We start from the raw sequence: 56,187 nt of genomic DNA, 5'->3' as shown, positions 1-56,187 counted from the left end.
TGATGCGTAGTCAGCGCCTTTGCCGTACGGATGGTGCCGTCGTCGGCCGTGGCAAGACAGTCGGTGAAGGTCCCGCCAATATCGACATTGATCTCCATCAGCCTGCCTGCCCTTCGCGGATTTCCGACGCCCTTGCCAGCAGTGCGTCCACGTCAACCTGGATGTCATGGGTCAACGGGTGGCCGGGTGGCAGGTACTCGGTCTCAACCTGGGTCGCGCAACCGGGGCAGTAGTACTCCACGATGCGACACCAGGCCGGATCTGGCGCGAAGTCGTGCGAGCCCTCGAATTGCGGTGGGTGGACCTCCCTGGGGTCCCGGTCGTAGAGCAGGAGCCCACGTTTGTAGTTCTCCCGAGCGGGCCCGATAGCGTGGCCGCAGCGCTCGCAGTGCCAGGTTTCGGTCTCGGGGTCGATCTGCAGGTTCTCGGTAACCCGGAGTCGTTGGCTGCTCATCAGTTACTCCTTGCCAGAGACGTCAGGCGCAGGGCGCCGTTCTCGTCGCGCGCCACTGTCCAGCCGGGCGGCACCGCACAGGTGGTCGCCGACGAGTCGACGAGTGCGGGTCCGGCAAGCGAGTCGCCGCCCCGTAGTGCCGCGCCGTCCAGCACGGTGGTCGCCAGCTCGCCGTGCCCGGCCCAGCGAACCGGCTGTTGCGCGCTGCCCGCGGATGCGGCGGCGGAGTCAGTTCCAGGCTGGGCCAGACCAACGTGCGGGAGCTGGTAGCTGGCCTCGACCCGCTCCCAGGCCACGCCGTCGCGCTCGAACTGGGACACCGCCACTTCGACGTCCTGCTCAGGTATTCCTTCACTGCGCATGTCCCGTAGCACCCGAGTGGTCAGGGTCTGCGTGCTCAACTCGCCGGCCACGGACTCGTGCCGATGCCGAATATCCACAGTGGAGGCGCCGTAGGCGGAGAACACCGGCGCGAACGGGAGCACAACCAGTTCCTGGATTCCTGCTGCCGCAGCAATCGCGACGCCGTGCGTGGCGCCGTTTCCGCCGAACCCCAGCGCGGCAACCGAAGCCGGGTCAATGCCCCGCTGTCGCAGTTCCTCGGCCAGCCTGGAGCCGGCTTCCTTGTGCACGACCGCCAGCACCCGCTCGGCCGCGTCCGGCACGCTCAGGCCAAGTTCCTTCGCCAGTGGTTCAAAGGCTCGTTCCGCGGCCTTGCGGTCGATCCGCATGCTGCCGTCCAGGAAGGACTCCGGACGGAGCACGCCGGCGATCACATCCGCGTCGGTGATCGTCGGCTCGGTACCACCGAACCCGAAACAGGCTGGACCGGGCAGCGCCCCGGCGCTACGCGGGCCGACCCGAAGCTCGGAACCGTCCAGCCACGCGATCGAGCCACCACCCACACCAAGTGGAACCAGATCCGGGAGAGGGAAGGATATCTCCACATCCTCCACCCTGCCGCGCTCGCGCATCGGAACCTCGCCCGCGCGCAGGATCCCGACATCGAGGCTGGTTCCACCCATGTCCAGGGTGACCAGGTCCCCGAAACCGTAGTGCCGGGCGACTGTTTGCGCACCGAGCAGACCGGCCATCGGACCCGAGTTGTAGGTCTTCCCCGCGATGGTCCTGGCCACCCGCGCGGCACCGCCGTCGTTGTGCACGATCCGGAGTGGACGCTGGTAGCCCTGCGCACGCAGGTAGTCCTCCGCGCGGTAGAGGAAGTCGGCCACGTCCGGATGCAGGTAAGCGTTGAACAACGCCGTCGACCGGCGGCGCGCCGCATCCGGATCGGCGGCGACCTCGCCCGCGCGCAGCAGTGGCACGGAATCAAGGCAATGCTTCGGATAGTGCTCGGCGAAGGTATCCGCGACGGCGGATTCGTCCTCGGCGGCGTCGTCCGAGCAGGCGACGACCAGTCCGCGAGCGCCGTCCTGCAACAGGCCCCGCAACGCGGGTAGCGCGGGCGCTCCGGCCGCGCCGTTGCTCGCCGGCAGCTCCGCTACCATGGCGGGCTCGACGAACATGCGAACGCCGGGGTCCTTGTCCGCGGCAGGCAACTCAGCATCGGTGAGCAACCCGATCCGTGGCCCACGCCGCTGCACCACGGTGTTCGTGCCCACCGTGGTGGCGTAGCGCACCGAGACCGTCTCGCGCAGCATGTCCGGTACGGTCATACCTAAGGCCTGCGCGGCGTTCGCCATGGTTTCGCGGAAGCACACCGCGAGATCGTGTGGGGTCGTCAGCGTCTTGATGGTGTGTGCGATCCCGTCCCGCACGACAAACCCATCGGTGAACGTACCCCCCGTGTCGATATCGATCGTGATGCCCGCCATGTCACTCCTCTCCAGACACTCCACGAGAGAGCGGCCCGCGTCGTGTGCGGCACCGCATAACCTTCGTCACCAGTACGGAGCCGCTCAATAGCGTGTGCGGACACCATTCGGTGGCGCCGCCGGACAACGCCGGCAATCCTGCGCCAGAGGAGAAGTTGCCTGCGCGGGACGGAATGTCGTGCAAGGTCGCGCTGGCTAGCCTGCCGAGATGGTCAGGTCAATGACGATCGAGCGCCAGCAGGCACCGCCCTTGCAGTGGGTGGCGCGCTGGCTCGATACGGAACTCGACGCCCTGCTCGATTCCCTTGTAGACGGCGAGCTGGCTGAGCTCCCTGAGCTCGCGGTCGCGCGGGATGATCCGCGTGCCGAGATCAGACACTCGGTGCGGGTGCACCTGATCGCGCTCGCCGACGGCCTTAACCGTTCACCGCTGGAAGGCGAGCTGACCCTGCCCGCGTTTATCAGCAGGCACACCCGCGCACTTGCCAGGCAGGACGTCCCGTCCCTGCCCGCGTTGTTGCGCGCCTTCGAGAAGATTCACGCCGGCGTGTGGCAGCGGCTCACCGCCGCGTTACGCGAGGGACCGTTCCATGTTGCGAAGGAGCGGCGGGCGGAGGTACTTGAACAGGCCTCGGCCCAGCTGTTCGCCTACTTCCAGCTCGCCAGCAACGAAACCGCGTCCGCGTACGCCACGGAGCGAGCGCTGCTCGAGCGGCGAGCGATGTCCCAACGCTCGACGGTGGTCAACGGGCTACTGAACGGGTCGGTCACCACCACTGCCGCCGAACAGGCTCTCGGGTACGACCTGAATGCGGTCCATGTCGGCTATGTTGCCTGGGTTGACGAATTGTCCGACCTGGACAGATTGGACACGGCACTGGCGACGCTGAGCGAGCACCTGCGACCACGTCAGCATCTCAGCGTGCCCGCCGGGGAGCGCACCCAGTTCGGCTGGATCACTTGCCATAACGGCAGTTGGCTCGAGATCCTGCGCGGTTATCGCCTGCCGGAAGGCATCCACTGCGCCTGGGGCTCGCCGCAGCAGGGCGCCGACGGGTTCCGGGCAAGTCACCGCGACGCGCTCGAGGCCCGCAGGGTGGGCGAGACCACCGGCCTGGCGCGCGGCAACCGGGCCGTGCTGTTCGACGATGTGGCCATCGCTTCGCTGGCCTCAAGGGACCTGTGCTCGGCGAGCGCGTTTGTCCACCGCCAGCTGGACAAACTGGCTGGCACGGACGAGCTCGCCGGCCGGCTGCTCGAGACGCTGCGGGTGTACCTCAACGAGCTGGCCAGCCCGACGCGGGCCGCGCGGCGTTTGCATGTCCATCCCAACACGGTGGTGAAGCGGGTGGAGCGAATCGAGGCAATGCTCGGCAGGCGGGTCGATCCGGCCAGTCTCGCCCTGCGGGTAGCGGTGGAGCTGGCGCCCATGGTGCGGCTGCAACCACGGTCGAGTACTCCCCTGTCCAGCGACCCGACCGTGCCGGTCGATGCCGCACCCGCTCCTCGGGCAAGTTCGGGCTAGTAGGGATCTTGCGGTCACTTGGTGGGACCGTACTGATCGCGCACCGACCGGCGGAGCACCTTGCCGACGCCGCTTTTCGGGAGTTCCGTGCCGAACTGGACACTGGTGACCCGCTTGACCGGCCCGAGCCGCGCTCGCGTCCAGGCGATCAGGTCTTCCTCGCTCACGTTGGCCCCCTCGGCCAGCACGACCAGCGCCATCGGCGTTTCGCCCCATTTGTCGTGCGGCACCCCGACCACCGCGGCCTCCTGTACCGCTGGGTGAGCAACGAGGGCGTTCTCCACCTCCGCTGGCCAGACGTTGAAACCGCCGGAGATGATCATGTCTTCCTTGCGGTCAGTGATGAACAGATAGCCGTCCGCATCCACGTAGCCCATATCGCGGGTCAGCACCGAACCGTCGGCAAGCTTGCGTGCGCGGGTCGCATCCGGATCGCCCCAGATCTCGGTGAACGCGCTCGGGTTGTCGAAGGCGATCTCGCCGACCTCGCCCTGAGGTAGCGGCGTACCGTCCGCGCCGACGATCGTGAGGCGTGTGTTGGCGGTCGGCCGGCCAGCGGACCGCAGGTACTTGCCGTCCTGTTCGACGTGGTCCGCCGGGCTCAGGAACGTCACCGGGGCCCCTTCGCTCTGCCCGTACAGCTGCCGCAGGATGTCGCCGAAAACAGAGCGTGCTTCGCGTAGCGCGGTCTCGGTCATCGGCGAACCGCCGTAGACGATGGCCCGCAGGCTGCTGAGGTCGGTGGTGCCCGCGGCGGGATGCTGCGCGACGAGCTGCACCATGGTCGGCACACCGAAGGTCAGCGTGCAGCGGTATTGCTCGATCGCTTCGAGAAACGCCGCCGGCTCGAACGCGCGCAGCACGACGACGGCGCCACCGGCGGCGAGCACCGGGAGCACCGCCATGATCGTAGCGTGGGACAGCGGACCGCCGGCGAGGTAGCGGTCCTCGGAGGTCAGCTCGGGCAGGATCGTCGCCATCTCGGTGCCAACCCCGGTCCATGCCCGCACCGAGTGCATGATTCCCTTCGGCTTTCCGGTGGTTCCCGCGGAGAACCGGATGGTCTGCGGCTCGTCCGGCGACATCTCGATGCCGCGGTCCGTGGCTGGAGCATCGGCCAGCAGCGCTTCGTAGTCACGGGCACCGCTGGGTGCGGTGCCGTCCAGCACCAGGACGTGCCGCAGCGTGTGGGCGCCGGCCAGATGCGGGGCAATGGCGTCATAGTGCTGCCGCTGCACGATCAGCACGCTTGCCCCGACCAGGTCCAGCAGGTACAGGTTCGTGTCTGCGCTGTTGTGCGTGTACAGCGAGGCGCGCACGTAACCACCGAGCGCGATACCCAGGATCAACTCGAGCGACTCGGGGCTGTTGTCGGTCAGCGTGGCGACGCGTTCGCCCTCCGCGACGCCCAACCCGGCCAGCGCGTTGCCCAGCTGGCACGAGCGCCGGTAGACCTGCGCGTAGCTCTGGCTCGCACCGGAGCAGATGATCGCGGGACGGTCCGCATGGTGTTTGGCCGCGGAACGGATGAGGCTCGCAAGGTCCATTGGTTGACGCTATGAGCCGCGCTGGGCCGCAACAATGGACCGGCCCGACACCAGGTGGTGGCGCCTAGGCACAGTCGACACGCCGACGGAATTTGTGCGAGGGGCTACGCTATGGATGCCCAGGCGAAGTGACCGGAAGGATCGGTGACAGCCGTGCCAGAGACCGCACTGTGCACCGACGCGTCGTCAACCCAAGGGTTGACGCCCGGTGACTCGCGGGAACGCTGGCGGCAGATCGTCACGACCTACCAGTGCACGATGACCTGCGATTTCCCCGATGGGGCCGGGACAAGCGACCTGCAACGGCTGCGTACCGACCGCAACCAGGTACTCGCTTGGCAGTCACCGAGGGTGCGCTACCGCAGGGATGCCCGGCATATGCGGCAAGACGGTATCGACGCGTACATCTTTTTCGTCCCTACCTCGGGCACGGCCGAGATCGATATCGAGGCGTCCAGGACCAGCCTGCGGCCTGGCCACGGCGCCCTTGTCGCCACCAACCAGCCGTTCGACGTCACCCACACGCCGTACGCGAGCCTGCGGGCGATCACCATCGAGCGCCGCACCTTCCAGCAAGGGCTACCCCAGGTTTGCGGCCCAGTGGCACCGATCAACCTGCAGACCGGGCTGGGCGGCATCGTGCACGACCTGCTGAACAGCGCGGTGCGCACGGGCAGCCAGCTGTCCGCGCACGAGTTTGACGCGGTGCTCGACCGGCTGGTCCAGCTGGTGTGCGTACTGGTCGGCACGGAAATGCTCGACGCGGGCGATCACTTCAGCGAGATCGAAGGGGCCATCCGCAGGTACGTGCGGGACAACGCGCACGAACCGGACCTGAACAGCGAGCTGATCGCCACCGCGCTCGGCTGGTCGGTGCGCCAGATCCAGCTCGCCCTGCAGCGCTCCGGAACGACCTGCCGAGACCTGATCAAGAACGAGCGGCTGAGCCTGGCCCACGACCGGCTCTCCAGCCCCGGATATCACCGGATGCCCATCACCGAGCTCGCCTACCACTGCGGCTTCTCCTCGCCGGCGAGGTTCAGCACCGCGTTCAAGGAACGCTTCGGGCTCACACCCCGCGAACTTCGCGACGCTTAACCCGCCGCACCGGCCGGTCTCCGAAACAGCGCGGGAACGCTCAGCGGATGTTGGAGCGGTGAAAGTTCCGGCGAGTCCGCGAGTCTTCCACGTGGTACCCGGCTTCACGAGTGCACGTCACTTTGGTCAACCGGCCGAAGGATGCTTCGACGAACCGATCCGCCGCCCATTCCGGGAGCGTGGCGGCGTACTGGTCGTCGGGGCACCGGGGCGCATCGCTGTATTTCACCCGCTGTCTCCGCTCCTCGGCTGGACTTCGAGCGCCCGATCTTCCCATGGGCGGCCGCACCGGAGTCGGTGGGATGCACGGCCGCGCGAACCACTGTCGATCGCCACCGCGCGCGGATACGCTCGACGGATGGCGAGCAACCCACTCGAAGAACTCTCTCTTGACCAGCTGCGCAAGCGCACCAGCAAGAAATGGCGCACGCACCCCGCCGACGTGCTTCCGCTGTGGGTCGCCGAGATGGATGTACCACTCGCCGAACCGATCGTTGACGCGCTCAAGAACGCCATCGACCAGGGCGACACCGGCTACCCTGCCGGCGACGGCTACGCCAACGCCCTAGCGCGGTTCGCGCGAAACCGGTGGGGCTGGCACGGGTTCCAGCCAGACCGGGCGATCATCGTGCCCGACGTCATGCTTGGCATCGTCGAAGTACTCCGGGTGATCACCGAGCCCGGCGACCCGGTCGTAGTCAATGCACCGGTATACCCACCGTTCTTCGCCTTCACCAGCCACGCCGACCGGCGCGTGGTCGAATCCCCACTCACCGCCACCGGCCGGATCGATCTGGATCGGCTGGCGGATACCTTCCAGAACCTGGCCAGCAAGCACGCGCGCGTGACCTACCTGCTGAGCAACCCGCACAACCCCACCGGAGCCGTACACACCCGAGCAGAACTGTCGACCGTCGCCGAACTGGCCAGCCGGTACGGCGTGCGGGTCATCGCCGACGAGATCCACGCCCCGCTCGTACTACCCGGCAGCACCTTCGTCCCCTACCTGTCCGTCGCCGGCGCGGACGACGCCTTCAGTTTGATGTCCGCCTCCAAGGCATGGAACCTCGCTGGCCTGAAGGCGGCGCTCGCCATTGCCGGCCCCGCCGCGACCGACGACCTCGCCCGCATTCCGGAAGAGGTCAGCCATGGCCCCAGCCATCTGGGGATCATCGCGCATACCGCGGCGTTCGCCGCCGCCGGCGACTGGCTCGACGCCCTGCTCGCCGGCCTCGACGTCAACCGGAGCACGCTTGGCAACTTCCTCACCGAGCGGATACCCGAGTTCGACCACACCCGCCCCGAGGGCACCTATCTGGCCTGGATCGACTGCCGGCGGCTCGGCCTGCCCGAAGAACACGGCCGGCAAACCGGCAACGGGGCGGTCACCGACCTCGAAGGTCCGGCCAAACTTCTCCTGGAGCGGGCCAGGGTAGCGGTGAACGCCGGGCACGTTTTCGGCTCCGGTGGCAGCGGACACATCCGGCTCAACTTCGCCACCTCGCCCACGATCCTGACCGAAGCACTGACTCGGATCGAGCAGGCCGTGCGCCAGCCCGCCGCACCCTGAGGCGATTCCATCGTCCACAATGCACGAAGCGCGTCGGACCCTGCACGGACCGCTCAATAGTCCACTTAGCACGAAGATCGGCTAACGACATCATTCGAGGTCAGCGCCCGACGCGGACGAACTCCTTGCCGGAAAACGGACATACTGGTACATTCATTTGCGATGTACACTAAGGACGTTGACTGCAAAGCTGCGTTCGTGCCGATTTTCTGGGTCCTCATGCACCCCGGCACGAACGGGCAGATTACGTCGTGGGGCGAGAACCAGGCCGGTTCGGCTCCGAACATCGCCGATGCCTGACTGAGCATCGGCCGAATCACATCTGACGCTTCGCGAAGATCGCTGCGCATATTCGGTTCGATGGGTGACGTGTACCTCCGAACCGGGGTAGATCCTTGCTTCTTGCGTGTGTTGCAACCACTTTTCTTGCTTGCGGCGCCGCTCCGCTACTGACACGCGTCAGTGGCCGGGCGGCCGGCTGGCTACTCGCCGTGCCATTGCTGCTTGCCGCGGTGCTCCTTGGCGTTGCCGTCGGCTTCGCGCCGGGCACGACGGCAGAGCAGTACCTGCCGTGGATGCCGACGTTGGACGTCGGCTTCGCGCTGCGGCTGGACGGCCTTTCCCTGCTGTTCTCGCTACTCGTGCTGGTCATCGGTGCTGGTGTGCTCGCGTACTCCGCCCGCTATCTCGGCACATCCGGTAACCACGGGTCGTTCTACCTCCTGATGACCGCCTTCGCCGCGGCCATGCTGCTGCTGGTTCTTGCGGACAACCTGGTGGTGCTGTTCGTCGCGTGGGAAGCGACAACGCTGTGCTCGTTCTTCCTGATCGCCAGGTCCGGGCCGAAGGCAAGGGAACCAGCTATCCGGACCTTGCTGGTAACGGCCGCCGGTGGGCTGAGCCTGCTTGCCGCGCTGGCGGTGATCGTCGTCGGCACCGGCACGACCGGGTTGAGCGAGGCACTGGCCAGCCCGATCTGGCAGGAGAGCGCCGGATTCTCGATCGCGGTGGCCGCACTGCTCGCCGGCGCCGCCTTCACGAAGTCGGCCCAGTTCCCTTTCCAGTCGTGGCTACCGGACTCGATGGTCGCGATCACCCCGGTCTCGGCGTACCTGCACGCCGCGGCAATGGTCAAGGCAGGTATCTACCTGCTGCTGCGCTTCTCTCCGGTACTCGCCGGCGAAACCGTGTGGATGGTGCTACTGATCTCCGCGGGGTTGACGACCGCCCTTTTTGGAGCCATTGCCGCGCTACGGCGAACCGACCTGAAAGAACTGCTGGCCTACTCCACGATGAGCCAGCTAGGTCTGCTTGTCGCCATGATCGGTATCGGTACCCCGGCGGCGCTCACCACGGCAGTCGTACACACCGTGGCGCACGCGCTGTTCAAGTCGGCACTGTTCATGCTCATCGGTGTCATCGACAAACGGGCGGGTACGCGCGATATCCGCGAGCTTGCCGGCCTGCGGCTGCGGATGCCGGTTACCGCGACCGTGCTCGGGCTCGCGGCCGCCTCAATGGCCGGGATTCCGCTGCTGCTCGGGTTCGTGAGCAAGGAACTCATGTTCGCCGCCTTCCTGGAAACACCAGGCCCTGGCTGGGTTCCGGTGCTGGTTACCGCGCTCGGGGCGGCTACCGCGGTGCTGACCTTCGCCTACTCCGGGCGGATCGTGCTGGGCGCGTTCTCCGGCAGGAACGGCAACACCGTCCGCGAGGCATCCGCGCCCTTCTACTCGGTGCCGGCACTGGGAGCCATCGCCGGTCTGGCACCGGGAATCGCACCGTTCGTTCTGGACGGTCTAGTCTCGGACGCGGCATCGGCGACCGCGGGCGAAGCCGTACAGGCCGAGCTGGTGCTGTGGCATGGTCTCAATCCCGCGCTCGCGATCTCGGCGGTCGTGCTCAGTGTGGGCACGATGCTGGTACTCGCACGGCGCCGGGTCGATACGGTTCTCGCCCCAGTGCGGTTCCCGTTCTCCGGCCTGGCCATCGTCGACGCCCTGCGTTCGGTGGTGGTCCGCTTCGGCGCGACCGTCGGCGAGCTGGCCGGCAGTCGCGCACCGCGCTACCACCTGGCTGTCCCGATGATCTGCGTATCCGCGATCGCGCTCATCGCGGTGTTTACTGTGGACAGTCTGCCGCCAATCGTGGGAAGCCCAGCCGAACCGCTGGACTGGACACTGGTCGCGCTCGTCCTGGTCGGCGTGGTAGCCGCGGTGCGCGCACAAACGCGGATCGCGGCGATCGTGGTGATCGGCGTGGTCGGCTTCGCGATGACACTGTGGTACTTCGTGCTTGGCGCCGCGGATGTCGCCCTGACCCAGTTACTCGTGGAGATCCTGACCGTATGCGTCATGGTGCTACTGCTGCGCAGGCTACCCGCCCGATTCGGCAAACAGCCGCTGCGTAACCGCATCCCCGCCGGGATCATCGCCATCGGCGCCGGCCTCGCGACGGCAGCTGGGGTGTGGGCACTGACCGGCCGGAGGGAGATGTCCGAGGCGGCGTCCTTCTTCGTCCGCGAAGGCGAAACAGCCACCGGCGGATCGAATATCGTCAATACGATCCTGGTCGACTTCCGGGCCATGGACACCCTCGGCGAGCTGACCGTGCTCGGCGTCGCCGGTATCGCGGTTGCCGCGCTGCTGCACTCCAGGCACCCGACCGCGGTGCGGTCCGCGCACCTCGATCGCGGGACACCACTGGCCGATGCGCGGGCGAACTCGGTCTTCGTCCGCACGACCACCCGGCTGCTCGGACCGGTGATCGTCGCGCTCTCGCTGCTGCTGTTGCTGCGCGGGCACTACGAACCCGGTGGCGGGTTCATCGCGGCGCTCATCGGCGGGGCCGGGTTCACCTTGCTGTATCTCGCCGCCCCCACCGATTCCGCGGCCCGGGTGCGCTGGCCATACCTGACGTTGATCGGCGCGGGCATCGTGATCAGCGCCGGCACCGGGTACCTCGGCTATCTCGAAGGATCGTTCCTCACCCCGCTACACGTCGAGATCCTGGGGATCAAGCTGACCAGCGCGCTGCTGTTCGACATCGGCGTCTACTCCAGCGTGATCGGCATCGTGCTGGCCGCATTCAACCTGCTTGGCCGGCGGCACCGAATCCTGCACGACGACGACCAACCACCCGCGAGCAAGGAGGTGAGCTACCGATGACCGTCGCCATCACCGCCGGCGTACTTGTGGCCGGCGCCGTGTACCTGTTCCTGAAACGCGAGATGCTGCGGGTGATCCTCGGCTTCGTACTGCTCGGGCACGCGGGCAACATGATCCTGATGGCCGCTGGCGGCACCTCCCGGCGTGCCGAGCCGTTCGGTACGCCCGAGGAGCCCGCGACCGTGGCCGATCCGCTACCGCAGGCATTCGTGCTGACCGCGATCGTGATCGCCTTCTCGATCACCATCTTCATGCTGGTGCTCTCCGCAACGGGCACCGAGAACGACGACACCACGGACGGCGCCAACGATCCGGCGAACGGGCCAACCGACTCCGCTGACGGCACCAGCCAACCGCGCCCTGCGCGGCACGGCGCCCGGACGGAGGAACACCCATGATCGGATCATTGCTAGCGCTACTGGTGGCCGTGCCACTGGTGGCGGCCGGCGTGCTCATGATGACCGGGCACCGTCCCCGCTTGCACGCCACCGTACTGCTCACCATCCTTATTGGATCAACAGGCAGTAGCGCGCTGCTCGTGTATGCCTTCGCCGATGGCGGAGCCGTCGCGCACGGCGTGGGTTCCTGGCCGTTCGGAATCGCGATCCCGTTCGCGGCCGATATGTTCGCCGCGCTCATGCTCACCGTGACCGGGCTGCTGGCGGTCACCTGCGTGGTGTTCGCCATCGCGTCCCGCAAGGCTTCCGCGCGGTTCTTCGCCCCGCTGATGCTGGTGCTCCTCGCCGGAGTGAACGGGGTACTGCTGACCGCGGACCTGTTCAACCTGTTCGTCTTCATCGAGGTCATGCTGCTGCCCTCGTACGGGCTGTTTGTCCTCGCCGCACAAGGAAAGGCAGCGCTGCGGCAGATCGCCGGGGCCCGGCTGTACGTAACACTGAACCTGTTGACCTCGACGATCTTCCTCGCCGGAGTCGGGTTCATCTACGGCACCGCGGGTACGGTGAACCTCGCCGAACTCGCCGCCGCGGCGAAAGCCGACGACACCGTGGCCATCGCCGTACTGGTCTGCTTGTTCGCGCTCGGGATCAAAGCCTCGATCGTGCCGGTACACGGCTGGCTGGCCCGGACCTACCCGGCCACCTCACCGGCGATCACCGCGCTGTTCTCCGGTCTGCACACCAAGGTCGCGATCTACGCGATCTACCGCATCTACGCGGTCGTCTTCGACGGCGATACCCGCTGGCTGTGGATCGGTGTGCTGATTTTCAGCGCCACCATGATCATCGGGGTGTTCGGTGCAGTTGGCGCCGGCACGACGCGGTCCATCCTGGCCTTCCACATGGTCAGCCAGATCGGCTACATCCTGCTCGGTGTCGCACTGTTCACCGAGGCCGGGTTGACAGCTGGCATCTTCTATCTGCTGCACCACATGATCGTCAAAGCTTCGCTCTTCCTTTCCACAGGGGCGATCGAGGTGCGCTACGGAACCGGCACCATCGGACAACTGTCCGGTATCGCCAAACGCGAGCCGGTCATCGCCGTCGCGTTCTTCATCGCCGCGCTCTCGCTTGCCGGGCTTCCCCCGTTCTCCGGGTTTGTCGCCAAGCTCTCGTTGATCATCGCTTCCGTTGATGCCGGGCAGATCGCGGCGGCCGTGGTGATGTTGCTGGTCAGTCTCATCACGCTGCTTTCCATGCTGAAGATCTGGTCCGGCGTCTTCTGGGGCAAGGACGAGGTCGCTGACGGCGGGCAACTGGGCACCGCGCCCGTGCTCACCGCGACCAGGGAGAAGACACAGCGCGTCGGCGCGCTACTGGCCGCACCCGCGGTGCTGCTTGCCGCCATCACCGTCGGTTTTGGACTCGGCGCCGAACTGCTCCTTTCGTTGTCCCAGACGGCCGCGGCCGGCCTCGCCGACCCGACCGCGTACATCGAGGCGGTGATCAACTCATGACCTGGCTCAGCTGGCCCATCAGGCTGCTCGTCTTCACCGGTTGGTTCGCCAAGGAGATCGTGGTCGCCAGCGCGGTTGTGCTCCGCGACAACCTCACTCCTGGCCAGGCGTCCACACCGGGTATCGCCCACTACGCCACGCGCTGCCGGACCGATGCCGAGCTCACCCTGCTCGCCGCGCTCATCACGCTCACGCCGGGAACACTGGCGCTGGGTACCGAGACCACCCCGGCCGGCGCGCGGGTGCTGTTCGTGCACGGCATGTACAACGTGGACGCGGACGCGTTGCGGACAGAGCTCCGGGATATGGAAGGGCGAATGCTGCATGCCGTCCGTCGCAGAGGAGGCCGCTCGTGATCGGTATCGACATCGGCATCCTGCTCATCACCGTTGCCTGCCTTGCCTCGACCTACCGGATGCTCCGCGGACCAACCGAGGCTGACCGGGCGATCGCGGGCGATCTCCTGCTGTTCGGGGTCGTCGGACTCGTCGCGCTGTTCGGTGTTCGTGCCGCAAGCACCTACACCTTCGACATAGTCCTGATCACCGCGCTCGTCGGCTTCCTCGGCGCACTGTCCCTAGCTCGCGCGCTCACCAGGGGGAAACGATGAATGCTCTGGTTACCGTCACTGGCGACGTCCTCATTGTCGTCGGCGCCCTCGTGTTCACGACGGCAGCACTCGGCGTGCTGCGCTTTCCGGACGCCTACACCCGGCTGTCCGCGGTGGGTACCGCCGGCGGTATCGGCATCATCTTCGTGGTCAGTGGCGCGCTACTGCACCTACCGAGCGTGCCGAACCTGGTCAAGGTCATCGTCATCATCGCGCTGCAACTGATCACCTCGGCCATCGGCAGTATCGCCCTTGCGCGCTCTACCTATCTGACCCGTACGCCACTGCATCGGCCGGCCTACGACGAACTGACTTCTTCGGCCACGCACGGAAAGTGATCATCGAGCACCCTCCGGATGGCCCGCAGCCGACGAACAGGAAGGACCCAGCCATGAACACCAATGCCAGGTACTGGCAGAAGCTGCTCGATGGTCGCTACCGCTGGGGAATCGCGTCGCGCCAGACAAGCCGCTACGGTGCGCGGTCCATCCGGCTACTCATCCATCCGCCGGACAGCTCGCGCACCGAACGTCGCTATGCCCGCCTGGCCAGGTTCTGGCCGGTCATTGGTGTGGCCATCGTCGCGCTCAAGGGCCCGACCATCACCTTCCTGACCAACGTGTCGGCGTACCTGGTGTTCGCCGCCATCGTTGCGCTGGTCGTCTGGGCGGGGCTGACGCTTGCCCACCGCACGGCGGATACGCGCGCACGCAGCGTCGAACTGTTTGCCTCATCCTCCTTCCTTACCCCGCGCACTGCTGATCAACTGCGCTACGGGCAGGTGGCCAGGATCGCCGAGGATCTCGACGAGGCCCAGCGCCAGCTCGACAACCAGTACATTTCCTGGAGCTGGTACCAGTTTCTCTGGGATGGCGCCTACCAGGAGGCCCGCGCGACGCCGCACCGGTAGGCGCCTGCACGCTCAGGTTCCGATAATCCCGCCGTCATCCTTGCGAATCGCCAAGGTGGCCGACCGTGGCCGCCCCTGCGGATCGAATTCCGGCCAGTTACTCACCGCCCTCGGGTTCTCGGGTGTCGGCTCGCCAATCGTGTCAGTCTCCTCGCCGGGGTGCTGCACATTCACGAAAAGCGTGCGCTGATCCGGTGTAGTTACCGCACCGGTCAGCTCGCAACCCCGAGGTCCGACCAGAAAACGCCGAATATCACCGGATTCTGGATCGGCGGCAAGGAGTGCGTTGTTACCGATGTTGTCGTATCCCTGTTCCGGGTCCAGCTGCGCGGAATTGGAGATGTCCGTCTGAATCCACAGTCGACCGTCCGGATCGAACCACAAGCCGTCCGGTGAGCCGAACATGCTGTCCTCGGACAGCTCCACCGAGTCGTCGTAGGCCGGATCACCGGCCAGCACGAAGATATCCCACTCGAAGGTCGTGCCCGTGTTGTTCTTGTTCGGTTCCCACCAGCGGATGATGTGGCCGTAGGGATTGGGCTTTCGGGGATTCGCCGCACCCCACCCGCTGCCGTTGGTCAGTGCGGCGTAGGTATCCTTGGTCTTCGGATGCTGGGATATCCACTCTGGACGGTCCATCGGGGTAGCACCAACCGCGTCCGCTGCTTCCCTGGTGCGTAGCAGCACGTCCGCCTGGTCCTGCCACCCATTGGAAGCGGTCAGCGGCCCGGTCCCGAACACAAGTGGCAACCAGGATCCGGTGTTGTCGTCGTCGAACCGTGCCACGTACAGCGTGCCTTCATCCAGCGGGCTGACCCCGCGCGCCCGCTGCGACTGCCACGGCGCATCCGAAACGTACTTGTAGATGTACTCGCCGTCCTGATCATCTCCGGTGTAGACGACCAGCCGCGCGCGAGATTCGGTTACCAGCGCGCCTTCGTGTTTGATCCGGCCGAGCGCCGTGCGCTTCACCGGTACCGCAGCCGGATCGAACGGGTCGATCTCCACGACCCAGCCGAAGCGGTGCGGTTCGTTCGAGTTGACCGCGATATCCCATCGCGGGTCCACTTCGTACCAGCGGTAGCCGAAGCCCTCGTTGTCGATGCCGTACCGCGCTTCCTGCGGGCTCGGCTGCCAGGATTCGTCCTCGGTGCCGAAGTAGCTGTTCCAGTTCTCCTCGCAGGCGAGATAGGTGTCCCAGGGGGTGAACCCGTGCGAGCAGTTGTTCATCGTGCCAAGCGGCGGATTGTTCGAGTCAAGCGCGGGATGTTCCAGCGTCACCGGGCCGGTGTAGGTCACCGGGGTAGCCCCGGTTACTCGCCTGGCCAGCGGGGAATCCACCTGCTGCCACTGCCCGTCCACGAGCGCCACCGCTACGACGCTGACGCCATGCGCGGCCACCCCTTTGTCCACTTTCTCCTGTGTCATCTCCGCGTCGCCATCGGTGTGCAGCAGGGCCTGGTCGATGTACTCGTGATTGAGCACGAGCAGACCGGTGTCCTCACCCCGCGCATTGCGACCGGTGGGGAAGAAATGCATCCCGTCGTGGTGCGAGCCAAGCTGCTCAGCCTGCTCGGCCGCCGAGTTGCTGGCGTCCTTGCGCCACGCCGGCCCATCCGGGCGTACCGGGTCGCCCCAGGGGATGAGTACCCGCGCGGAGTACCCCTCGGCGACACTGACCGCGTCCGCCTCGCTGGTCGGGATCGGGCTGAACCCGAGCAACGAACGGCCGGGGCGTGCGGCGGTGCTGGTCGCGGGGCCGGTCGCGGCGCCGGCGGTTCCGGTGGCGAGTCCGAGGAATCCTGCGGCGGCGGCCGCGGTGCCACCGCGCAGGACGGATCGGCGGGAGAGCACGGCCGCGGCGATGTCGTTGAACGGTCGATTCGCTGACGGGTTGGAGCTGATGTCGTCGGGGTCGGAGGTCACCTGGTCACCTCATTCGTCAGTTCGGGGCAGCCCGAATTCGCAGGGAAATGCGGATGCTACTCAGCTTCGTCGGGGTACCAACAGAGCCAAACGAATACGACATACAGATGATTACCGACATTTCACCTGAAGGTCAGCCTCGCCGCGCGCGCTTTGGCCGATCGGCCATCTGACCCTGGCCGCACGGCCGATCCGCTGACCAGCGAATTCGCCGATGCTTGGGTTAGCCGGTCGAACCGGGCCGGCACACCAAGAGAATCGGGGATCAATCATGTTGACGGTGATCGTTTGCGCTGGCGTTGTCGTTGGTCTCGGCCTGCTCACCCTGATGGCCGCCGCGCCCGCGCTGCTCGAGTGGAACGAGCGCAACCCGGTGGCCGAGAAGCAGCCGGCACGCCAGCGGAAAGCCGCGGCGCAGCAGGAGTCGGCTGGCCGCGCCGAGCCAACCCGGCTACGCGCCAGCACCCAGTCGTGCTGAATACAGCGGCTTCGGTGACAGTTCGTAATCGCGTTCTTTAAGGTTAGCGAGGTCAGGGAGCGCAGCGGGGTTACTGGCCGAGATGCAGACGGGTGAACAGCAGCGCCTCGGCCAGGTCGCGAGCTCGGGCGGCTGGCCCGCTGGCCCGCTGGGTGTTCAGCTCGAGCACGATCTGCCCGCTGAACTCGCGGTCGGCCAACTGTTCACACAACTGGCCACATGGCTGATTGCCTCTACCCGGCACCAGATGCTCATCTTTGGGCAAGCCGGAACCATCCGCCAGGTGCACATGGCGTAGCCCGGCACCCATCCGGTCCGCAAGGGCGAGCGCGTCCATTCCCGCCGCGGACGTATGCGACAGGTCGAGCGTGTAGTTCGCATAGCCGACGTCGGTCGGATCCACCGAAGGCGCGAAGGCCGACACGGCCCGCCGGCGGCCGATCGGGCGCACCGGGAACATGTTCTCCACCGCCACCGCGATACCGGTGCTCTCCTCCAACTCGCCAACCAGCTCCGCGAAAGCCGCACTGTAGCGACGCTGCCAACGAAACGGCGGATGCACCACGACGGTGCTCGCTTCCAGTTCGCCAGCAAGATCCACCGCGCGGCGCAACCGAACCACCGGATCCGGTGACCACACCCGCTGGGTGATCAGCAGGCAGGGCGCGTGCACCGCGAGCACCGGCACCCCGGTTCGCCGCACGCACCGCCGCAGCGACTGCAGGCTCTGGCTGATCGGGTCCGCCCAGACCATCACTTCCATGCCGTCATAGCCGAGCTCCGCGGCGAGCTCGAACGCCGAGGCGGCATTCTGCGGCCACACCGAACCCGTGGACAGTGCCACGGGGATACGCGACGGCACGCTAATGGCTCAACAACAGCAAAGCGGCGGGCGATACCGTGACGACCAGCCCAACCAGTACGGCAAGCACCGTGGTTTGCAGATCCTCCGCCTTGCGGATCTTCCGCACGATCCACACCAGCGCGACGATCACCAACAGCGCGGCGATCAACGCGGCCGCTGGGATCTCGCCCCACAGCCAGTTGAACCCGAGCCAGACCGCGGCACCGCCGATCACCCCAACGGCCAGCTGACCGGCCATGCCCAGCCATTCCTTGACCGGGGAACGAGCCGGCTCCTCCGCTACGTCAGCCTCGGCCTCAGCGTCGCCCGACTCGGCGTGCTCGGCTTCCGGGTAGTCCGTTTCGGAGTACTCGTCCTCGGCGTACTGAACTTCGGTGTACTGGGTAGCCGGATACTGGTCCGCTGGGTAATCGGACTCAGGGTACTCGCCTTCCGCGTACTCGTCCTCTGTGAACGGGGCCTCGGTGTACTGCGTCCCCGGATACTGACCTTCGGGGTCTGGGTACTGGTCGGCTGGGTAACCGCCTTCCGGATAGTCACCCTCGACGTAATCCTGGTCGGGATACTGGCCAGCCGCGCCTTCCGGGTAGTCCTGGTCGGCGTAGTCGTCGTACTCGTAGTCCGCGTAGCCGTACTCGTCCTCGGCGTAGTAACCCTGCTCGTCGGCCTGCTGATAGTCGGCTGGCGCGGGGACCGGCTGCTGGACCGCGGTGTCCTCGGCGGACGGTGGCTGCACCGGCGGCTCTGCCCCCGGTGGCGGGCCAGGACGCTGGAACGCGCCCGAGTTGTGACTCGGTGCGCCGGCGAGTCCGGCTGGCGGTTCACCAATCGCGGGGATACCCGTTTGCGTCGGGCTCCCACCGTCGGCGTCCAGTCGCGCGGCCAACCCGCTCATCGTCGGCGGGTCAGCTGGCTGCTCGGCCTCCGGCTGCGGCAACGGCCCGGACGGCTGCGCCCCTGGCCGTGGCGGCGGCTTCGGCAACGGTCCAGACGGTTGCGCGCCCGGCCGTGGCGGCTGCGGCAACGGCCCGGATGGCTGCTGCGGCCGCTTGGGCAATGGTCCGGATGGCTGGGCACCAGGCGGCGGGCCAGCTGGCGCCGCGCCAGGCTGCTGCTGTCCGGGCGGTGGCGCTGCTGGACCTGGTGCCGCGGGCGGAAAATGTCCCGTGCCGGGCTGCGGGGGTGCCGCCGGTGGCGGCGGTCCCTGTTGCGGAGGCGGGCCTTGCGGACCGGGCTGGACCGGCCGGGCAGGGGCTGGTCGGCCGGCGAACGGTGGCCGGTTCGGCATACCCGGCGGCGGCTGGTCCACCCCGGGATGCGGTGCCGGCCCTGGCTGCTCGGGCTGCGGCGCGCGGGAAGCGGAACGGCTACGCGGCGGCTCGTCGTCCTCGTGGACCGGCTGCATGCGCCCGCTGTCCGACATGACGCGATCGATAATCGCCTGCGGAGCGGTCTCGGAAATCGGCGCGCCATTGGATGAGTCGTCCTCATCGGCACGACGCCGGCGCCGTCGACGCGGTGCGTCGCCGCCACTTCCGCCGTGTTGAGCAAGTAGCTCAGCGACCGTGCGCTGGCCCTGCTCCCCTTCGCTTTCTCGACTCATCCCTTCCACCGTGCCCCGTAGTGGCCAGTCCGTCCAGTGTTGCACCGGTCGGAATCGCCGAGGCGTGCTTCTACCGCGTTGAGCGGGGTTCTACTTTGGCTGGCATTCATCTTCCGGAGCGTCCACCGATCGAACCCAATCGGCCCGAAGCTGCCTGCTCCGAACCGTTCGTGTGGTCCAAGCGTCGCAGAATCACACCTTCGCGCAACGCCCAGGGGCAAATCTCCAGTTCCGTCCGTGACAACGCTCGCATTGTCGCCTGCGCCACCAGTGCCCCCGCAACAAGCTGGTGCGCCCTACTCGCGCTCACCCCTTCCAGCTCCGCGAGATCGGCCGCGGTCATCCGGGAAATGAACGCGATCAACTGACGCAGTGCTACATCGGTGAGCACACGCCGCACCCGCGGTCCCGCGGAAGACGGCGCGGCGCCGGTAAGCCTCGCCAGCGAGCGAAACGTCTTCGAGGTGGCGACCACCCGATCCGGTTCGCCCAGTTTGGCGATCTTGCGTGCCACCGGTGCCAATTGCTCATCTAACCACGCCGACGTTGCGACCAGCTCCGCCCTGGTCGGCGGATCGTGCTCGAACCGGGTGCGGGTCACTCGGCCGGCACCGAGCGGCACGGATTCGGCCAGGTCCGGCTCCTCATCGATACCGGCGGCGAGTTCCAGCGAGCCGCCACCGATATCGGCAACCAGCAGCCGCCCTGCCGACCAACCGAACCAGCGTCGTACCGCGAGAAACGTGAGTCGCGCTTCGTCCGCGCCGGAAAGCACCTGGAGATCAACACCGGTCTCGGCGCGCACCCTGCCGAGCACGTCGGTCACATTGCTGGCTTCCCGGACGGCGGAGGTAGCGAAGGCCATCGTCTCCTCGCAGCCCTGCCGCGCGGCGGCTGCCTTGGCCTCGGATACCGCTTGGACGAGCCGGTCCGCGCCGCGTCCGCGCAGTTTGCCTTCGGCGTTGATGTCCTCGGTCAGCCGCAACACACTCTTCTCCGAGTGCATCGGGGTGGGATGTGCGCCGCGATGCGCGTCCACCACGAGCAGGTGCACGGTGTTGGATCCGACGTCGAGCACGCCAAGGCGCATGAGGCCCCACGGTACCGGTCCGCGCGGCACGACCCCGCCCGATGTGGCGCTGTTCATCCCCCGTTCGAGAGACCGGCGACGAACCGTATCCGCCTGGCTACGCCTCGAACTTGTAGCCGAGACCGCGAACGGTCACCAGATGCTGCGGCGATCCGGGGTCCGGTTCGATCTTCGCGCGGAGCCGTTTGACGTGCACATCGAGCGTTTTGGTGTCCCCAACGTAGTCGGCGCCCCACACCCGGTCGATCAGCTGCGCCCTGGTCAGTACCCGGCCGATATTGCGCAGCAGGTACTCCAGCAGCTCGAACTCCTTGAGCGGCAGAGAGACGTCGGTGGTGTCCACAGTGACCACATGCCGCTCGACGTCCATCCGCACCGGCCCGCCGGCCAGCACCCTCGGCCCTGCCTCGGCCTCGGCGGCCTGTTCCCCGCCCCTGCGTAACACCGCGCGCACCCTGGCGATCAGCTCGCGCGCGGAGTACGGCTTGGTGACGTAGTCATCGGCGCCGAGCTCGAGGCCAACGACCTTGTCGATCTCACTGTCCCGCGCGGTCACCATGATCACCGGCACCGCCGAACGAGTACGCAGTTGCTTGCACACGTCCGTGCCGCTCATTCCCGGCAACATCAGATCGAGCAGCACGATATCCGCGCCATTGCGATCGAACTCCTCCAACGCCTGCTGCCCGTTCACCGCGACGGCCGCGGTAAAACCCTCCTTGCGCAGCATGAATGCCAGTGGATCCGCGAACGACTCCTCGTCCTCGACGATCAGCACCCTGGTCACGTAGCTCCTCCATGGTCGGCTCGGAGCTGACCGACGTTGCGGTCGGCCAGTTCCGTGGTTTCGCCGGCCGGCATGGCTTGCCGCACCGGTAGTTGCTGCCCGTTCACTCGATGGCCGGGAATACGCAGCGTGAAGGTGGACCCGACGCCCGGCTCACTCCACAGCCGCACTTCGCCGCCGTGGTTGGCCGCGACATGCTTGACGATCGCCAGGCCGAGCCCGGTCCCGCCGGTAGCCCGGGACCGGGCTTTGTCCACCCGATAGAAGCGTTCGAACACGCGTTTCTGGACGTCTTCGGCGATGCCGATCCCCCGATCGGTAACCGCGATCTCGGCATAGCCGCCGACCAGTCGCCTGCTGATGGATACCGGGCTACCGGCCGGCGAGTAGGCGACCGCGTTCTCCAGCAGGTTGGAAAGCGCGGTGACCAGCAGCGTGCGGTCGCCGTCCACCAGCAGGCCGCTTGGTTCGTCGGCGGTCACGTTGATATCCGCGGATTCCGCGGTGAGTTCGACCCTGCCGAGCGCCTCGGTGACCACCGCGTCCACCTCGACGCTGTGCATCTCCGGCAGCCGTTCGGCGCCCTGCAACCTGGACAGCGCGATCAGCTCGGTGACGAGCGTGCCGAGCCTGGTCGACTCGCGCAGGATCTTCCCGCTGAATCTGCGCACCTCGTCCGGATCGTCCGCGCCGTCCTGTACCGCCTCGGCGAGCAGTGCGAGCGCGCCGACCGGGGTCTTCAGTTCATGGCTCACGTTCGCGACGAAATCCCGCCTGGTGGCCTCGAGCCGGACGGCTTCGGAGGTGTCCGCGGCGTCCACCACGGTGAACTTGTCGCCGAGCATGCGGACCTCGGCGAGTACGGCGGCCGGCTGCCGCCCCTTGGACTCGAGCGGCGCGAGGTCGATCTCCACCGGCTCCCCGGTCGCGGCGACCACCTCGGCGGCTTTCCTTGCCCGCTCGTCGGCCTGGTTGTTCCGCACCAGCCCGAGCTCTTCGGCCCGAGGGTTGTGCATAACGACATCGCCGAACTGGTTCAGCACCGCGATGCCGTTATGCGCCGACTGCACGATCCGGTGCAGCAGCTCGGCCACCGTCGGGCCGACCGGGCGACGGCGGGCGCGCGTGCGGCGCGATCGGGCGATGAGGAAGCCGAGCACCACGCCGGCAAGCAACGTGCCGACCGCGAGGGCGAGGCCACCGAACAAGCTCACACCCGAATCGTAAGCAGCAACCCACCCCACTGGCCTAGCCTGAAATGCCATTACGTGACCGCTGCGACATCAGTAAATGGGCTTGTTCCCCGCAGCGCCACCCACGCGCCAGCTTGAGTTCACCCGATCGTGTCCAACTGAGCAGAAGCAGTCAGCTCGTACCGCCGATCGAGGCCAGCTCGGTCATGTCCTGTTCGGACAACCGCAGGTTGCGGGCGGCCAGGTTCTGCTCGAGGTGCGCGGGATTCGCGGTCCCCGGGATGAGCAGGATCGAGGGCGAGCGGGCAAGCAACCAGGCGAGGGCGACCTGCGCCGGGCCGCAGCCGTGCCGGGCGGCCACCGTGCCGAGTACCTCATGGGAGAGCAGGCTCGGGTCGAACAGCCCACCGAGCGGGCAGAACGGCACGTATCCGATGCCCTGCTCGGCGCAACTGTCCACAAGTGGATCATCGGACCTGCTGGCGATGTTGTAGAGGTTCTGCACGCTCGCCACCGGGGCCACCCGCTGGGCCTCGGCAAGCACCGAGGCGGTGACATTGGACAACCCGAGGTGCCCGATCAGACCCTCCGCGCGCAGTTCGGCGAGCGCGGCGAAACTCTCCGCGACGGGGCCGTCCCACAGGCCATCCACCCCGCCCAAGCGCAGGTTCACCAGGCCGATGTGGTCGGTGCCAAGCTCGGTGAGGTTGCGCTGGACCTCCGCCCGAAGCTCGGTGGGCCCGGCGGGAGCGAGCGGTGTCACGCCATCGGTGTCGAACCGGGGGCCTACCTTGGTCGCCAACAGCAAATCGTCCGGATATGGGTGCAGCGCGGCACGGATGAGCTCGTTGGCGCGCACGCCCGCGCGAGCGTAGAACGCCGCGGTGTCGATGTGGTTCACGCCGAGATCGACTGTCTTGCGCAGCACCGCGATCGCGGTGTCCCTGTCCGGCTGCCGCCCAGCCGGCCAGGCGGGCAGGGACATCGAGCCGAACCCGATTCGCGCGATCGGACGGTCGGCACCAAGCTTGAAAAACGCATCACTCATCGTCATGACCTCCAGCCTGGCTGGCCGCCCGGCACGGCGCAGCGGTTGGCAGCATGTTGCCACCAGTTGCCGTGGTGACCAGCCCAGCCGCACACTCGAACGATGCGGACAACCGGAGATGTCTGGGTGGTGCACGGCGCGGAAGAACTCTTCGCCCGTGCCGGTCACCTGTTCGTCGGCACTACCGAGCTCGCTTGTGCGGCGAACGACCTCTACACCTGGGTAGCGACCCAGCCGCGGCACGTCCCGCCGGAGTTGCACCCACGGTCGATGCGCAAGCTGTACCGGCCGGGCGTACTACTCCAACCGTCCAGCACGCAACATCTGCGCACGGTCGCGGCGCGGGGCACCGCCGTACGGATCAGCCAGGACGACATCAACGAAACGATCATCCTGGACGACCGCGCGGTGATCCTCGCCGGAGCGGGGCACGGCGCAGACCGCAACTACAGCGTGATCACCCAACCCGACACCATTGCCGGGGTGCGCTCGCTGTTCGAGGCCGCCTGGCGAGCAAGCACCGAGCTGGCCGTCTGCGATGCGCAGCTGGCCGAGCTGCGCACGCTTGCCCCGCGCATCCTGGAACTGCTTGGCGCGGGGCACAAGGACGAGACCGCGGCGCGCAACCTTGGACTGAGCTTGCGCACCTACCGTCGACGCGTGGCCGATGTCATGCGCGCGCTCGGCGCTACCTCGCGGTTTCAGGCTGGCGTGCGCGCCCGCGAACTCGGCGTCCTCTGACCCCACCTGCCCGCAATCTTTAGGAATCTTGCGGTGACTGCGTGTGACCGCGTTCTTTAGGGTTAGCGGCCCTGGTTGGCTACGGCCTTGATGGCGTCCTCGGCCGCGGCCGGGTCGAGGTAGGTGCCGCCGACGTTGACCGGGCGCAACTGCTCGTCCAGGTCGTAGCGCAGCGGGATACCGGTCGGGATGTTCAGCCCGGCGATATCCGTATCGGACACCCCGTCCAGGTGTTTGACCAGCGCGCGCAGCGAATTGCCATGCGCGGCTACCAACACGTTCCGCCCAGCCCGCAGATCAGGCACGATCCGCGCTTCCCAGTACGGCAGCATGCGCTTGACCACGTCGGCGAGGCATTCGGTCAGCGGCGCGTCGTCACCAAGGTCGGCGTAGCGCGGATCGGCGTCCTGGCTGTACTCGCTGCCGCGCTCGATCGGTGGCGGCGGCGTGTCGAACGACCGACGCCAGGTCATGAACTGCTCTTCGCCGTACTCCGCGCGGATCTGCGCCTTGTTCTTGCCCTGCAGCGCGCCATAGTGCCGCTCGTTCAGCCGCCAGTCCCTGCGCACCTCGATCCAATGCCGATCGGCCTCGTCGAGCGCGAGATTGGCCGTGGCGATTGCCCTGCGCAGCAGGGACGTGTGCACGACATCGGGGAGCAGCCCCGCTTCCCGAAGGAGTACCCCGCCGCGGGTAGCCTCCGCTACGCCCTTGTCCGAAAGCGGGACATCGACCCAGCCAGTGAACAGGTTTTCCGCGTTCCAGACGCTCTCGCCATGCCGGAGCAGGATCAGCGCCCCCGGCGCGTTCGACTCAGCCATGGCAACAAGCCTGCCAGAGCGATGGACTAACGCTTGCAGGGGCGCCGCGCGTATTGAGATAGCCAACAACCGGACTAACCAGAAATCGAGTCACGTTTCACCGTATCACCTGGTCAGCCATCACCTGATCGCGCAGATGGCCCACTCTGCACTACCGAAATCGGATTTGCTGTGATTGATCTGTTACTTAACGGAGCGATTTTCACACAAACGAGTCGCCGTGTGCTCTTGTGGATACGGTGAGTTTCCTGCAAAGTTTGGTCAGCTCTGCAATAGACCGGATATCCACGCACTCCCCGGTCGTTGTAGGGCTTAAATCGCGGCTCGTCTCCCCTGCCGAGCCGCGACCCGCCGGGCACCTGAGGAACCCCCCGCCGAAGGAGCCGCCAATAGCGGGTTTGGTGTGCGGGGCGGCTCGAGTTTCGCGACTCCCCCCTCCCTCGAGCCGTCCCGCTGCCATAGTCAACTAATCCGAGGCCTCCGCCGGAGCCTGCTGCCCAGCCCGCCGACGCCGCGGCGCCAGGATCACCCGCCAGGCGACTACCGCCGGCACCCCGATCAACAGCAGGAATGGCAGCGCGGCACCCAATCCGGTTGCGGCAGCACCGAGCGCTCCGGTAAATGCCCGCCAGCCACCCGCGAGCCCACCGAGAAAGCCTGCGTCGTCCTCGTCCGCCGGCACATCGGTGCCGCGCACGGTGAGATGCACTGTCGACAACGAAACCTGGCCGGACAGTTCCTGCTGCCGGCTGAGCATCGACTCCAGCTCGGCTTCCCTACTGGTCAGCTCGCTTTCCACGGAAACGACCTCGGATACCGACTCCGCGCGCTCCAGCAGCTCCCGCACCCGCTGTACGCTGGCGCGCTGCGTGGCCACCCTGCTACGCAGATCGACAACCTCTTCGGTCACGTCTTCCGTGCGCACCCGTTTGCTGTCTACCTTGCCGACCCGCCCCAGCTGGCCGAGCACGTCATCCAGCTCTTCGGCCGGCACCCGCAGGGTTAGCCGCGCACTGTCCCGCGACGAGGACTCCTCGCTCACATAGCCATCGGCCTCGCTGGTGATGTCCTGCGCGTGCCGCACCACACTGCCCACGTTCGAGCTGGTCAGGTCCAGGTTCGCGGTCCGGACCAGCTGCCGGTCCGGCTGGGGGATAGCGATCGATCCACCCTCCTCCCGGTCACCGCCGTCCGCACCGCGATCAGTCTCGGCCGAGGACTCCGCACGGCTTCCGGTCTGCGGAGCTGACCCGCGCTGTTCCATCGCACCGGAATCGGCTTGTTGCCCGGTGGCGGCCTCATCCGAGGCCGTGGAGCACCCGACAAGCGCCCCCAACAACCCGGTGACCAGCGCCAGCTTCAGGACTCGCATCGAATATCCCCTCTACCGCGCGAGCACGCGGTGCTACCCGTCTCTTCCGGCTATCACTCGAAAGACGGACGGAGGGAGCTATTCGGTTGGATCACGAATCGGCAACACCGGGGCCGTCATCGTTTCTCGGCCGCACCAGATGCCGGAAAGGTTGCAGGTTTGCCAAGGATTCCCCGCGCGAAACTCGCCAGTCCCACTCCCGTTTGATCGAACCGGCGAAGCCAATCTCCAGCAGCGTGTTGAAATCGCCGTCGGCCGACTCGAGCACCTGACCGAGTAGCCGGTCGAGTTCGTCCGGGCGGATCGCGGCGTGCGGCAGCCGACCCAGCAGGTAGATATCCCCAACTTCATCGACCGTGTAGTGCACGCCGTACAGCTTTGCGTTGCGCCGCAACAGAAACCGGTAGACATCTTCGTGTGCCTCGTCCGGCCGCCGGCATACGAACGCCTCGATCACGAAGGCATGCCTGCTGACGATCAGCCAGCAGTTCGTGCGCAGTTTCTTGGTTCCGGGCAGCGTAACGAAAAACCGCCCGGTCTCCGGGTTCTCGTAGGCAAGCTCGCGTTCGTCCAGAGTGGACCGGATGGTCGCGTCAAGCTCCTCGATATGCGGGCTCATACCGCGATCCCCGCCCGCGCCGAGCCACGGCCAAACCGGCGGGCCGCCCTGGTGTATGCCTCGAGCAGCGCATCGGTGGTGCGCTCCCAGGAAAACCGCGCGGCATGGCCAGCGGCGTTCGCGACGAACCGCGGCCGATGTTCGATCACCCGCCGCAACGCGCTCGCCCAGCGCGCCGGCTCATGCCCGGAAACAAGCAGACCCGAGGTGCCATCGGCCACCGCGACCGGCAACCCGCCCACATCGGCGGCGACCACCGGTGTCGCGCAGGCCTGCGCCTCGAGCGCGACCAGCCCGAACGACTCGTTGTGACTGGGCACCGCGATCACGTCGGCCGCGCGATAGACGTGCGCCAGTTGCTCACTCGACTGGGGCGGCAGGAACGAGACCACATCCTGGATACCCAGTTTGGCGGCAAGCTCCTGCAAGTTGGTCGGCTGCGCGAGGCCCGAACCCGATGGGCCACCGACCACCAGGACCCGTAGTTTCGCCCGGTCCACGCCGCCCCCGGCGAGTAACTCAGCGGCCGCGCGCAGCAACACATCGGGTGCCTTCAACGGCTGAATCCGACCGACGAACCCGAGCACCACCGCATCGGCAGGTAAGCCAAGTTCCGCGCGGGATTCGGCACGCGAACCCGGCGTATACCGCTCGAGATCCACCCCTGGCCGCACCACATCGACCTGCTCGGTGCCCGCGCCGTACAACTCGATCAACTGCTCGGCCTCCACCGGAGTATTCGCGGTCAACCGCGCGGCCTCGTCGACGATCTGCTGCTCGCCAAGCTCACGCAACCGCGGCTCCGGGGTGTCCCCCTCGGCCAGCGCGGCGTTCTTCACCCGCGCAAGCGTATGCGCGGTATGCACCAGCGGCACGCCCCAACGTTCACTGGCCAGCCAACCGACCTGTCCGGAAAGCCAGTAATGCGAGTGCACCAGGTCGTAGTAGCCGGGCTCGTGCCGCGCTTCGGCGCGCTGCACGCCAGCGGCGAAGGCGCAGAGCAGGCCGGGCAGCTCGGCACGCCCAAGCCCCTCGAACGGTCCGGCTTGCACATGCCGCACCAGCACACCGGGCGCCAGTTCCTGCACCGGCGGTTGCTCCGAGGAGGTTGCCCTGGTGAACACCTCGACGCTGGTGCCCCGCGCGGCAAGCCGGCGTGCCGTCTGCGAGATGTACACGTTCATCCCGCCGGCATCGCCGGTACCTGGTTGTTCGAGCGGTGAGGTGTGCAGCGAGAGCACTGCCACGCGTCGCGGTTGGTACAGCGGCACCGGACGATCGCGCACGACGCGCACCACCCTTTCTGCAGGTTTCACACCCAGCTCAGCTCGGGTCGGCCGCGAACGCGGCGAGTGCATCGTTGAACTCCCGCACGCGTTCCGCGAACGGCAGATGACCCACGCCTTCGAACCAACGCGCCCGGGCACCCGAAATCTTCCCGAGGGCGTACTCCGCCGCCCGCGGATCGACCACGGCGTCCTCGGTGCCATGCAGCACGAGCGTCGGTACGGCCACCTCGGCAAGCACATCCGCGCTGTCCACCGCACGGTCGAACAGCGCCGCACGCACCTCGGGACGCACCCGCAGGCTGGCGGCCAGCATCCGCTGTAGCCGTGCACCGGGCAGCGGGCTCGCGGGCATCGCGGTGATCAGAGCGTGCAGTGCGGGCACGGCCACCGCCGGATCGGCATCCAGTACCGCGGGCAGCGCTGCCCGCATCGCTGCGCCAACCCGCCCGCCGGGGCGCCCGCGGCCTATCTCGGTCAGCGCGCCGGCCAACACCAGCCCCGCGATGTCCGCGTTCCCGAACGCCCGCACGTAATCGGTGAGCACCAGGCCACCGAAGGACCAGCCGACGAGTACCGAGGGCGTGCCGACCTCGGCAAGCACCGCGCGGATATCACCAGCCCAGGTCGCCGAATCGCGGTAGCCATCGGTTGGTACGGCCGATTCACCGTGCCCGCGCAACTCGACCGCGAGCACTCGATGCCGGCTGGTCAGCACCGGGTCCATCAGCTGATCCAGCCAGACGGCGGCGTCCTGTGCCCAGCCGTGCACCAACACGATTGGTGGCGCGGCGGCAGCGATCGGCTCAGCCGGCGCTGCCTCGCGGACGGCAAGCCGCGTGCCGTCCGCACTCGTGATGTAGCGCAGCGTCAACCCATTCGATGGCAAGCTGTGCATCCTCCCGCGCGCCGGCACCATGTCGGTCTACTCCGCCCGCTCCGCTGATCACCTCGATCGCGGCCGGTCGGCTTACAACTCCGACATCGTCTGCCATTGCTCCCACGGGATCAACCAGTCGTACACCTCGTACTTGGCTTCCATCGTCGTCTGCGAGCCGGTGACCTCGACAGGATCACCAATCAACGCGCCGTGGAAGTACTCGTTCGCGTCTGCTTCGAACAGGTTCACGCAGCCATGCGAGGTGTTCGCGACGCCGATATTCGCCGCGTTCTCCTCGTTCTCGTGAATGAACTCACCGTGATTGGAGAACCGGACGGCCCACTTCTTCATGACGTCGGTGTAGCCGTACTGCGGATTGGAGAAGTTTCCGACCTCTTCCTTGGCCATCACGATAAATGTGCCGTTCGGGGTGTTCAGGTTCGGATCGGCGTCCTTGCCATTGCTCGCCGGATAGCTGGTGACCTGGTTGCCGTCCTCGAAGACCTTCATCTCGTGGTCCGGGGTGTTGATTTTCACCACCTGGTTGCGGCCGATCTCGAACTTGGTGGTCACATCGGTCTTGCCGTAGGCGCCGCCGCCGTAGTTCACGCCATACAACTTGGCGGACACGTTCACCTTGGTGTGCTCCGGCCAGTACTCCTTCGGCCGCCAGTCAACCTGCTGGTCGTGCAGCCATGCCCAGGAGCCCTCGACATCGTTGGAGGTCTCCACCGTCAGTGCCTTCTCCGCGGCCGCCTTGTCCTCAATCGGCTGCTCGAACTTCACGCTGATCGGCATCGCGACTCCGACGGTCTGATCGTCGGTGGGATTCAGTGTCGCGCGTACCACGCTGGACGGCTCGATCGTGCTGAAGCTGCCCTCCAGCGGCACGGCCTTACCGTCGTTGCCCTTGGCCTTCGCGGTGTACTCGTAGGTCGTGCCGTAGCCCAGTGGTTCGGAACTGGTCCAGCTGGCCTTGTCCGCGGCGAGCTCGCCCTCGACCTCCTTGCCCTGCTCGTTGGTCAGTTTCGCCTCGGTGAGTTCGCCCTGCTTGGCCTGGATCGTGATCGGCTCGCGAACGGGCACGTCCTTGGCCTTGGCCTCGACACTGGCGCTGACCTTGGCCACCGGCGGCGCATCCTGTTCCGCCCCGCCTTCGGCGCCGGTGGAACAGGCGGCCAGCCCAACGACCGCGAGCAGCGCCAGCGCCGTGCCGGCCATCCGAGTACGACTTCTCCGCACCGGGTACCTCCGCGTTGTTTCCCCATCCACTCGTCCTCCGATGGACGTGTGGCGCGGGCCGAGGTTGGCCCGCTTCCCCGGCAACGACGGTACTCCTCGACGCGCGGTGCTCTACAGTGCACAGCCAATGAGCAGCGGTTCTGGCCGCAAAACCACCCCAAACGCGGCGAACACGCCATCCCGCACCTCACCGGCGAGGGTGAGCAGATCCGCCGTGCGCGCCGTCCCCCTGTTGGTCAGCGCCAGGGTGTGCTTTGTAGACAGCGAAACCCTGCCGCCCGGCCCGGGATAACCCTTGCCGAAGCCGGCGCGTTCGATCAGCCAGGCCGCGGACAGCTTCGCGCCGCCATCCGCCGGCCAGCGCGGCACCGTTGTCTCGGCACCGACCGCGCCGGCAATCCGCTCGAGCACCCCGGCCAGTTCCGCATCCGGCACGATCGGGTTGGTGAAAAACGAACCCGCGCTCCAGGTGTCCTGATCGGCGGGGTCGAGCACCATGCCCTTGCTCCGGCGCAGGCCAAGTACGGCTTCCCTGGCACGTTCGGCCGGCACCCGCGCACCAGGCGAGACACCGAGCGTACGAGCCAGTTCGGCGTACTGGATCGGCGCGGACTGGCCGTCCGTGGCTATCCGCAGCCGTACCCGCAGGACCACCGCCCGGTCGGTGCCCTTGAGCACACTCGTCCGGTACGCGAGGCCGAGTTCGGCCGCCGGCACGGTGCGCAGCTCGCCGCTCGCACGCTCGAGCAAATCGACCGAATGCAGGCTGCTGGATACCTCCACCCCATAGGCGCCCACGTTCTGCACCGGAGTGGCCCCGACGAGTCCGGGAATGCCGGCAAGGCATTCCAGCCCGCCATAGCCATCCGCGACGAGCGCGGCAACCAGCTCGTCCCAGTCCTGGCCGGCCTCCGCGGTGAGCAGGTCGCCTTCGATGGACCAGCCGCGGTTGGCGATGCGGACCACCGTGCCGGGGAAACCCTCGTCGGCGATCACCAGATTGGAGCCACCGCCGAGCAGCAGCAGCGCATCGCCGGCCGCGTCCGCCGCGCGCACCGCGTGCACCAGCTCGTCGGCGCTTGCCGCGGATACGAACCGGGCGGCTGGACCACCCAATCGTAACGTCGTGTAGTCGCGCAGTTCCTGCTCGGCGCGTACCTCGGTACCTGTCCCAGCGCTGGTCACAACCGCTAACGGTAACCTCACCGCTATGGCATCCCGCATCGAGCATCGGACGCGGCTGGATCAGTCGCCTTCGGTGGTGTTTTCCGTACTTACCGCCGAGGATTACCTCAAAGCGCGGCTGACCGCGCTTGGCGGGGACAACGCCGCCCTGCTCGAATACGACGACTCGGGTAACTATCACATCCGGCATGGGGTGCCGGCGGAGAAGCTGCCCTCGGCGGCCCGCTCGCTACTCGGCGGCGATCTGGTTGTGGACCGCAAGGAACGCTGGATCAGTGGCGCCGAGCAGTATGCGAACACGATTGAGGCGTCCATCCCCGGCATGCCGGGTGAGATTCACGCCAGGATGCGCCTGCGCGGGCATGCATCGGGCAGCGAGCTGGACACCGAGGGCGAAGTGAAGGTGGGTATCCCGATCGTCGGCGCCAAGCTGGAGCGCACGGTCGCCGAGCAGGTCACCAGGCTGCTGATCGCGGAGCTCGAATTCACCGAGAAGTGGCTGAACAGCGCGAGTTGACCTGAGTGGCCCGTACCCCGCGACTGGCCGCTGGTCGCGCGCGAGCCCTTGGCTTGCCGACCCGCGGCACGACGAATCCGAACCGGCTGCGCCGCGTGGATCGCTGGTTGACCGGCAACCGCACGGTGCTTGCCGCGCTCCGCGCCGAACCTTCGCCGCTGGTCGTCGACCTCGGCTATGGGTCGAGCCCGGTCACCACGGTCGAGCTGGCTGACCGGCTTGGCAAGATACAGCCCGCCGCGCGCTTCCTCGGACTGGAACTGGACGCCGAGCGCGTGGCGGCCGCGAAGTCGTCAGCACGGCCGCCGTGGCTGGATTTTCGGCGGGGCGGCTTCGAACTTGCCGGCGCTCGGCCGATGCTGCTGCGCGCGTTCAACGTGCTCCGGCAGTACTCCGAGGAAGATGGTGCGCGCGCCTGGGCAACCATGCGGGATCGGCTGGCGCCGGGTGGTCTGCTTGTCGAGGGCACCTGTGACGAGCTAGGCAGGCGCTGCGCCTGGGTGTTGCTCGACCAGTCCGGCCCCAAAGAGTTCACGATCTCCTGCCGGCCGGACGATCTCGACCAACCGTCCGATGTAGCCGAGCGACTGCCGAAATGTCTGATTCATCGGAATACTCCCGGTGAACGGGTGCACGAGCTGCTGTCCGCATTGGATACCTGCTGGGCGCATGCGGCGAACCAGTTGCCGTATGGACCGCGCGCCCGCTGGGTGGAAGCCGTGCGGTTACTCGCCGAGCGGGGCTGGCCGGTCCTTGGCGATCGACGCCGCTGGCGGCTCGGTGAACTGACCGTCAGCTGGTCCAGCGTCGCGCCCTGACCGCGCGGCTCGGGGAGATCCTTTAACGGCTGCACATTGTTCCATGCGGGGCTTCCCTGAGTTTTCCCCGACATAGCGGCTATTCGCTAGCGTCGCTACCAGGCGAGTGCCAGTCTGCTAATTGACCTTGATTTGGGCGGGGTGCCCGAGCGGCCACTCGAACACCCCGCGAAGGAAGACAGCAGTGCATGCGCACTCCCAACCGTGAAGCAAGGAGACAACACCGTGTCTTCTCCGCAAACAATACCCGCAGAAAGCCAGCGCCTGACCGATCCGACCGAGGAGTACCAGATCCGCCTCGCGGCAAGCGCGGCTGAGATCCACGCGGTACAGCGGCTGCGCTACGAGGTGTTCCGGCGCGACTTTGGCGCCACCATCCGCTCCGAGTCTGGTGTGGACGTCGACGAGTTCGATGCTTACTGCGACCATCTGATCGTCTGGCACATCCCGACGGACACCGCGGTCGGCACCTATCGCCTGCTACCGCCCGGCCGGACGGCGCGGCTCTACTCGGCGGACGAGTTCGAGCTGTCCGCACTGGACCGGATCCGCCCGGACTTGGTGGAAGCCGGGCGTTCCTGCGTCCATCCCGAGCACCGCGACGGTGCCGTCATTAGTCTGTTGTGGACAGAACTGGCCAGGTACATGGCACGTACCGGGTACCGCTACCTGGCTGGTTGCGCCTCGGCCTCGCTCGCCGACGGGGGCACGATGGCGAGCGCGACCTGGCGGATGGCCGAGGCCAAACACCGTGCCACGGAAGGATTCACCGTTACGCCCTACCGGCCATGGCAGCCGGCCACCGCGCTGGCGTCGCACCAGCGGCCGAGTTATGGCCAGCTGCCACCGCTGGTGCGCGGTTACCTTCGACTCGGTGCGGCGGTATGTGGCCCACCGGCCTACGATCCGGATTTCCACGTCGCGGATTTCTTCGTGCTGCTCGACATGCACCGGATTCCGGAACGCTATCTGCGCTACTTCCTCGGCGGTGCCAGGTGACCAGCTGGGAGCCGTACTCACCATGCGAACCGGCATGCGCGCGGCACCGGCTGCCACCAGTCTCCGCCAGCCGTGCGGTTACCCGATGGCTCGCGCTCACCGGCATTCTGGCGATCGGGTGCCTCCTCGCGCCATGCCTGGCCGTGCTCAGCACGCGGCGCAGGGATCGCCTGGTGCGCTGGTGGGCCTGCGCCGTATTACGTGCCAGCGGGGTGCGCCTAAGGATCACTGGGGACCCCGGCCGCTCGCTGAGCTCCGCGCGACACCGCGGCACCCTGCTGGTCGCCAACCACATCTCCTGGCTGGATATCTGCGTACTGCTGGCCATCGAGCCCGCGACGTTCCTCGCCAAACGGGAGGTGCGTGACTGGCCGGTGCTCGGCTTGCTCGCCACGCGTGCCGGAACCTTCTTCCATCACCGGGGCCGGCTGCGCGAGCTGCCGGAAACCGTGGCTCGGCTGGCCGATACGTTGCGCTCCGGTCGATCCGTCGTGGTTTTCCCTGAGGGCACGACCTGGTGTCGCGCGCCAGGTGGCACGTTCCGGCGGGCACCATTTCAGGCCGCGATCGACGCCGGCGCCCCGGTGCGTCCGCTGTCGATTGGCTATGCCCAGGCCGGCGAACCGAGTACGGTTACCGCCTTCGTCGGGGATGACACGCTGGTGAATTCGCTGCGTCGAGTACTGCGGGCCAGGGATGTCACCGTCGAACTGCGGGTACATCCGGCACTGCACGGCACCGCGCACACCGACCGGCGCCAGCTCGCCGCCCGGGCACAGCTCACCTGCCTACCTTCGCTGACACTCGGCGCGCCAGCCGCTAGCGAGGTGGCGCATGCCTGATCTGTTGCACGATCTCACCGCACAGCTGGCCGGCATGCTCGATTCGCCGTGGCTGTGGGTGGTGGTGTTCCTGGTTTCCGGGCTGGACGCGCTGCTGCCCTTCATGCCGAGTGAATCGACCATCATCGCCGTTGGCGTGTTCGCTTTTGGCGATCCAGCCATGCTGGTGCTGTTGATCGGGGTGGGCGCGGTTGGCGCGTTCGCCGGGGACTGCCTCGGCTATCTGATCGGCAGGATGGCTGGCCCTCGAGTCCTCAGGGGACTACAACGTTGGCATCGCGGCCAGCGCACCCAGCAGTGGGCAACCAACCAGTTCGCGCACCGTGGCCCGCTGCTGGTGGCAACCAGTAGGTATGTACCGGGTGCGCGGGTGACAACCATGCTCACCGCGGGGATCCTGCGTTACCCGGTTCGCAGGTTCCTGCTCGCGGATGCCGCCGGTGTCACTATCTGGGCCGCCTATGCCGCGCTGATCGGCTATCTGGGCGGCGCGGCCTTCGCCGACCATCCGCTTTACGGGATCATCCTGGGCCTCGCTGTCGGTTTGCTGATCGCGCTGCTCATCGAACTTGGCAGGTGGCTACTCGCCCGCAGGGCAGCCGGCCGCTCGGCGACCAGGACCGAGACGGCGAAAACGGCTGGCCTGCCCCGGTAAGGTCGCTGACGATGGAACACCGGCAATTCCTTGGCGCGATACGCGAACACTGCGCCGGCCTGCGCGCCGCCGCCATCGCGGCAGGGCCGGGTGCACCGGTACCCACGTGTCCTCGATGGACAGTCAGCAGGCTCGTCCAGCACCTCGCCAGGGTGCAGGACTGGGTGGTTGGCGCGGTGGAGTACCCGGCTGGGCCGGTACCGGAGGCCGCCACCGCGCCTGGCGAATGGGGCGAGCTGCTGGACTGGTGGGACGACCGGCTGGCCAGGATGCTCGACGCGCTCGCGGAGCCAACCAACCCGGCCTGGTTTCCGTTCGCCAGTTATGCCCCGACGGCGGCCGGTTGGGCTCGCCGGCAGGCGCACGAGGCGGCGATCCACCGGCTGGATGCCGAACATGCGGCGCGCGGCAGCGCCGAGCCCGGCGAGGCACCTGCCATATTGGTTGGTCCCGAGTTCGCGCTGGACGGGGTCGAGGAGTTGCTTGGTTTCCTGCTGCCGGACACCGCCGACTGGTCTGGCAGCACGGCATCCGGCTCAGTGCTGGTCCATGCCACGGATGCCGGTAAGGCCTGGCTGGTCCGCTTGATCGCTGGCCAACCGCTCGAGCTTGATCGGTTGGCTGGGGGGCCGGCCGCGCATCCGGATGCCACCGTGGCTGGTTCTGCCGATGCGATCTACCGAGCGCTGTGGGGGCGCCCGAGCACCGCGTTGCGCTCCGGGAACACCGCACTGCTCAACGCGATGTCCGCGCCCTGACACCAGCGCATGCGGGACATTCGTGGCAGGCTGTGTCCGTGCCAAGCCAAGAACGCCGCTATGTGATCACTTTTGGTTGCCCGGACCGGACCGGCATCGTCGCCGCGATCTCCAGCTTCCTGGCCGATGCGGGCGGCTGGATCGTGGAAGCCGCTTATCACACCGACCCGGACACCAACTGGTTCTTCACTCGCCAGGTGGTCCGCGCCGATTCCGTTTCCTACGATCTGCCGGCACTACGCACGGCCTTCGCCGACGTCGCCGCGCGATTCGCCGGCCCGGACGGCAGCCAGCCAGCCTGGCGAATCGCCGACACCGGGCAACGCAGGCGGGTCGTGCTCGCGGTGTCCAAGGAGCCGCACTGCCTCTACGACATCCTTGGCAGGGTCGCGGCCGGCGAGCTGGACGTGGACGTGCGCGCGGTGATCGGCAATCATGCCGAGCTTGGCCCGATCACCGAGGCGCATGGCATCCCGTTTCACCATGTGCCGTTTCCCGCTGGCTCCCCACAGGCCAAGGCGAGCGCTTTCGAGCGGATGCGCGAACTGGTCGATGAACACGATCCGCATGCGGTGGTGCTGGCGAGGTTCATGCAGGTACTCCCGCCGGAGCTATGCGCGCACTGGGCTGGGCGGGCGTTGAACATCCACCACAGCTTCCTGCCCTCGTTCATGGGTGCGCGGCCGTACCACCAGGCGCATCTGCGCGGGGTGAAGCTGATCGGCGCGACCTGCCACTACGTGACGGCGGATCTGGATGCCGGGCCGATCGTCGAGCAGGACGTCATCCGCGTCGCACACGGCGACACCGTGCCGGACATGGTCCGCAAGGGACGCGACATCGAGAAGATCGTGCTCGCCCGCGGGCTCCGCTGGCACCTGGAAAACCGGGTGCTCGTACACGGCAACCGCACAGTCATCTTCTGAACCGCGCTAACCTGAAAGAACGCGGTCACAGAGTGTCGCCTAGGAATCACTCAGGGATGGGTATGGCTAGCCCGTCAAGCACCTCGGCCCCTGGCAGCTCAGCCAACTGCGCCCCGGTGACAAGCAGTTTGCTACCCCGGATCCCACTGCCGATCACCAGCTCGGGCGCCTCGGCGACCGCGCTGTCCAGCAGTATCGGCCACCCGTCCGGCAGCCCGATCGGGGTGATCCCGCCGTAGGCCATCCCGGTCAGTTCCACCGCGGTGTCCATCGGCGCGAAGGACGCCTTACGCACATCCAGCCGCTTGCGCACCACGCCGTTCACATCCGCCCGTGTCGTGGCCAGCACGAGACACGCCGCATAGCGCAGTTCACCGCCTCGCTTACCGGCGACCACCACGCAGTTCGCCGAGGCAGTCAGCGGGGAGGAATAGGCCGCGCAGAATTCGGCGGTATCGGCAAGCTCCGGGTCGATCTCGGCTACCCCGACCTCGCCAGCGGTCGCGAGATCCGCAAGCGCCTTGCCGACCGGATCGGCGAGCAGGGCAAGATTCTCGGTCGCCGGCACGACCCGCAGGCTGCCCGCGATGTTCCAGGTGCGCATACCGCCAAGGCTAACCAGCGGTCAGCGGCTCACCATCGCTGGCCGCGCTGCACCTCGTTCAGCTTGGGCCGCACGTCGACGATGTACACGAGCACCGCGACCAAGCCAGCGATCCAGAACATCATGCCGATGTTGTGAAAGCTGAACAGCAACAACGCCGCGGTCCCACCGCCGGTAATGCCCAGCCAGGCGGGTTTGGTCATCCGATCCGCGGCCGTGTAGGCGTCCGCCCGCTGCACAGCGGCGTTCACGAACGCGAATACGCCGACCGGCAAGGCGAGCCAGTCGATGACCAAGACGATCAACCTAGCGAGTTCTGGCACTCCTCCAGCCTACGTGTGGCCACCCCCCGGGGACCACACGGAGGCCTGCCCGGCGCGCACACGGCGTGCCGGGCAGGGCCCAACCACCGCCCCGATCAGTCCGTTGAGTCGGTCTTGGTGCCGGTACCACTGGCCTTGCGACCGTTGTTCGTCTTGCTCTGCGTCGCGCTCTGGCCAGTGGACTTGCCGCCGCTGGCCTTCTTGGTGGTACTCCCGGTGCCGCGCGGCGCCGTCTTGTTCGCCGCCTTACGGCTGACGCTACGCGCCTCTTCGGCCATATCGTCGCCGAAGTCCTCCACCTTCTCGGCGGTCTCGCTGGCCACCTGCTGTACCCGCCGCGCGGTCTTCTCGCCGGCGGAACGGGTGCGCTTGGTGACCTTGCCGAGTACGTCCTCAGCCAGATCCCGCGCGTCGTCGGCCGCGTTCTCCACCCGCCCCTGGGCGGTGTGGATGGCCTCCTCCAACTGATCAAGGGCCTGCTTGACCTGCGGCTGAGCGGACAGCTTCGTCCATGCCTCCTCGCCCTGCTCGGCCAGCCGGTTGTACAGCTTCACCGCGGCGTCGGTGTAGTCCTCGATCAGCCTGCGCAGCTCATTCGGGTCCAGCCGTTCGCGTAGCCCCTCGGCATCCGAAGGCAGGTCATCCAGCGTCTTACGGGCCGCCTCGGTCCCCTCGTTCGCGCGTTCCTTGGCCTTTGCCACCACGTCCGCTACGGCCTGGCTGGCCAGGTTGCCCGCGCCGAGCGCGGCTAGCAGCGGGGTCCGCAGCTGCTCCATCGCGCCCTGCACGGCCGCGGTGGCCTGTTCGCGTGCCTTACGCACGTCCGCTCCACCTGGAAGATCCATCGGTTACTCACTCCCGGTATTGATCGCGTATCGGTTCGTCCACTTCGGCCTTCACTGGGCTTCCATATCGGACTGTCCAGGAGCATCAGAAGTGGTTCGGTCTTCAGCGTTTTCCCTGCGAAAGGATTCATAGACATCGAGCAGGATCTGCTTCTGTCGCTCGGAGAGCGCACTGTCGACGCGGATCGCGTCCACCACAGGGCCACCGATCGGTTCGTCCAGAATCCCCGCCTGCACGTACAGCGCCTCAGCGGAAATCCGCAGCCCCTTGGCTATCTGCTGCAGTATCTCGGCACTTGGCTTGCGCAGACCACGTTCAATCTGACTCAAGTACGGATTGGACACTCCGGCGAGCTTCGACAACTGCCGCAACGAGATCTTGGCGGTGTTGCGCTGCTGGCGGATGTAGTCGCCGATGTCGCGACCGAGATCGGCGACCTTGTCGATCGGCCCCGTAGCGCCACTCGTATCCGCTTCATGTACCGGATCCATCGGGTCACCTCCTCCCGGCACCGACAACGGTACGCCCGCTTGCTAGCTTTTGCAAGCAGTCTGCATGCACTTAGTCGTTTCGGGTCGCGAACCAGGACGTGACCTGCGCGAGTGTGTCGTCCACGGTGCGCTCGGTGGTATCCACCAGCGTCATATCGGGATAGACGGCCGGCGCTTCGGTACGCAGCCACTCGTTGAACTCGAGCGTCTCGGCGATCCGCTGCTCGTCCCACTCCCGCCAGGCCGGCCGCTGGCGCAGGCGTTCGGCAAGCACTGCCGAGTCGCAGACCAGTGCGAGATAGTGCACCGCGCCGAGCAGCACCCGCTCCGGGCGCTCTTCGATCTCCTCGGGGGCCACCGTGCCGCAGAGCACCATCGGCCGACCACTCTGGTTGATCATCGCGGCCAGCTGCAGCCAGGCCGCGCGGAACCTTGGGTGACCATCCGGCAGCTCACGCAACCCGGCCAGCCACAGCACATCCTGCTCGACAACCACGGCCTTGCCACCGAGGGCTTCCGGCAGCCGGCGGCAAACGGTGGATTTGCCCGTACCGCTTGGCCCGGTCACGCAGAACAGTGGTAGCCGGCGAAACTCGGCACGATGTCCACAATGGATGCACCAGAGCACGGCAGCTTCCGGTGCCTGCTCAGCCAGTCGCGGCCGCTCGGCCAGCTCGCCACAACCGGCGCAGATCAGCAGGTTCACCAGGCACCGCATCGCCCGGTTGACCGAGCACTCCCCACGACCGCAATCCTTGAAGATATTGCGGTCACGGGACGTGCCACTCGAACACTAGTCAAACAGCTCTTCCAGGAAGCTGCGCTTCTTGCGCTTGCGGTAGTGGCCACCATAGTGCGGCGAATCGGGATAGCCGTAGCCGCGCCCGTAGTGTGGCGGCGGGGAATCCGGCCGCCCGTGGTAATACGGCCGCGGCGAATCCGGCCGCCCGTAATGCCGGGTCGGCGGCGGCGCCTGCGGCGGCCGCGCTGGCTGCGCTTGTTGCCCCGGGTACCCGGGCTCGGGCTGGTAAGGCGGCGGCTGCGCGGCGGCGTAATGCTGATTCTCGGCATTGGCGATCTGCTCCAGCTCGCCGCGGTCAAGAAAGATTCCGCGGCAGCCTTCGCACTGCTCGATGTGCACGCCGAGGCGGTCGACGACCTTCATGAGATTCTGGCACTTGGGGCAAATCACGGACCCAAGCCTACGCAGGTCGCGCCAGTCGAGCACGGGTGGCGGGTATCCCCATTCGGACCTGACGAACTATGGCTGCCCACCACATGGCCACCGCTGCGAAACCAACCTAATGTCCAAGTCCAGAAATGTGCGGATACGCCCGTTTCGATCCAGCCGAAATATGGCCAGACATACTTTTTGTGCGAATCGCGTATTCGGCGATATCCGGATTCCGAGGTGGTCGGCGATGACCCGCATACCCAGCACCGTTGACCTCAGCGGCCGGCGCGCCCTGATCACCGGCGGGGCCAGCGGTATCGGTAGGGCATGCGCGAACTGGCTCGCTTCGGCCGGCGCCGTGGTGCATATCGTCGACAGGGACGCACCGAACACCACCGCCGCCGCGACCGAGCTCGGCGGCCATGCGCATATCGCCGACCTCGCCGATCCGGACTGCTTCGCTGACCTACCCGCCGAGATCGACGTGCTGGTGAACAACGCCGGCTTGCAGCACCTGGCCCCGGTGCACGAGTTCCCGCCGGATCGATTCCTGCTGCTGCAACGCGTGTTGGTGATCGCGCCGTTCCTGCTCATCCAGCGCTGCCTGCCGCATATGTACGCGGCTGGCTGGGGACGTATCGTGAACATCTCGAGCGTGCACGGGCTACGAGCCAGCGCTTACAAGGCCGGCTATGTCACGGCCAAACACGGTCTGGAAGGGCTGAACAAGGTCACCGCGCTTGAAGCCGCACCGCACGGCGTGACCAGCAACTGTGTCAATCCCGGGTATGTCCGCACCGCCCTCGTCGAGGGGCAGATCGCCGAACAGGCGGCCAGCCACGGCATCCCGGCCGAGGACGTCGCCGAACAGGTCCTGCTGCACCGGTCGGCGGTCAAGAGCCTGATCGAGCCGGAACAGGTCGCCGACCTGGTTGGCTGGCTGTGTGGCCCGTGGGCCGCGCACATCACCGGCGCCAGCCTGGCCATGGACGGTGGTTGGTCGGCCAACTAGTACCCGCACACCGATCTCAGCGTGGAGGTTGTGATGTCCCGAACGGACGGCGGTAAAAGTGATTCGATCGGCCGGGTTGTCTGGGCCAGCCTGATCGGCACGACTATCGAGTGGTACGACTTCTTCCTGTACACCGCTGCCGCGGCACTGGTGTTCAACACCGTGTTCTTCCCGACCGGTGATCCCCTCACCGGGACGCTGCTTGCCTTCGGCACCTACGCGATCGGGTTCATCGCGCGACCGCTTGGCGGGTTGGTTTTCGGCCACTACGGGGATCGACTCGGCCGCAAACGACTGCTGGTGATCAGCCTGCTGATGATGGGCGTGGCCACCGTAGCCATCGGACTGCTGCCGACCTACGCCTCGATCGGTGTGGCCGCACCGATCCTGCTGACCTTCCTGCGGCTGGTGCAAGGCTTCGCGATCGGTGGCGAATGGGGCGGCGCGGTACTGCTGGTCGGTGAGCATGGCGACGACCGCCGCAGGGGCTTCTGGACATCCTGGCCGCAGGCCGGCGTACCGGCTGGCAATCTGCTCGCCACCGCGGTTCTCGCGGTGCTCGCCGCCGTGCAGACCGACGCGGCGTTCCTGTCCTGGGGCTGGCGGATCTCGTTCTTGCTCTCCGGGCTACTGGTGATCATCGGACTGTGGATTCGCCTGGCCGTAGCCGAATCGCCGTTGTTCCTCGAAGCGCAGGAGCGGGCCAAGCAGCAGGCCGGCTCGGCGCGTGCCCCGATCATCACCGTGCTCAAGGAAAGCTGGCGGGAAGTCCTGATCGCTTCCGGTGCCCGGATGGCGGAAAACGCCTCGTACTACGTCATTACCGGTTTCTTGCTGGTCTATCTGACCCAGGCGCTCGACCTGGACCGCTCGCTGGGGCTGAACGCCGTGCTGATCGGTTCAGTCGTGCACCTGGCGGTCATCCCGCTGTGGGGTGCGCTTTCCGACATCATCGGTCGCCGCGCGGTGTACCTGTTCGGCGCGATCGGCGTCGGCGTATGGGGTTTCCTCTTCTTCGCCATGCTGGACACCCGCTCGTTCGGCATCATCACCCTTGCCACCACGCTCGGGCTGGTGCTACACGGTGCGATGTACGGACCGCAGGCCGCGTTCTTCGCGGAGCTGTTCAGCACCGGAGTGCGCTATTCCGGCGCATCGATCGGCTACCAGCTGGCGTCCATCGTCGCTGGCGGGCTCGCCCCGTTGATCGCGACCGGGTTGCTCGCCGCCTTCGACGGCACGCTGGCGATCTCGCTGTACATCGGTCTGGTCTGCCTGATCACGGTCGTCGCGGTATGGGCAGCGAAGGAAACGCGCGGCATTTCCCTGCGCGAACCAGAAATCGGTGACCGTTCGGAAGTTTGACCCTCGCCATTCGGGGCAGCCAATGACACTATGGCAGGCCATGGACAGTGCCGCGCACGCGTTACGGCAGCTGCTCGACACGGCACGGGACCTGGCTCGGCTACGCGATCCAGACGCGGTGCTGCGGTCGATCGTGCACCGGGCCCGGATGTTGCTTGCCGCGGACGTGTCGTATCTGAGCATGAACGACAGCGCCGGCACGCATACCTACATGCGCGTCACCGACGGCTGCACCTCCGCGGTGTTCCAGCAACTGCTGATCGGGATGGGCGAAGGACTCGGCGGCAAGGTGGCGCAGTCCGCGCTGCCCTATGCCGCCACCGACTACCTGGTGGATGAGCGGTTCCGGCATACCGAAACCATCGATGCCGCGGTACGCGATGAGGGACTGACCTCGATTCTCGGGGTGCCGCTTTCCCTTGGTGGCAGCATCATTGGCGTGCTGTACGCGGCGGATCGCAGTACCCGAACGTTTTCCCCCGAGGAGGTGGCGCTGCTTTCCTCGTTCGCCGATCATGCGGCGATCGCTATCGATAACGCCAAACTGCTGGAAGAGACCCAGCGCACGCTCGCCGAGCTGAACACGGCGAACGAGGTGATCCGCGCGCAGAACGAGGCGATGCAGCGGGCCGAACAGGCACATGACCAGTTGACCGAACTGGTACTGCGAGGCGCGGACGCGCCGATGGTGGCCGCCGCGGTCGGCGAGGTACTTGGCGGCGGGATCGTGTTGCACGATGTGTATGGCGTGGAGCTGGCCAGGGTCGGCACCCCGCCGGTCGTCCCCGATCCGGAGGTGGTCGCCAACTCCCGCGGCGCCGGCCGCGCGCTGCGCACCGGCGGGGATTGGGTATGCGCGGTACTCGCCGGCGGTGAACAGCTTGGCAGCCTGCTGCTCACCGGTCGCGCCGATCTGTCCAATGCGGACCGCCGGTTGTTCGAGCGCGCCGTGATGGTCACCGCGTTGCTTTTGCTGCTGCGGCGTTCCGTAGCCCAGGCAGAGGATCAGGTTCGGGGTGAGCTGCTCACCGACCTACTCACCGCGCCGGATCGTAGCCCTGCCGCGCTGATCGCCCGCGGTCAGCACCTTGGCGTCGATCTCACGACACCGCACGCGGTGCTGATCGCGCACTGTGATGAGGTTCCGCGCGGGCGGCTTGCCGTGGCCGCGGCCGAGCATGCCGAACTGGTCGGCGTGCATGCCGAACAAGTGGTGCTGCTCGCCGAGGAGCGCGAACCGGGCCCGTTCGCCGAGAAACTGGCCCAGCTGCTCGGCGAACGGCTGGCGGGCACGGTGACGGTTGGCGCCGCTGGGCCCGCCGCAGGGCCAGTCGAGTTGGCGGCGGCGCATGCCGAGGCGGCGCGGTGCCTGCGGACGCTACTCGCGCTTGACTGGCACGGTCGGGGCGCGGCCCTTTCCGGGTTGGGCTTCGTCGGGCTGTTACTTGGCGGCCAAGCCGATATCCGGGGCTACGTGCAGACGACGATCGGGCCGGTGCTTGACTACGACGCGCGCCGCGGTACCGAGCTGGCGCGCACGATGCGGGCGTACTTCGCCGCGGGCACTCAGCTGACCCGCACGAAGGATGTCTTGCACGTACATGTGAACACCGTGGTGCAGCGGCTGGAAAGGGTGGCGAGCCTGCTTGGCAAGGACTGGCAGGCGCCGCAGCGGGCGCTGGAGATCCAGCTGGCGCTACGCCTACATCACCTGGCCGACACCTGATCGCGTTCTTCAAGGTTAGCGACCTCAGCCGAGGATGGACTCGGCCGCGCGACGTAGCGCGGCAAGCAGTGCCGCGACGGACGGTACCTCCGCGCTGCCCGCTCGTACCGCCGCGAATACCGTCCTGGTCAGCCGGGGTTCGACCACCGGGTACAACCGAACCTCCGCGGCGACCGCCTCCACGGCGAGGCGTGGCACCAGTGACACCCCAAGGCCGGCTCGGACCAGCGCGAGGATCACCGTGTAGTCGTCACAGGTGTACGCGAGGTCCGGGACGAACCCGGCAAGCCCGCAGGCCCGTTCCAATGTGTCCCTTAGCGCCATGTCACTTTTCGGTGCGACCCATTGCTCGCCCCGCAACTCCGGCAGGGCGAGCTCGCCATCGGCGTTCGGCTCGAGCACGCTCTCCTTTGGCAGCGCGACGAACAACGGCTCTGTCCCCAATGGAATCACGGTGACCCCGGGGTCGGTGACTCCCGCGAGCAGGTTGTACTCATGGACCAGCGCGACGTCCACCCCGCCGGACTTGAGCGTGCCGAGCGCTTCCGGTGTCTCCCGCTCGGCCAGCCGGATCCGCAGGTCCGGATGCCGGACCCGGCATTCGGCGAGCGCGTCGGGCACCAGCGTGCCAGCAGCGGTCGCGAACGCGGACAGCCGAAGCACACCGGAAACCGAACTGGTCAACGCGCTCACCGCCGCCTTGGCCTGCTCGAGCTCGGCCAGGATGCGTTCGGTGTGCCTGACCAGCACCCGCGCCGCCTCGGTGAGCACGAGCCCGCGCCCATCGCGCAGCAGCAGCTCCGCGCCCACCTCACGCTCCAGAATGGACAACTGCTGGGACACCGCGGACGGCGTGAGGGAACAAGCCGCGGCCGTCGCGGCCACCGTGCCGTGCACGGACAGATCGCGGAGCAGGCGCAGCCGGCGCACTTCGTACATGTAGAAAAGCTAACCGCCAACCGCAGAAATCGTCACTGGTGCTAACGGTGGATTCGCCCGCACCCTGGGTGCCATGCACACCGATCAGTTGACCGCCACGCCAGCGGCCGCTGAGTACGGCGCTCGGGTCGGCCTGCTCAGGGCGAGGATGACCGAGCAGGGACTATCCGCCGTACTCGCCACGAGCCCGGAGAACATCTACTACCTGACCGGCCTCGACCACCTTGGCTACTTCGCGTTCAGCGTGCTCATCGTGCCGGCCGAGGGCCAGCTGACCGTGGTGACCAGGGAGATGGAGCGGCCCACGATCCGCGCCCAGCTACCGGAATGCCGGCACCTGACCTTCGGCGACGGCACGGACCCGGCCGAGGCCACCGGCATGGCGCTCGCCGGGTTCGGTAACGGGGCACGTGTCGCGGTGGAGGAATCCGCGATGTTCTTTCCACCGGCGGTACACGCGCGGCTGCTACGCGGCCTGCCCGAGCTGTGTTGGACCGACAGCACCGCGCTACTCAGCGAGCTACGCGCGCGAAAGACCGACGCCGAGCTGACCCGCATCCGCCGTGCGGCCGCGGTCTCGGACGCCGCCATGCGAGCCGGGATCGACGCTGCCGGCGTGGCCGTGCCGGAGCGTGCCGTGGCCAGCGCGGTGCACGGTGCGATGTATCGCGCTGGCGGCCAGCAGCCGGGGTTCGCCCCGCTGATCCGCCCGTTGCGCATGCTCGATCAGGAGCACGTCTCCTGGGGTGACCGCGAACTGGTCGAGGGCAGCGGGTTGTTCCTCGAACTGTCTGGCTGTGTCGATCGCTATCACGCGCCGCTCAGCCGAACTATCTACATTGGACACATTGAACCGGCAGCCGAAGAGGCACACGCCCGTGCGCTCGCCGGGCTGGCTGCCGCCCGCGCGGCGCTGCGTCCCGGTGTACTGACCGGCACGGTGTACGCGGCGTGGCAACGCGCCGTCGGCGCGCCCGGTGCGGCCGCGCTGCGCCATCACTGTGGCTATCTGGTCGGCATCGGCTTTCCGCCGAGCTGGGTCGGCGGCGGGGAGGTACTTGGTATCCGGCCCGATGGGCAGACCCCGGTCGCCGCCGGTATGACGTTTCACCTGATGTCCTGGGTGACCCAGCCCGTCGGGCACGTCGTCTCGGACACCGCGCTGGTCACCGAGCATGGCGCCGAACTACTGACGACCGTAGGCCGAGAACCGATCGTGGTGAGGTGAACAACCGGATGAAGATCACGAAACTGCAGCCGACCGTGGTAGCGGTGCCCTATCGATCCGAGGAGGTGTGGGCCTTCGGCCGCCGGCGCGGGCAGATCAGTGTGCTCCTCGAAGTGAGCACGGATGAAGGGCTGGTCGGTATCGCCGAGGCCGCGGCCTATCCTTCGGTGGATATCGTCCTCGCGGTGCTGGACAGCATCGAACCGCTGGTGCTCGGCGCGGACCCGTTCGAGATCGAACGGCTGATTCGCCGGATCGATCTGGTTGGCACCTGGCACCACGTCAGGGCCACGAATCCGGCGATCGCCGCCGTGGAGATGGCCTGCTGGGACATCGTCGGCAAGGCGTGCGGGCAACCACTGGTGAACCTGTTCGGCGGCCGGTTCCGCGACGAGGTGGAGTGCTTCTACTACGTGGCGCGCGCGGACCCGGACGAGGTAGCCGCGGAGGGTCGGCGTGCCGCCGAGCACGGATTCCGCACCTGCTACCTGAAAGTCGGTGCTGGCGATCCACGAACGGATCTGGACCGCCTCGCCGCGTTGCGTGATGGAGCCGGCGAACACATCGGTATCCGGGTGGACGCGAACGAGGCATGGGCGCCCGGCACTGCGGTACAACTGATCAAGGAGATGCAGCGGTACGGCTTGGAACTGGTCGAACAACCAACCTCGGGGCGAAACCTGGCTGAGCTCGCTTACGTGCGCTCCAGAGTGGACACTCCGATCCTGGCGAACGAGTCCAGCTGGACCAGGTATGACCAGCTGTCGGTGATCCGCGCGGGCGCCGCTGATGTGCTTTCGGTGGACAACCAGATGGACGGCGGTTTGCTGAACCTGAAACGGTCCGCTGGCCTGTGTGAGGCTGCCGGGTTGCCGGTCGTCAAGCACAGTCTCGGTGAACTGGGCGTGGCACTCGCCGCCGCCGTGCACGTGATCGCGTCCACGCCCAATTTCCGGTACGCGAACCAGGCCTATGGCGCCAATCTGGCCGATGACGTCACACTCGGCTATGGCGGCGGGATCGAATCCTATTCGGACGGCTGCGTAGCGGTGCCGACCGAACCGGGTATCGGTGTCCAGCTGGATGCGGATCGGGTAGAGCGCTACGCCGAGCTGTACCGCGCGGAGGGCGCCGCGTTCGCTTTCCACGACGACCAACCACGCGGCGAACAAGCCCCTGCGCTACCCAAACGTTAGACAGCCATTACTCGGCTCGCAGCGCGGCCAACCGGGTCGCCGAGCGCAACGCTGGATAGGTGCCGGCGGTAACCAGCAGCACAAGCAATACCGCCGCACCACCCAGTGTGCCGAGCATCGACCAGTCAAGCACCATCGGCGCATCGGCCACCCCGAGCACGAGCCGGGCGAGCAGCAATCCGGTGCCCACCGCCAGTACCCCGCCGATCCCGATCGGTACCGCGTTCTGCCACAGCAGCGACCTGGCGAGCACGCCACGGGGGACGCCGCTGGCACTGAGCACGGCGAACACCCTGCGCCGTTCCTTCACCTGCTCGATCGCCAGCACCAGCAAACTCACGCCAGCCAGCAGGATCAGCAATCCGGTACCCGCGTACAGCCCGGCCCTTACCGCCGCCGTCGAATCCTCGCCACCCTGTTCGGCGCCGAAAGTGATGCTCGCCCGCCAGTCCAGCGGGGCCAGTGCATTGCGTACCCGGTCAACCGCCTCGGGATTGGGGGAGATCAACTCGGCCCGCACCGTCCGCGCCTGCCCGCTCAGGTCCACCCCGGCAAGTGCGCCGGGCGTCGCCAGCAGTTGAGCGGTCGTGGCCGTGCTGGCGTCGCGTGGCCGCGCCGCGCCAGCGCTTTCCGGAACCGTCCATTGCGGAGAGTCGGCCGTGCCCCGCTCGCCCAGTGCGACAAGCTGCCCGGTGGATCCTGCCGGAACCTCCGTCCCGGCAACCTGGAACACCGCGCCGTCCCGGCAATCTGGCAGCTGGAACTCGAGCCGCAGCGTCTGGCAGTCCGCCACATACAGGCCGGTCGAGTGCTGTCCGGAGAGGTACACGTCGTAACCCGAACGCACCCGTTCGACGTCCACCGATTCGCTGAGCAATCGCTCGGCCAGCGCACCGTCCTCGGCATAGCCGGTTACCTCAACCTCGTCCTGGTTGCTCGCCGCGGCCGGACTGGTGCCAACCACACTGTCCAATCCGGCCATGCTGGTTTGCAGGCCAACCACGCCAGCGAGCACGACGACAATACCGGCGACCACCCGCGCGGGCGTGCCACTGTCCAACTGCAACCGGCGGCTGGCCAGCTGCCAGGAAGGGCTCCCGCCGCGGACTCGGGCCATCACCCGCTCGATCACCCATGGCAGCAGGACCGGAACCGCGACAAGGAAAACGACCGCACCGAACATGGCGGGTGGGACCGCGCTGTCCGGATCGTCCTGCACCGAAGCCGTACCGAGCAGCCCGACTCCGAGCACGAGCAACCCCAGCCGCCACCAGAGCCGCCGCTGAACCGGTTTCGCCCTGCGTAGCACCCCGAGCGGTTCGATCACCGCGCGGCGCATACCGAACACCGCCGTCGCTACCGCGAGCAGCGGAATCGCCAGCACGATCAGCAGAACCAGGTACCACGGCGGCACGATGTCGGCGGGAAACATACTGCGCCCACCGAGTTCCAACTCCGGCGCGGCCTGCCTGGCCAGCAGGAACAGGCCGGCACCAAGGGCCAACCCAACCACCGAGCTGAGCAACGCCTCGGCCGCGGCGATCCTGCGCGTCTGCCGCCCATCCGCCCCAACCAGGCGCAGCGCGGCCAGGCTGCGATCGCGCTCGGCTCCGGCGATTCGACTGCTGGTTGCCACGAAGACGAACAGTGGCACCAACAGCACGACCGCACCGAGCGCGATCAGCAGCACGATCCCGTAGGCCAGGCCACCAGTTTGCGGCTGCCCGAAGCCGGGAACTTCAGCGCCGAGGGCAGAGCCGGCGATGCCCGTTGAGCCCGCGTAGAAGATGAGCTCGGTCGGTCCGGTAAGCCCTTCGTTGCCGATGGTCCCGACCACCCGTTCGTCGAAGCGGGGGCGCAGCGCGGCCCCCTCCGGTGAGTCGAGCAGCTCGGCCAGCGCGGGCGAGAGCACGATCTCGCCAGGCGCGGGGATCCTCGCGAGTCCGGGCGGTACCGGCGGGTTCGCGCCGGTCACTTCGAAGTAATCGCCCTCGATAAACCGGCCTTCGAAGGTCGTACCGCCGGCTGCCGCGTACAGCCGGGCATCCTCGGCCGCGGTGGCTGGCGCGGGCAAGCGGGCGAAACTGCGGTCGTCCTGCGCGGTCAAGCCAACGTTGAGCCCCGCGGCGATCAGCAACAACGCGACCGCGAGCCCGATACCGAATGCGCTCAGACCAAGACGGAGGACACTCGCCCGGAGAGTCCGTGCTCCCCCGACCGCAAGCCGGATTCCCAGGGCGAGGTCTCCCCACCAGCGCCCGTTTCGGGCACCGTATCTCGATTCGGCGTTCATCGGCTGAACTCCGTCTGCCGTACCTTGCCGTCCCGGACCGTGATATCCCGGTCGGAGAAGGCTGCTACCCGCGTTTCGTGTGTGACGAGCACGACCGCCGCGTTGGTATCCCTGGCCGCAGCGACCAGCAGCTCGAGCACCCGCTCGGAGTTCAGCGAGTCCAGCGCCCCGGTCGGTTCGTCGGCGAATACCACCTTGGGCCTGGTCACCATCGCCCGAGCGACCGCGACCCGCTGCCCCTGGCCACCGGAGACCTCTCCTGGCCGCTTGCCCGCGACCGTGTCCACGTCCAGCCGGGCCAACCATTCTCGCGCGATCCGCTCCGCTGCTTTGCGGCGTTGCCCGGCAAGGCGCAGCGGGAGCGCGACGTTCTCCACACAGCTCAGCTCCGGCACCAACTGGCCAAACTGGAACACGAAACCGAACTCGTCGCGACGCAGCGCGCTACGCCGATGGCCGGCAAGCGCCGCAAGATCGATACCCCGATAGCTGACCGTGCCGGCATCCGGGAGCAGGATGCCCGCCATACAGTGCAACAGCGTCGATTTGCCCGACCCGGACGGTCCAAGCACGGCGAGCACTTCGCCGGCGCGAACGGTCACCGATGCGCCATGCAACGCGGTGGTTTCCCCGAAACTCTTGTGTAGTTCAACGGCCTCCAACACCGTCTCGGTCGCGCCGGTCATATCCGCACCCGCTCGGTCAACTCGTCCAGCCGGGCAGCGGTCAGCTCCAACCAGCGCAGATCAGCTTCCAGGTGGAACAACGCGTGATCACAGATCAACGCATCGGCGAGGTCGCCACCGGTTTTGCGTTTCGTCAGTTCCCGCATCTTGGCAAGATGCGCCGCGCGCTGGGTATCCAGTAGTTCGGCCGCGCCGCGCCCGGACAACAGGGCGAGGACCACTTTGGTGTAGAGCGTGTTCTGCAGATAGCTGCTCGGGCTTTCCGGGCTGGCCAGCCATTTTTCGATATCGGTGATCCCGGCGTCGGTAATGGCATAGCGCTTGCGTTCCGGACCGTCGCCGGCCTCTACCCCAGCTTCGCTGACCAAGCCATTGCGCAACAGCCGCTGCAGGGTCGAGTACACCTGCCCGTAGTGCAGTGGACGCTCCGCACTGAACCGTTCGTCATAGGCGCGCTTCAGGTCATACCCGTGCCGGGGCCCGCTTTCCAGTAGCCCGAGCAAGGTGTTCGCGATCGACATGAGCGCGACTATACATCGAGTGTATAGCTGACGTCTATACACTCGATGTATAGTCACTGACCAGGTGCTTTAGCAGGCGCAGAGGCAGAATGGATGCCCAGCAGGGTCGAGGAAAACCCGGAAGGTCGGGCTCTCGACCGGCCCGTCCACCGGCTTGGCGCCGACCGCCACGGCATGCTGCTGAGCGGCATCCAGATCGCGCACCGCGAAGTCCAGGTGCAACATCTGCGGCCGCGGCCCCGCCGGCCAGGTCGGCGGCTGATAGTCCGCGGCGTACTGGAAAGCGAGATCCATCCCGCCGTCCGGATTGGCCAGCTGCACCCACTCGTCATCGGAACCGGCGGTAATCGCTGACTCCCAGCCAAGCAGCTTCGCGTAGAAATCCGCGAGCTCCCAGGGCGCGGGGCAGTCCACCGCGATGACATCGAGTTTGGGCAAAGCTATCTCGGACACGGCGTACCCCTTCGAAGTCGGTAACTAGCAAACGAAGTATGCAGGTTATTCGCCAACCGGGCAACCACCTATTCGCTTACAGTGGTTTCGTGGCGAGCTGCACGGTCGACCGGGATATCCAGCTCGTCCTCGACTTCCTGAACACCATGGACGTCGAGGACGACACCGATGTGCTGCGCTCCGAACGCGACTGGCATGCCTGGGCGAACACACGGCAACTGCGGCCGAACCCGCTGCCCGAGGCCACGACCCTGCGCGCGGCCCTCCGCAACGCGGTTGGCGACCCGACCATCCCGACGCCCAAGGCGCCGACCGGGACGGTCCAGGTGGTGCTCGGTTCAGCAGGACCCGAGCTCCGTGCCGTGGACGTATGCGGCGCGGTACTCGCGGCCGCGAGCCGGTTGGTCACCCTCGATGAGTGGCCACGGGTGAAGATCTGCCCCGCCGATACCTGCCGCTGGGCCTTCTACGACCGCTCCCGCAACCGATCCCGCACCTGGTGCGCGATGCGTGTCTGCGGTAACCGGCAGAAGGCCCGCAACTGGCGCGCCCGCGGCACCAACCCCGACCCGCAAGATCCCTAGGAAATGCGGTCACCGAGGTGGCCACGAGCTACTTTCGGATCCGCCCGCCCGGCTTGTACACCGAAAGCAGGGTGGAGACCACCAGCCCGACCAGGTGGCCGATCGGCAGCAGCACGATCCCCCACTGCGCCGTGGCAAGCTCGGCCGACCCTGGCTGGCCGGCATGCGCGATCCCATCCGCGACGAATCCCGGCGTCAACACGATCGCGGCGGCCACCATGACGATCAGCAGCACGAACTTGATCAGCACCCAGTAGTACCGGAACAGGCCCCATTTCGTCCCGAAGGACAACACAAGCCCGGTCACCAGCGCACCGATCGCCGCTGGCCGACCGAGCACCACGCTGAGCAGTTCGACGAACTCGAACACGCCTCGCCGGATCGCGGTATTCGACTGTCCGAACGTGACCACCGCAAGTACCAGGCTGGTCGCGGACAACCCGACCCAGCCAACGGAAAGCAGTACGTGCGCGAACAACACCGCTTTCCGCAGGCTCGCGGACAGGCGACGACGCCGAGGGGCGGCGCCCGATCTGGTTGCGCGCCGGGTTCTCGCTGGCGCCGGCTCGACTACCTTGTCATCTACCAACATGCGTCGATTCTTTGCCGCGCGCGGGATTTACACGTCGGCGAGCGAGCGGCTCCGGTGTACGAAGATCTGCGTAGCCGCTGTCCGAATCCACCAAGAACCACGGCTCAGTTCGTAAGCTGAGCCGGTGACGGTCAGGACAAACCGAAGGGTCCCGTTCCGGCTGCCCCCGGTGCTAGACATCGGGATCGCGATCGGCGTGGCGATCTTCGTCGCAATCGGCACGTTCTTCGCTGCCGAACTACAACATCCCCAGCGCGAACCGGACACCCTGGGCATCGCGCTGGTCGTACTCACCGCGCTGTCGCTTGCTTGGCGCCGCCGCGCCCCGCAGCTGGTACTCGCCGCCTGTGTCGGCCTGCTCGCCGGTTACCTGCTGCTCGGCTACCCGTACGGGCCCATCCAACTGTGCATGGTCTTCGCCATGTTCGAGCTCGCCCGGCAACGGCCGGCGCGCGTCTCCCTGCGCAGCTGTGCCGCCGCGCTCGTCGGGGTGACCGCGGCGCTCGCGGCGAGCCGCTTGCTCATCGAGGGCACCGTGCCGGCAACGCTGCTCGCGGTGTGGACCGCATGGCTGATCATTCCCTGGTCGGTTGGCGCGCTGGTACACGTGACCCGCAGCGCGCGTATCCGCGAGCAACGCGAACTTGTTGCCCGCGCGGCGCTCGAGGAACGAATGCGGATGGCCCGCGAGGTGCACGATGTCGCGGGGCACGGCTTCTCCGCGGTCGCCATGCAGGCAGGCGTCGCACTACTGGTCTTCGACGAGCAGCCAGACCAGACACGACGCTCGTTGGAAGCGATCAAGGAAACCAGTGCGACGGCACTGACCGAACTCCGCACCATGCTGTCGTCTTTCCCGCATGGACAGTCCGAAGAGGTCGCACCACAAGGGCTCGACGATATCGATGCGCTCGCGCGCGGCGTGCGTGCCGGTGGGCTGGATGTTCGGTTGTCCGTACCGGATATCGACCTACCCGAAGATATCGGCCGCGCGGCCTACCGGATCGCGCAGGAAGCACTCACCAACGCGCTGCGCCATGCCGGTCCCGCCACGGCGGAGGTCACCGTACGGCTGGCCGATGAGGTACTTGTCGTCGAGGTTCGGGACAACGGCGTTGGCGCGCCGCGACTACAGCCGGGCCGTGGCCTGGCCGGGATGCGGGAACGCGTGGCCGCGCTTGGTGGCAGTATCTCGACCTGGTCACCGCCGGAAGGTGGTTTTATCGTATCCGCGAAGCTGCCACTAGGGGGAGGCGAGAAATGATCCGGGTGGTGCTCGCCGACGATCAAGCCGTCGTGCGGATGGGGTTACGGGTGCTGATTGACCGCGAGCCGGATATGACCGTGGTAGCCGAAGCCGAGGATGGGCAGGCAGCGCTTGGCCGAATCCGGGAGCACTCCCCGGATGTGCTGTTGCTGGATATCCGGATGCCGGGAATGGACGGGCTCGCGACGCTGCGGGCGATCAGCGACGATCCGGAGCTCGCGCGTACCAGGGTGATCGTGGTGACCACCTTCGAAGTGGACGAATACGTGTTCCAGGCGCTACAGACCGGGGCAAGCGGGTTCATCCTCAAGGATGTCGCGCCGGATGAGTTGGTGCGGGCGATCCGTGTCATCCACTCCGGCGAGGCACTTCTTTCCCCCTCGGTGACCAGGCGAGTGATCAGCCAGTTCGGCCGGGCACCGAGCACGGCCGGCGGCACCGTGCCGGGGCTCGACGAGTTGACCGAACGGGAAAGGGAACTCGTCGGCTGGGTGGCCACCGGCCGATCCAATGAGGAGATCGCCAGTGAGCTGTTCATCAGCCCCGCCACGGTGCGCACGCATATCGGTCGCGCCATGCTCAAGTTGCACGCCCGCGACCGCGCGCAACTCGTCGTCTTCGCCATCCGCGCTGGTTTGACCGTTCCGGACTGACTGGCGCGGATCAGTGCACATCGCGGCGGCGCAGCAGCACTCCGGCGAGCACCGCGAACACCACCAGGTAGCCACCCAGCACCAGCGCGGCGTGCGTCCCACCAACCGCATCGGTCACCCCTGGCGCGAGCGGAGCACGGCGCCCCGCACTCAGCGCGGAAACCAGCGATCCGGCATTGGTCGCCGGCAGGAAGCGCAGCGCCGCGTCGATCCAGTCCACGATGGAACCGAAGAGTCGCAACAGGTTCTCCAGTGCGAGTACCCACACGATGCCGATACCGACGGCAAGTGCGGTGCCACGCAGTACGATCCCGAGCAGCGCACCTGCCAAGCTCCACATTGCGCCGATCAGCCAACCGGCACCGATGCCAACCGCGATCTCACCAACCGAAGGCCAGCTGACCTGGCTGTCCGAGACAACCGCGACCACGAAACTGGCCACCGCGTTGATCGCGAAGGAACTCAGCAGTATCGCAAGCAGCAGCATGAGCAGCGCAACCAACTTCCCGGAAAGCACGGAAAGTCGCCGGGGCCCCGCGGTCAGCAGCAGTTTGACCGTGTCCCAGCCGTACTCCGAGCCGGTCACCAGCACGCCGAGCAGCAAAGCCAGCGCTCCGGCGAACATCGGCGCCGCTTGAATGGATGTGGACACCAGCTCGGCTGGCAAGGCGCCCGCCAACGCGGCCTGACCAGCCACCCCATCGGCATTCGGGCCGGTCGGTGTACCCCGCGAGCTGAGATAAGGGAACAGGTAACCAAACACCAGACTCAGCACCAGCCACAGCCCGCCAATCAACCAGATGGCCGACCGTTTGGCCTGTTTCAACAGGTCTGCACGCAAACTCGCGATCATCAGGCACCCCTAAGGTTGATCTTGTTCAGGGATTGATCGCCCTGACCGCCCAGAAGCGATGGGGCGTGGCTTATCGGGTACTGCCGGTCGTATGGCTCT

Annotated in this window: 59 protein-coding genes (1 of these 59 only partly in view); 28 read left to right on the top strand and 31 right to left on the bottom strand. The window is 67.0% G+C overall.

What is annotated here, in order from left to right; genetic code table 11:
• The 3 genes in view from EV191_RS13835 to EV191_RS13825 are tightly spaced (each overlapping or abutting the next) and all read right to left on the bottom strand, a layout consistent with a single transcriptional unit that may run on beyond the window.
• Nucleotides 1-98, bottom strand: the 5' portion of a protein-coding gene (locus EV191_RS13835; protein WP_207894529.1) for a hydantoinase/oxoprolinase family protein. Its footprint begins 2,035 nt before the window's first position; the window shows 98 of its 2,133 coding nt (coding positions 1-98); its start codon is at nt 96-98; its stop codon lies off the left edge, out of view.
• Nucleotides 98-454, bottom strand: coding sequence for an acetone carboxylase subunit gamma (locus EV191_RS13830; protein ID WP_132877455.1), 357 nt, complete (start codon nt 452-454; stop codon nt 98-100). Before EV191_RS13830 ends, EV191_RS13835 begins: the two co-directional genes overlap by 1 nt.
• Complete coding sequence (locus EV191_RS13825) at nt 454-2,289, bottom strand: hydantoinase/oxoprolinase family protein (RefSeq protein WP_132877454.1); 1,836 nt, start codon at nt 2,287-2,289, stop codon at nt 454-456. Before EV191_RS13825 ends, EV191_RS13830 begins: the two co-directional genes overlap by 1 nt.
• 208 nt (nt 2,290-2,497) lie before the next feature.
• Here EV191_RS13825 and EV191_RS13820 point away from each other — a divergent pair, with 208 nt between their 5' ends.
• Complete coding sequence (locus EV191_RS13820; RefSeq protein WP_132877453.1) at nt 2,498-3,814, top strand: PucR family transcriptional regulator; 1,317 nt, start codon at nt 2,498-2,500, stop codon at nt 3,812-3,814.
• A gap of 14 nt (nt 3,815-3,828) precedes the next feature.
• Here EV191_RS13820 and EV191_RS13815 read toward each other — a convergent pair whose 3' ends face one another.
• Complete coding sequence (locus tag EV191_RS13815; protein ID WP_132877452.1) at nt 3,829-5,361, bottom strand: class I adenylate-forming enzyme family protein; 1,533 nt, start codon at nt 5,359-5,361, stop codon at nt 3,829-3,831.
• Between the two features lie 144 nt (nt 5,362-5,505).
• Here EV191_RS13815 and EV191_RS13810 point away from each other — a divergent pair, with 144 nt between their 5' ends.
• The 10 genes from EV191_RS13810 to EV191_RS30085 all read left to right on the top strand — a co-directional run bounded on the left by EV191_RS13810 (nt 5,506) and on the right by EV191_RS30085 (nt 14,631).
• On the top strand, nt 5,506-6,459 hold the full coding sequence (locus EV191_RS13810; protein ID WP_132877451.1) for an AraC family transcriptional regulator: 954 nt from the start codon (nt 5,506-5,508) through the stop codon (nt 6,457-6,459).
• Nucleotides 6,460-6,817: 358 nt separating this feature from the next.
• A complete protein-coding gene (locus tag EV191_RS13805) occupies nt 6,818-8,029 on the top strand; it encodes a MalY/PatB family protein (RefSeq protein WP_132877450.1) in 1,212 nt (403 codons plus the stop codon).
• Nucleotides 8,030-8,191: 162 nt separating this feature from the next.
• A complete protein-coding gene (locus tag EV191_RS30090) occupies nt 8,192-8,329 on the top strand; it encodes a hypothetical protein (protein ID WP_165912952.1) in 138 nt (45 codons plus the stop codon).
• 95 nt (nt 8,330-8,424) lie between these two features.
• Complete coding sequence (locus tag EV191_RS13800) at nt 8,425-11,196, top strand: DUF4040 family protein (RefSeq protein WP_132877449.1); 2,772 nt, start codon at nt 8,425-8,427, stop codon at nt 11,194-11,196.
• Nucleotides 11,193-11,594 carry a sodium:proton antiporter gene (locus EV191_RS13795; RefSeq protein WP_132877448.1) on the top strand — a complete coding sequence of 134 codons (402 nt, stop codon included), beginning with the start codon at nt 11,193-11,195 and terminating at the stop codon, nt 11,592-11,594. The genes EV191_RS13800 and EV191_RS13795 overlap by 4 nt, the downstream gene beginning before the upstream one ends.
• Entirely contained in the window at nt 11,591-13,111 is a 1,521-nt protein-coding gene (locus EV191_RS13790) for a monovalent cation/H+ antiporter subunit D family protein (protein WP_132877447.1), read from the top strand. Before EV191_RS13795 ends, EV191_RS13790 begins: the two co-directional genes overlap by 4 nt.
• Nucleotides 13,108-13,467 (top strand): Na+/H+ antiporter subunit E, encoded by a 360-nt coding sequence (locus EV191_RS13785; RefSeq protein WP_132877446.1) that lies wholly within the window; start codon nt 13,108-13,110, stop codon nt 13,465-13,467. The genes EV191_RS13790 and EV191_RS13785 overlap by 4 nt, the downstream gene beginning before the upstream one ends.
• Complete coding sequence (locus EV191_RS13780; RefSeq protein WP_132877445.1) at nt 13,464-13,721, top strand: MrpF/PhaF family protein; 258 nt, start codon at nt 13,464-13,466, stop codon at nt 13,719-13,721. The genes EV191_RS13785 and EV191_RS13780 overlap by 4 nt, the downstream gene beginning before the upstream one ends.
• The gene (locus tag EV191_RS13775) at nt 13,718-14,059 is read left to right on the top strand and encodes a cation:proton antiporter (RefSeq protein WP_132877444.1); all 342 of its coding nucleotides are present in this window, start codon (nt 13,718-13,720) and stop codon (nt 14,057-14,059) included. Before EV191_RS13780 ends, EV191_RS13775 begins: the two co-directional genes overlap by 4 nt.
• Before the next feature lie 53 nt (nt 14,060-14,112).
• Complete coding sequence (locus EV191_RS30085) at nt 14,113-14,631, top strand: DUF6611 family protein (RefSeq protein WP_165912951.1); 519 nt, start codon at nt 14,113-14,115, stop codon at nt 14,629-14,631.
• A gap of 12 nt (nt 14,632-14,643) precedes the next feature.
• Here the strand turns inward: EV191_RS30085 and EV191_RS13765 are convergent, their stop codons facing one another.
• Nucleotides 14,644-16,557, bottom strand: a complete 1,914-nt coding sequence (locus EV191_RS13765; protein ID WP_132877443.1) for a PhoX family protein — start codon at nt 16,555-16,557, stop codon at nt 14,644-14,646.
• 271 nt (nt 16,558-16,828) lie between these two features.
• On the opposite strand from EV191_RS13765, the gene EV191_RS13760 reads away from it, so the two are divergent.
• On the top strand, nt 16,829-17,035 hold the full coding sequence (locus EV191_RS13760; RefSeq protein ID WP_132877442.1) for a hypothetical protein: 207 nt from the start codon (nt 16,829-16,831) through the stop codon (nt 17,033-17,035).
• Between the two features lie 70 nt (nt 17,036-17,105).
• On the opposite strand, the gene EV191_RS13755 is transcribed toward EV191_RS13760, so the two are convergent.
• The 6 genes from EV191_RS13755 to EV191_RS13730 all read right to left on the bottom strand — a co-directional run bounded on the left by EV191_RS13755 (nt 17,106) and on the right by EV191_RS13730 (nt 23,621).
• The gene (locus tag EV191_RS13755; protein WP_132877441.1) at nt 17,106-17,897 is read right to left on the bottom strand and encodes a sugar phosphate isomerase/epimerase family protein; all 792 of its coding nucleotides are present in this window, start codon (nt 17,895-17,897) and stop codon (nt 17,106-17,108) included.
• A 1-nt stretch (nt 17,898) separates the two neighbouring features.
• Nucleotides 17,899-19,503 (bottom strand): hypothetical protein, encoded by a 1,605-nt coding sequence (locus tag EV191_RS13750; RefSeq protein ID WP_132877440.1) that lies wholly within the window; start codon nt 19,501-19,503, stop codon nt 17,899-17,901.
• 106 nt (nt 19,504-19,609) lie between these two features.
• Entirely contained in the window at nt 19,610-20,593 is a 984-nt protein-coding gene (locus EV191_RS13745; protein WP_132877439.1) for a Ppx/GppA phosphatase family protein, read from the bottom strand.
• Nucleotides 20,594-20,690: 97 nt separating this feature from the next.
• The gene (locus EV191_RS13740) at nt 20,691-21,380 is read right to left on the bottom strand and encodes a response regulator transcription factor (RefSeq protein ID WP_132877438.1); all 690 of its coding nucleotides are present in this window, start codon (nt 21,378-21,380) and stop codon (nt 20,691-20,693) included.
• On the bottom strand, nt 21,377-22,594 hold the full coding sequence (locus EV191_RS13735; RefSeq protein ID WP_279388429.1) for a sensor histidine kinase: 1,218 nt from the start codon (nt 22,592-22,594) through the stop codon (nt 21,377-21,379). Before EV191_RS13735 ends, EV191_RS13740 begins: the two co-directional genes overlap by 4 nt.
• Nucleotides 22,595-22,745: 151 nt before the next feature.
• Nucleotides 22,746-23,621 (bottom strand): oxidoreductase, encoded by an 876-nt coding sequence (locus EV191_RS13730; protein ID WP_132877436.1) that lies wholly within the window; start codon nt 23,619-23,621, stop codon nt 22,746-22,748.
• Between the two features lie 102 nt (nt 23,622-23,723).
• Here EV191_RS13730 and EV191_RS13725 point away from each other — a divergent pair, with 102 nt between their 5' ends.
• The gene (locus EV191_RS13725; RefSeq protein ID WP_132877435.1) at nt 23,724-24,362 is read left to right on the top strand and encodes a helix-turn-helix transcriptional regulator; all 639 of its coding nucleotides are present in this window, start codon (nt 23,724-23,726) and stop codon (nt 24,360-24,362) included.
• 62 nt (nt 24,363-24,424) lie between these two features.
• Here the strand turns inward: EV191_RS13725 and EV191_RS13720 are convergent, their stop codons facing one another.
• The 7 genes from EV191_RS13720 to EV191_RS13690 all read right to left on the bottom strand — a co-directional run bounded on the left by EV191_RS13720 (nt 24,425) and on the right by EV191_RS13690 (nt 31,767).
• Nucleotides 24,425-25,183: a phosphoglyceromutase gene (locus tag EV191_RS13720; RefSeq protein ID WP_132877434.1), complete on the bottom strand. Its 759-nt coding sequence runs from the start codon at nt 25,181-25,183 to the stop codon at nt 24,425-24,427.
• Between the two features lie 466 nt (nt 25,184-25,649).
• Nucleotides 25,650-26,555, bottom strand: coding sequence for a DUF4349 domain-containing protein (locus EV191_RS13715; RefSeq protein WP_132877433.1), 906 nt, complete (start codon nt 26,553-26,555; stop codon nt 25,650-25,652).
• A gap of 91 nt (nt 26,556-26,646) precedes the next feature.
• Nucleotides 26,647-27,174: a type III secretion system chaperone family protein gene (locus EV191_RS13710; protein WP_132877432.1), complete on the bottom strand. Its 528-nt coding sequence runs from the start codon at nt 27,172-27,174 to the stop codon at nt 26,647-26,649.
• On the bottom strand, nt 27,171-28,460 hold the full coding sequence (gene mshA / locus EV191_RS13705) for a D-inositol-3-phosphate glycosyltransferase (protein WP_243658953.1): 1,290 nt from the start codon (nt 28,458-28,460) through the stop codon (nt 27,171-27,173). Before mshA ends, EV191_RS13710 begins: the two co-directional genes overlap by 4 nt.
• 37 nt (nt 28,461-28,497) lie before the next feature.
• On the bottom strand, nt 28,498-29,349 hold the full coding sequence (locus tag EV191_RS13700; RefSeq protein WP_243658952.1) for an alpha/beta fold hydrolase: 852 nt from the start codon (nt 29,347-29,349) through the stop codon (nt 28,498-28,500).
• 81 nt (nt 29,350-29,430) lie between these two features.
• On the bottom strand, nt 29,431-30,561 hold the full coding sequence (locus EV191_RS13695; protein WP_132877694.1) for a L,D-transpeptidase: 1,131 nt from the start codon (nt 30,559-30,561) through the stop codon (nt 29,431-29,433).
• A 132-nt stretch (nt 30,562-30,693) separates the two neighbouring features.
• On the bottom strand, nt 30,694-31,767 hold the full coding sequence (locus EV191_RS13690; protein ID WP_243658951.1) for a UDP-N-acetylmuramate dehydrogenase: 1,074 nt from the start codon (nt 31,765-31,767) through the stop codon (nt 30,694-30,696).
• 25 nt (nt 31,768-31,792) lie between these two features.
• On the opposite strand from EV191_RS13690, the gene EV191_RS13685 reads away from it, so the two are divergent.
• From EV191_RS13685 to purU, 7 genes are all read left to right on the top strand, one after another.
• On the top strand, nt 31,793-32,284 hold the full coding sequence (locus EV191_RS13685) for a DUF2505 domain-containing protein (protein WP_132877428.1): 492 nt from the start codon (nt 31,793-31,795) through the stop codon (nt 32,282-32,284).
• A gap of 5 nt (nt 32,285-32,289) precedes the next feature.
• Nucleotides 32,290-33,102, top strand: coding sequence for a class I SAM-dependent methyltransferase (locus EV191_RS13680; protein ID WP_132877427.1), 813 nt, complete (start codon nt 32,290-32,292; stop codon nt 33,100-33,102).
• A gap of 225 nt (nt 33,103-33,327) precedes the next feature.
• Nucleotides 33,328-34,101: a GNAT family N-acetyltransferase gene (locus EV191_RS13675; RefSeq protein ID WP_243658950.1), complete on the top strand. Its 774-nt coding sequence runs from the start codon at nt 33,328-33,330 to the stop codon at nt 34,099-34,101.
• The gene (locus tag EV191_RS13670) at nt 34,098-34,943 is read left to right on the top strand and encodes a lysophospholipid acyltransferase family protein (protein WP_243658949.1); all 846 of its coding nucleotides are present in this window, start codon (nt 34,098-34,100) and stop codon (nt 34,941-34,943) included. The genes EV191_RS13675 and EV191_RS13670 overlap by 4 nt, the downstream gene beginning before the upstream one ends.
• Entirely contained in the window at nt 34,936-35,598 is a 663-nt protein-coding gene (locus EV191_RS13665; protein WP_132877425.1) for a DedA family protein, read from the top strand. The genes EV191_RS13670 and EV191_RS13665 overlap by 8 nt, the downstream gene beginning before the upstream one ends.
• Nucleotides 35,599-35,609: 11 nt before the next feature.
• Nucleotides 35,610-36,356: a maleylpyruvate isomerase N-terminal domain-containing protein gene (locus EV191_RS13660; RefSeq protein WP_132877424.1), complete on the top strand. Its 747-nt coding sequence runs from the start codon at nt 35,610-35,612 to the stop codon at nt 36,354-36,356.
• 38 nt (nt 36,357-36,394) lie between these two features.
• Nucleotides 36,395-37,282: a formyltetrahydrofolate deformylase gene (gene purU / locus EV191_RS13655; protein WP_132877423.1), complete on the top strand. Its 888-nt coding sequence runs from the start codon at nt 36,395-36,397 to the stop codon at nt 37,280-37,282.
• A gap of 46 nt (nt 37,283-37,328) precedes the next feature.
• Here the strand turns inward: purU and EV191_RS13650 are convergent, their stop codons facing one another.
• From EV191_RS13650 to EV191_RS13625, 6 genes are all read right to left on the bottom strand, one after another.
• Nucleotides 37,329-37,886, bottom strand: a complete 558-nt coding sequence (locus tag EV191_RS13650; RefSeq protein ID WP_132877422.1) for a YbaK/EbsC family protein — start codon at nt 37,884-37,886, stop codon at nt 37,329-37,331.
• A gap of 29 nt (nt 37,887-37,915) precedes the next feature.
• Nucleotides 37,916-38,209, bottom strand: a complete 294-nt coding sequence (locus EV191_RS13645) for a DUF2516 family protein (protein WP_132877421.1) — start codon at nt 38,207-38,209, stop codon at nt 37,916-37,918.
• A 95-nt stretch (nt 38,210-38,304) separates the two neighbouring features.
• Nucleotides 38,305-39,054 (bottom strand): hypothetical protein, encoded by a 750-nt coding sequence (locus EV191_RS13640; protein WP_132877420.1) that lies wholly within the window; start codon nt 39,052-39,054, stop codon nt 38,305-38,307.
• Between the two features lie 51 nt (nt 39,055-39,105).
• Nucleotides 39,106-39,546: a helix-turn-helix domain-containing protein gene (locus tag EV191_RS13635; RefSeq protein ID WP_132877418.1), complete on the bottom strand. Its 441-nt coding sequence runs from the start codon at nt 39,544-39,546 to the stop codon at nt 39,106-39,108.
• A gap of 70 nt (nt 39,547-39,616) precedes the next feature.
• Nucleotides 39,617-40,252, bottom strand: coding sequence for a P-loop nucleotide/nucleoside kinase family protein (locus EV191_RS13630; RefSeq protein ID WP_243658948.1), 636 nt, complete (start codon nt 40,250-40,252; stop codon nt 39,617-39,619).
• 87 nt (nt 40,253-40,339) lie between these two features.
• On the bottom strand, nt 40,340-40,738 hold the full coding sequence (locus EV191_RS13625) for a TFIIB-type zinc ribbon-containing protein (RefSeq protein ID WP_132877691.1): 399 nt from the start codon (nt 40,736-40,738) through the stop codon (nt 40,340-40,342).
• A 229-nt stretch (nt 40,739-40,967) separates the two neighbouring features.
• On the opposite strand from EV191_RS13625, the gene EV191_RS13620 reads away from it, so the two are divergent.
• From EV191_RS13620 to EV191_RS13610, 3 genes are read left to right on the top strand one after another with little or no spacing between them, the layout of a single operon-like run.
• Nucleotides 40,968-41,732, top strand: coding sequence for an SDR family oxidoreductase (locus EV191_RS13620; protein ID WP_132877416.1), 765 nt, complete (start codon nt 40,968-40,970; stop codon nt 41,730-41,732).
• 33 nt (nt 41,733-41,765) lie between these two features.
• Complete coding sequence (locus tag EV191_RS13615; RefSeq protein WP_132877415.1) at nt 41,766-43,097, top strand: MFS transporter; 1,332 nt, start codon at nt 41,766-41,768, stop codon at nt 43,095-43,097.
• Nucleotides 43,098-43,119: 22 nt separating this feature from the next.
• A complete protein-coding gene (locus EV191_RS13610) occupies nt 43,120-44,823 on the top strand; it encodes a helix-turn-helix domain-containing protein (RefSeq protein ID WP_132877414.1) in 1,704 nt (567 codons plus the stop codon).
• 24 nt (nt 44,824-44,847) lie between these two features.
• Here EV191_RS13610 and EV191_RS13605 read toward each other — a convergent pair whose 3' ends face one another.
• Nucleotides 44,848-45,762 (bottom strand): LysR family transcriptional regulator, encoded by a 915-nt coding sequence (locus tag EV191_RS13605; RefSeq protein ID WP_132877413.1) that lies wholly within the window; start codon nt 45,760-45,762, stop codon nt 44,848-44,850.
• 73 nt (nt 45,763-45,835) lie between these two features.
• Between EV191_RS13605 and EV191_RS13600 the strand changes: the two genes are divergently transcribed.
• Together EV191_RS13600 and EV191_RS13595 are read left to right on the top strand one after the other, a co-directional pair.
• Complete coding sequence (locus EV191_RS13600) at nt 45,836-46,990, top strand: M24 family metallopeptidase (protein WP_132877411.1); 1,155 nt, start codon at nt 45,836-45,838, stop codon at nt 46,988-46,990.
• An 8-nt stretch (nt 46,991-46,998) separates the two neighbouring features.
• Complete coding sequence (locus EV191_RS13595) at nt 46,999-48,186, top strand: mandelate racemase/muconate lactonizing enzyme family protein (protein WP_132877409.1); 1,188 nt, start codon at nt 46,999-47,001, stop codon at nt 48,184-48,186.
• Between the two features lie 7 nt (nt 48,187-48,193).
• On the opposite strand, the gene EV191_RS13590 is transcribed toward EV191_RS13595, so the two are convergent.
• From EV191_RS13590 to EV191_RS13575, 4 genes are all read right to left on the bottom strand, one after another.
• Nucleotides 48,194-50,479, bottom strand: coding sequence for an ABC transporter permease (locus EV191_RS13590; RefSeq protein WP_132877407.1), 2,286 nt, complete (start codon nt 50,477-50,479; stop codon nt 48,194-48,196).
• The gene (locus EV191_RS13585) at nt 50,476-51,165 is read right to left on the bottom strand and encodes an ABC transporter ATP-binding protein (protein ID WP_132877405.1); all 690 of its coding nucleotides are present in this window, start codon (nt 51,163-51,165) and stop codon (nt 50,476-50,478) included. Before EV191_RS13585 ends, EV191_RS13590 begins: the two co-directional genes overlap by 4 nt.
• The gene (locus EV191_RS13580; protein ID WP_132877403.1) at nt 51,162-51,686 is read right to left on the bottom strand and encodes a PadR family transcriptional regulator; all 525 of its coding nucleotides are present in this window, start codon (nt 51,684-51,686) and stop codon (nt 51,162-51,164) included. Before EV191_RS13580 ends, EV191_RS13585 begins: the two co-directional genes overlap by 4 nt.
• 69 nt (nt 51,687-51,755) lie before the next feature.
• On the bottom strand, nt 51,756-52,130 hold the full coding sequence (locus EV191_RS13575; RefSeq protein ID WP_132877690.1) for a VOC family protein: 375 nt from the start codon (nt 52,128-52,130) through the stop codon (nt 51,756-51,758).
• 155 nt (nt 52,131-52,285) lie between these two features.
• Here EV191_RS13575 and EV191_RS13570 point away from each other — a divergent pair, with 155 nt between their 5' ends.
• On the top strand, nt 52,286-52,723 hold the full coding sequence (locus EV191_RS13570; protein ID WP_243658967.1) for a CGNR zinc finger domain-containing protein: 438 nt from the start codon (nt 52,286-52,288) through the stop codon (nt 52,721-52,723).
• A gap of 28 nt (nt 52,724-52,751) precedes the next feature.
• Here EV191_RS13570 and EV191_RS13565 read toward each other — a convergent pair whose 3' ends face one another.
• Nucleotides 52,752-53,315: a hypothetical protein gene (locus EV191_RS13565; RefSeq protein ID WP_132877399.1), complete on the bottom strand. Its 564-nt coding sequence runs from the start codon at nt 53,313-53,315 to the stop codon at nt 52,752-52,754.
• Nucleotides 53,316-53,439: 124 nt separating this feature from the next.
• Between EV191_RS13565 and EV191_RS13560 the strand changes: the two genes are divergently transcribed.
• The gene (locus tag EV191_RS13560; RefSeq protein WP_132877397.1) at nt 53,440-54,579 is read left to right on the top strand and encodes a sensor histidine kinase; all 1,140 of its coding nucleotides are present in this window, start codon (nt 53,440-53,442) and stop codon (nt 54,577-54,579) included.
• Nucleotides 54,576-55,235, top strand: coding sequence for a response regulator transcription factor (locus EV191_RS13555; protein ID WP_132877396.1), 660 nt, complete (start codon nt 54,576-54,578; stop codon nt 55,233-55,235). The genes EV191_RS13560 and EV191_RS13555 overlap by 4 nt, the downstream gene beginning before the upstream one ends.
• 10 nt (nt 55,236-55,245) lie before the next feature.
• Here the strand turns inward: EV191_RS13555 and EV191_RS13550 are convergent, their stop codons facing one another.
• Nucleotides 55,246-56,088 carry an ABC transporter permease subunit gene (locus tag EV191_RS13550; RefSeq protein ID WP_132877395.1) on the bottom strand — a complete coding sequence of 281 codons (843 nt, stop codon included), beginning with the start codon at nt 56,086-56,088 and terminating at the stop codon, nt 55,246-55,248.
• Between the last annotated feature and the right edge of the window lie 99 nt (nt 56,089-56,187).

The sequence above is a fragment of the Tamaricihabitans halophyticus genome, assembly GCF_004340875.1.
Classification (GTDB): domain Bacteria; phylum Actinomycetota; class Actinomycetes; order Mycobacteriales; family Pseudonocardiaceae; genus Tamaricihabitans; species Tamaricihabitans halophyticus.
The sequence above is the reverse complement of the archived record's forward strand: the minus strand, read 5'-3'. Positions and strand labels throughout refer to the sequence as shown.

Bases quoted from the DNA above. Each gene is read 5' to 3' on its own strand.
- EV191_RS13830 (WP_132877455.1), bottom strand. From the start codon at position 454: ATGAGCAGCCAACGACTCCGGGTTACCGAGAACCTGCAGATCGACCCC.
- EV191_RS13825 (WP_132877454.1), bottom strand. From the start codon at position 2,289: ATGGCGGGCATCACGATCGATATCGACACGGGGGGTACGTTCACCGAT.
- EV191_RS13820 (WP_132877453.1), top strand. From the start codon at position 2,498: ATGGTCAGGTCAATGACGATCGAGCGCCAGCAGGCACCGCCCTTGCAG.
- EV191_RS13815 (WP_132877452.1), bottom strand. From the start codon at position 5,361: ATGGACCTTGCGAGCCTCATCCGTTCCGCGGCCAAACACCATGCGGAC.
- EV191_RS13805 (WP_132877450.1), top strand. From the start codon at position 6,818: ATGGCGAGCAACCCACTCGAAGAACTCTCTCTTGACCAGCTGCGCAAG.
- EV191_RS30090 (WP_165912952.1), top strand. From the start codon at position 8,192: ATGTACACTAAGGACGTTGACTGCAAAGCTGCGTTCGTGCCGATTTTC.
- EV191_RS13795 (WP_132877448.1), top strand. From the start codon at position 11,193: ATGACCGTCGCCATCACCGCCGGCGTACTTGTGGCCGGCGCCGTGTAC.
- EV191_RS13790 (WP_132877447.1), top strand. From the start codon at position 11,591: ATGATCGGATCATTGCTAGCGCTACTGGTGGCCGTGCCACTGGTGGCG.
- EV191_RS13785 (WP_132877446.1), top strand. From the start codon at position 13,108: ATGACCTGGCTCAGCTGGCCCATCAGGCTGCTCGTCTTCACCGGTTGG.
- EV191_RS13775 (WP_132877444.1), top strand. From the start codon at position 13,718: ATGAATGCTCTGGTTACCGTCACTGGCGACGTCCTCATTGTCGTCGGC.
- EV191_RS30085 (WP_165912951.1), top strand. From the start codon at position 14,113: ATGAACACCAATGCCAGGTACTGGCAGAAGCTGCTCGATGGTCGCTAC.
- EV191_RS13760 (WP_132877442.1), top strand. From the start codon at position 16,829: ATGTTGACGGTGATCGTTTGCGCTGGCGTTGTCGTTGGTCTCGGCCTG.
- EV191_RS13750 (WP_132877440.1), bottom strand. From the start codon at position 19,503: ATGAGTCGAGAAAGCGAAGGGGAGCAGGGCCAGCGCACGGTCGCTGAG.
- EV191_RS13745 (WP_132877439.1), bottom strand. From the start codon at position 20,593: ATGCGCCTTGGCGTGCTCGACGTCGGATCCAACACCGTGCACCTGCTC.
- EV191_RS13730 (WP_132877436.1), bottom strand. From the start codon at position 23,621: ATGAGTGATGCGTTTTTCAAGCTTGGTGCCGACCGTCCGATCGCGCGA.
- EV191_RS13725 (WP_132877435.1), top strand. From the start codon at position 23,724: ATGCGGACAACCGGAGATGTCTGGGTGGTGCACGGCGCGGAAGAACTC.
- EV191_RS13720 (WP_132877434.1), bottom strand. From the start codon at position 25,183: ATGGCTGAGTCGAACGCGCCGGGGGCGCTGATCCTGCTCCGGCATGGC.
- EV191_RS13715 (WP_132877433.1), bottom strand. From the start codon at position 26,555: ATGCGAGTCCTGAAGCTGGCGCTGGTCACCGGGTTGTTGGGGGCGCTT.
- EV191_RS13710 (WP_132877432.1), bottom strand. From the start codon at position 27,174: ATGAGCCCGCATATCGAGGAGCTTGACGCGACCATCCGGTCCACTCTG.
- EV191_RS13695 (WP_132877694.1), bottom strand. From the start codon at position 30,561: ATGGCCGGCACGGCGCTGGCGCTGCTCGCGGTCGTTGGGCTGGCCGCC.
- EV191_RS13685 (WP_132877428.1), top strand. From the start codon at position 31,793: ATGGCATCCCGCATCGAGCATCGGACGCGGCTGGATCAGTCGCCTTCG.
- EV191_RS13665 (WP_132877425.1), top strand. From the start codon at position 34,936: ATGCCTGATCTGTTGCACGATCTCACCGCACAGCTGGCCGGCATGCTC.
- EV191_RS13660 (WP_132877424.1), top strand. From the start codon at position 35,610: ATGGAACACCGGCAATTCCTTGGCGCGATACGCGAACACTGCGCCGGC.
- EV191_RS13650 (WP_132877422.1), bottom strand. From the start codon at position 37,886: ATGCGCACCTGGAACATCGCGGGCAGCCTGCGGGTCGTGCCGGCGACC.
- EV191_RS13640 (WP_132877420.1), bottom strand. From the start codon at position 39,054: ATGGATCTTCCAGGTGGAGCGGACGTGCGTAAGGCACGCGAACAGGCC.
- EV191_RS13635 (WP_132877418.1), bottom strand. From the start codon at position 39,546: ATGGATCCGGTACATGAAGCGGATACGAGTGGCGCTACGGGGCCGATC.
- EV191_RS13620 (WP_132877416.1), top strand. From the start codon at position 40,968: ATGACCCGCATACCCAGCACCGTTGACCTCAGCGGCCGGCGCGCCCTG.
- EV191_RS13615 (WP_132877415.1), top strand. From the start codon at position 41,766: ATGTCCCGAACGGACGGCGGTAAAAGTGATTCGATCGGCCGGGTTGTC.
- EV191_RS13610 (WP_132877414.1), top strand. From the start codon at position 43,120: ATGACACTATGGCAGGCCATGGACAGTGCCGCGCACGCGTTACGGCAG.
- EV191_RS13605 (WP_132877413.1), bottom strand. From the start codon at position 45,762: ATGTACGAAGTGCGCCGGCTGCGCCTGCTCCGCGATCTGTCCGTGCAC.
- EV191_RS13600 (WP_132877411.1), top strand. From the start codon at position 45,836: ATGCACACCGATCAGTTGACCGCCACGCCAGCGGCCGCTGAGTACGGC.
- EV191_RS13595 (WP_132877409.1), top strand. From the start codon at position 46,999: ATGAAGATCACGAAACTGCAGCCGACCGTGGTAGCGGTGCCCTATCGA.
- EV191_RS13590 (WP_132877407.1), bottom strand. From the start codon at position 50,479: ATGAACGCCGAATCGAGATACGGTGCCCGAAACGGGCGCTGGTGGGGA.
- EV191_RS13585 (WP_132877405.1), bottom strand. From the start codon at position 51,165: ATGACCGGCGCGACCGAGACGGTGTTGGAGGCCGTTGAACTACACAAG.
- EV191_RS13580 (WP_132877403.1), bottom strand. From the start codon at position 51,686: ATGTCGATCGCGAACACCTTGCTCGGGCTACTGGAAAGCGGGCCCCGG.
- EV191_RS13570 (WP_243658967.1), top strand. From the start codon at position 52,286: ATGGACGTCGAGGACGACACCGATGTGCTGCGCTCCGAACGCGACTGG.
- EV191_RS13565 (WP_132877399.1), bottom strand. From the start codon at position 53,315: ATGTTGGTAGATGACAAGGTAGTCGAGCCGGCGCCAGCGAGAACCCGG.
- EV191_RS13555 (WP_132877396.1), top strand. From the start codon at position 54,576: ATGATCCGGGTGGTGCTCGCCGACGATCAAGCCGTCGTGCGGATGGGG.
- EV191_RS13550 (WP_132877395.1), bottom strand. From the start codon at position 56,088: ATGATCGCGAGTTTGCGTGCAGACCTGTTGAAACAGGCCAAACGGTCG.